Source organism: Gallibacterium genomosp. 1, assembly GCF_001678575.1.
Taxonomy (GTDB): Bacteria; Pseudomonadota; Gammaproteobacteria; order Enterobacterales; family Pasteurellaceae; genus Gallibacterium.
The window spans coordinates 1-57671 of record NZ_JTJP01000002.1; the positions used below are offsets into that span (position 1 = coordinate 1).

Annotated in this window: 56 protein-coding genes (1 of these 56 running past the window's edge); 12 read left to right on the forward strand and 44 right to left on the reverse strand. The window is 37.8% G+C overall.

The features are described 5' to 3' along the window. Nucleotides 1-313: 313 nt before the first annotated feature. Nucleotides 314-604, forward strand: a complete 291-nt coding sequence (locus QV04_RS00220; RefSeq protein ID WP_065230493.1) for a DUF5339 domain-containing protein — start codon at nt 314-316, stop codon at nt 602-604. Between the two features lie 439 nt (nt 605-1043). Here the strand turns inward: QV04_RS00220 and QV04_RS00225 are convergent, their stop codons facing one another. From QV04_RS00225 to QV04_RS00270, 11 genes are all read right to left on the reverse strand, one after another. After that, nucleotides 1044-2426 carry an MFS transporter gene (locus tag QV04_RS00225; protein ID WP_065230494.1) on the reverse strand — a complete coding sequence of 461 codons (1383 nt, stop codon included), beginning with the start codon at nt 2424-2426 and terminating at the stop codon, nt 1044-1046. Nucleotides 2427-2545: 119 nt separating this feature from the next. After that, on the reverse strand, nt 2546-3433 hold the full coding sequence (cyoE, locus tag QV04_RS00230) for a heme o synthase (RefSeq protein ID WP_065230495.1): 888 nt from the start codon (nt 3431-3433) through the stop codon (nt 2546-2548). Nucleotides 3434-3444: 11 nt separating this feature from the next. After that, nucleotides 3445-3777 (reverse strand): cytochrome o ubiquinol oxidase subunit IV, encoded by a 333-nt coding sequence (gene cyoD / locus QV04_RS00235; protein WP_039174010.1) that lies wholly within the window; start codon nt 3775-3777, stop codon nt 3445-3447. Then, nucleotides 3774-4382 carry a cytochrome o ubiquinol oxidase subunit III gene (locus QV04_RS00240; RefSeq protein ID WP_065230496.1) on the reverse strand — a complete coding sequence of 203 codons (609 nt, stop codon included), beginning with the start codon at nt 4380-4382 and terminating at the stop codon, nt 3774-3776. Before QV04_RS00240 ends, cyoD begins: the two co-directional genes overlap by 4 nt. Beyond that, entirely contained in the window at nt 4382-6364 is a 1983-nt protein-coding gene (gene cyoB, locus QV04_RS00245; RefSeq protein ID WP_065230497.1) for a cytochrome o ubiquinol oxidase subunit I, read from the reverse strand. Before cyoB ends, QV04_RS00240 begins: the two co-directional genes overlap by 1 nt. Nucleotides 6365-6389: 25 nt before the next feature. Beyond that, on the reverse strand, nt 6390-6905 hold the full coding sequence (locus QV04_RS11715; RefSeq protein WP_231924134.1) for a COX aromatic rich motif-containing protein: 516 nt from the start codon (nt 6903-6905) through the stop codon (nt 6390-6392). Nucleotides 6906-7040: 135 nt separating this feature from the next. After that, entirely contained in the window at nt 7041-7319 is a 279-nt protein-coding gene (locus QV04_RS11720) for a hypothetical protein (RefSeq protein WP_231924135.1), read from the reverse strand. Between the two features lie 425 nt (nt 7320-7744). Then, nucleotides 7745-8014 carry a 30S ribosomal protein S15 gene (gene rpsO, locus QV04_RS00255; protein ID WP_021461325.1) on the reverse strand — a complete coding sequence of 90 codons (270 nt, stop codon included), beginning with the start codon at nt 8012-8014 and terminating at the stop codon, nt 7745-7747. A 127-nt stretch (nt 8015-8141) separates the two neighbouring features. Further along, nucleotides 8142-10415, reverse strand: a complete 2274-nt coding sequence (gene parC, locus QV04_RS00260) for a DNA topoisomerase IV subunit A (protein ID WP_197494770.1) — start codon at nt 10413-10415, stop codon at nt 8142-8144. A gap of 15 nt (nt 10416-10430) precedes the next feature. Beyond that, on the reverse strand, nt 10431-12341 hold the full coding sequence (parE, locus tag QV04_RS00265; RefSeq protein ID WP_065230499.1) for a DNA topoisomerase IV subunit B: 1911 nt from the start codon (nt 12339-12341) through the stop codon (nt 10431-10433). 84 nt (nt 12342-12425) lie between these two features. Further along, complete coding sequence (locus QV04_RS00270) at nt 12426-13139, reverse strand: YwiC-like family protein (RefSeq protein ID WP_065230500.1); 714 nt, start codon at nt 13137-13139, stop codon at nt 12426-12428. Between the two features lie 182 nt (nt 13140-13321). On the opposite strand from QV04_RS00270, the gene QV04_RS00275 reads away from it, so the two are divergent. From QV04_RS00275 to QV04_RS00285, 3 genes are all read left to right on the forward strand, one after another. Beyond that, on the forward strand, nt 13322-13675 hold the full coding sequence (locus QV04_RS00275) for a RidA family protein (protein ID WP_065230501.1): 354 nt from the start codon (nt 13322-13324) through the stop codon (nt 13673-13675). Between the two features lie 61 nt (nt 13676-13736). Beyond that, nucleotides 13737-14384, forward strand: a complete 648-nt coding sequence (locus QV04_RS00280) for a YchE family NAAT transporter (RefSeq protein WP_065230557.1) — start codon at nt 13737-13739, stop codon at nt 14382-14384. Next, nucleotides 14384-15877: a peptide ABC transporter substrate-binding protein gene (locus QV04_RS00285; protein ID WP_065230502.1), complete on the forward strand. Its 1494-nt coding sequence runs from the start codon at nt 14384-14386 to the stop codon at nt 15875-15877. The genes QV04_RS00280 and QV04_RS00285 overlap by 1 nt, the downstream gene beginning before the upstream one ends. 41 nt (nt 15878-15918) lie before the next feature. On the opposite strand, the gene QV04_RS00290 is transcribed toward QV04_RS00285, so the two are convergent. Then, complete coding sequence (locus QV04_RS00290; RefSeq protein WP_065230558.1) at nt 15919-16716, reverse strand: outer membrane protein assembly factor BamD; 798 nt, start codon at nt 16714-16716, stop codon at nt 15919-15921. Between the two features lie 181 nt (nt 16717-16897). Here QV04_RS00290 and rluD point away from each other — a divergent pair, with 181 nt between their 5' ends. The 3 genes from rluD to QV04_RS00305 are packed head-to-tail and all read left to right on the forward strand — an operon-like array spanning nt 16898 to nt 20668. Continuing rightward, a complete protein-coding gene (gene rluD / locus QV04_RS00295; RefSeq protein ID WP_065230503.1) occupies nt 16898-17872 on the forward strand; it encodes a 23S rRNA pseudouridine(1911/1915/1917) synthase RluD in 975 nt (324 codons plus the stop codon). Beyond that, a complete protein-coding gene (gene pgeF / locus QV04_RS00300; protein WP_065230504.1) occupies nt 17872-18618 on the forward strand; it encodes a peptidoglycan editing factor PgeF in 747 nt (248 codons plus the stop codon). Before rluD ends, pgeF begins: the two co-directional genes overlap by 1 nt. Before the next feature lie 22 nt (nt 18619-18640). Then, nucleotides 18641-20668 carry an LTA synthase family protein gene (locus tag QV04_RS00305; RefSeq protein WP_065230505.1) on the forward strand — a complete coding sequence of 676 codons (2028 nt, stop codon included), beginning with the start codon at nt 18641-18643 and terminating at the stop codon, nt 20666-20668. Between the two features lie 93 nt (nt 20669-20761). Here the strand turns inward: QV04_RS00305 and QV04_RS00310 are convergent, their stop codons facing one another. From QV04_RS00310 to seqA, 15 genes are all read right to left on the reverse strand, one after another. Then, nucleotides 20762-23626 (reverse strand): valine--tRNA ligase, encoded by a 2865-nt coding sequence (locus tag QV04_RS00310; protein WP_065230506.1) that lies wholly within the window; start codon nt 23624-23626, stop codon nt 20762-20764. A 10-nt stretch (nt 23627-23636) separates the two neighbouring features. Then, nucleotides 23637-24725: a hypothetical protein gene (locus tag QV04_RS00315; RefSeq protein WP_065230507.1), complete on the reverse strand. Its 1089-nt coding sequence runs from the start codon at nt 24723-24725 to the stop codon at nt 23637-23639. Between the two features lie 170 nt (nt 24726-24895). Further along, a complete protein-coding gene (locus QV04_RS00320) occupies nt 24896-25330 on the reverse strand; it encodes a GNAT family N-acetyltransferase (protein WP_065230508.1) in 435 nt (144 codons plus the stop codon). Further along, a complete protein-coding gene (locus tag QV04_RS00325; RefSeq protein WP_018347124.1) occupies nt 25330-25767 on the reverse strand; it encodes a DNA polymerase III subunit chi in 438 nt (145 codons plus the stop codon). The genes QV04_RS00320 and QV04_RS00325 overlap by 1 nt, the downstream gene beginning before the upstream one ends. Nucleotides 25768-25865: 98 nt before the next feature. After that, on the reverse strand, nt 25866-26468 hold the full coding sequence (gene recR / locus QV04_RS00330) for a recombination mediator RecR (RefSeq protein ID WP_013746785.1): 603 nt from the start codon (nt 26466-26468) through the stop codon (nt 25866-25868). Nucleotides 26469-26540: 72 nt separating this feature from the next. Then, a complete protein-coding gene (locus tag QV04_RS00335; protein ID WP_013746784.1) occupies nt 26541-26870 on the reverse strand; it encodes a YbaB/EbfC family nucleoid-associated protein in 330 nt (109 codons plus the stop codon). A gap of 71 nt (nt 26871-26941) precedes the next feature. Next, the gene (dnaX, locus tag QV04_RS00340) at nt 26942-29110 is read right to left on the reverse strand and encodes a DNA polymerase III subunit gamma/tau (RefSeq protein WP_065230509.1); all 2169 of its coding nucleotides are present in this window, start codon (nt 29108-29110) and stop codon (nt 26942-26944) included. 21 nt (nt 29111-29131) lie between these two features. Further along, nucleotides 29132-29677, reverse strand: coding sequence for an adenine phosphoribosyltransferase (apt, locus tag QV04_RS00345; protein ID WP_065230510.1), 546 nt, complete (start codon nt 29675-29677; stop codon nt 29132-29134). A gap of 107 nt (nt 29678-29784) precedes the next feature. After that, nucleotides 29785-30735 carry a lauroyl-Kdo(2)-lipid IV(A) myristoyltransferase gene (lpxM, locus tag QV04_RS00350; protein ID WP_065230511.1) on the reverse strand — a complete coding sequence of 317 codons (951 nt, stop codon included), beginning with the start codon at nt 30733-30735 and terminating at the stop codon, nt 29785-29787. A gap of 10 nt (nt 30736-30745) precedes the next feature. After that, nucleotides 30746-31510, reverse strand: a complete 765-nt coding sequence (locus QV04_RS00355) for a TSUP family transporter (protein WP_065230512.1) — start codon at nt 31508-31510, stop codon at nt 30746-30748. 22 nt (nt 31511-31532) lie between these two features. Then, nucleotides 31533-32378, reverse strand: a complete 846-nt coding sequence (mepA, locus tag QV04_RS00360; protein ID WP_065230513.1) for a penicillin-insensitive murein endopeptidase — start codon at nt 32376-32378, stop codon at nt 31533-31535. Continuing rightward, complete coding sequence (gene aroC, locus QV04_RS00365; protein ID WP_065230514.1) at nt 32368-33456, reverse strand: chorismate synthase; 1089 nt, start codon at nt 33454-33456, stop codon at nt 32368-32370. Before aroC ends, mepA begins: the two co-directional genes overlap by 11 nt. A 23-nt stretch (nt 33457-33479) precedes the next feature. Then, nucleotides 33480-36815 carry a mechanosensitive channel MscK gene (gene mscK, locus QV04_RS00370; RefSeq protein WP_065230515.1) on the reverse strand — a complete coding sequence of 1112 codons (3336 nt, stop codon included), beginning with the start codon at nt 36813-36815 and terminating at the stop codon, nt 33480-33482. A 1-nt stretch (nt 36816) separates the two neighbouring features. Beyond that, on the reverse strand, nt 36817-38271 hold the full coding sequence (gene menE, locus QV04_RS00375) for an o-succinylbenzoate--CoA ligase (protein WP_065230516.1): 1455 nt from the start codon (nt 38269-38271) through the stop codon (nt 36817-36819). Further along, nucleotides 38271-38924, reverse strand: coding sequence for a replication initiation negative regulator SeqA (seqA, locus tag QV04_RS00380; protein WP_065230517.1), 654 nt, complete (start codon nt 38922-38924; stop codon nt 38271-38273). Before seqA ends, menE begins: the two co-directional genes overlap by 1 nt. 175 nt (nt 38925-39099) lie before the next feature. Here seqA and QV04_RS00385 point away from each other — a divergent pair, with 175 nt between their 5' ends. The 4 genes from QV04_RS00385 (at nt 39100) to fur (ending at nt 41419) form a co-directional block, all read left to right on the forward strand. Further along, nucleotides 39100-39888 carry an alpha/beta fold hydrolase gene (locus QV04_RS00385; RefSeq protein WP_065230518.1) on the forward strand — a complete coding sequence of 263 codons (789 nt, stop codon included), beginning with the start codon at nt 39100-39102 and terminating at the stop codon, nt 39886-39888. 111 nt (nt 39889-39999) lie between these two features. Then, nucleotides 40000-40281, forward strand: coding sequence for a LexA regulated protein (ybfE, locus tag QV04_RS00390; RefSeq protein WP_013746773.1), 282 nt, complete (start codon nt 40000-40002; stop codon nt 40279-40281). A 1-nt stretch (nt 40282) separates the two neighbouring features. After that, nucleotides 40283-40807, forward strand: coding sequence for a flavodoxin FldA (fldA, locus tag QV04_RS00395; RefSeq protein ID WP_039136432.1), 525 nt, complete (start codon nt 40283-40285; stop codon nt 40805-40807). A 168-nt stretch (nt 40808-40975) separates the two neighbouring features. Next, nucleotides 40976-41419, forward strand: a complete 444-nt coding sequence (fur, locus tag QV04_RS00400; RefSeq protein ID WP_039094609.1) for a ferric iron uptake transcriptional regulator — start codon at nt 40976-40978, stop codon at nt 41417-41419. Between the two features lie 71 nt (nt 41420-41490). Here fur and mog read toward each other — a convergent pair whose 3' ends face one another. From mog to nrdD, 13 genes are all read right to left on the reverse strand, one after another. Beyond that, a complete protein-coding gene (gene mog, locus QV04_RS00405) occupies nt 41491-42060 on the reverse strand; it encodes a molybdopterin adenylyltransferase (RefSeq protein ID WP_039094586.1) in 570 nt (189 codons plus the stop codon). 3 nt (nt 42061-42063) lie between these two features. Continuing rightward, a complete protein-coding gene (locus QV04_RS00410; RefSeq protein WP_065230519.1) occupies nt 42064-42534 on the reverse strand; it encodes a DMT family transporter in 471 nt (156 codons plus the stop codon). After that, nucleotides 42534-42872 (reverse strand): nitrogen regulatory protein P-II, encoded by a 339-nt coding sequence (gene glnB, locus QV04_RS00415; RefSeq protein WP_013746768.1) that lies wholly within the window; start codon nt 42870-42872, stop codon nt 42534-42536. The genes QV04_RS00410 and glnB overlap by 1 nt, the downstream gene beginning before the upstream one ends. Nucleotides 42873-42893: 21 nt before the next feature. Continuing rightward, on the reverse strand, nt 42894-44057 hold the full coding sequence (rlmC, locus tag QV04_RS00420) for a 23S rRNA (uracil(747)-C(5))-methyltransferase RlmC (protein WP_082985547.1): 1164 nt from the start codon (nt 44055-44057) through the stop codon (nt 42894-42896). Beyond that, nucleotides 44057-45088, reverse strand: coding sequence for a beta-N-acetylhexosaminidase (nagZ, locus tag QV04_RS00425; protein ID WP_065230521.1), 1032 nt, complete (start codon nt 45086-45088; stop codon nt 44057-44059). Before nagZ ends, rlmC begins: the two co-directional genes overlap by 1 nt. A gap of 7 nt (nt 45089-45095) precedes the next feature. Beyond that, nucleotides 45096-45797: a phosphotransferase gene (locus QV04_RS00430; protein ID WP_231924136.1), complete on the reverse strand. Its 702-nt coding sequence runs from the start codon at nt 45795-45797 to the stop codon at nt 45096-45098. A 9-nt stretch (nt 45798-45806) separates the two neighbouring features. Then, complete coding sequence (locus QV04_RS00435; protein ID WP_065230522.1) at nt 45807-46166, reverse strand: DUF1425 domain-containing protein; 360 nt, start codon at nt 46164-46166, stop codon at nt 45807-45809. 14 nt (nt 46167-46180) lie between these two features. Next, nucleotides 46181-47158: an elongation factor P--(R)-beta-lysine ligase gene (epmA, locus tag QV04_RS00440; RefSeq protein WP_065230523.1), complete on the reverse strand. Its 978-nt coding sequence runs from the start codon at nt 47156-47158 to the stop codon at nt 46181-46183. Nucleotides 47159-47233: 75 nt separating this feature from the next. After that, the gene (locus QV04_RS00445) at nt 47234-48034 is read right to left on the reverse strand and encodes a TatD family hydrolase (RefSeq protein ID WP_065230524.1); all 801 of its coding nucleotides are present in this window, start codon (nt 48032-48034) and stop codon (nt 47234-47236) included. A 4-nt stretch (nt 48035-48038) separates the two neighbouring features. Then, entirely contained in the window at nt 48039-48380 is a 342-nt protein-coding gene (locus QV04_RS00450) for a SirB2 family protein (protein ID WP_065230560.1), read from the reverse strand. A 65-nt stretch (nt 48381-48445) separates the two neighbouring features. Beyond that, nucleotides 48446-49942, reverse strand: a complete 1497-nt coding sequence (locus QV04_RS00455) for a carbon starvation protein A (protein ID WP_065230525.1) — start codon at nt 49940-49942, stop codon at nt 48446-48448. A 173-nt stretch (nt 49943-50115) separates the two neighbouring features. Further along, nucleotides 50116-50583, reverse strand: a complete 468-nt coding sequence (nrdG, locus tag QV04_RS00460) for an anaerobic ribonucleoside-triphosphate reductase-activating protein (protein ID WP_013746759.1) — start codon at nt 50581-50583, stop codon at nt 50116-50118. 9 nt (nt 50584-50592) lie between these two features. Next, nucleotides 50593-52773 carry an anaerobic ribonucleoside-triphosphate reductase gene (gene nrdD, locus QV04_RS00465; RefSeq protein ID WP_231924137.1) on the reverse strand — a complete coding sequence of 727 codons (2181 nt, stop codon included), beginning with the start codon at nt 52771-52773 and terminating at the stop codon, nt 50593-50595. Nucleotides 52774-53008: 235 nt separating this feature from the next. Here nrdD and dld point away from each other — a divergent pair, with 235 nt between their 5' ends. Further along, nucleotides 53009-54700 (forward strand): D-lactate dehydrogenase, encoded by a 1692-nt coding sequence (gene dld, locus QV04_RS00470; protein WP_065230526.1) that lies wholly within the window; start codon nt 53009-53011, stop codon nt 54698-54700. Nucleotides 54701-54764: 64 nt separating this feature from the next. On the opposite strand, the gene crr is transcribed toward dld, so the two are convergent. From crr to rsgA, 4 genes are all read right to left on the reverse strand, one after another. Continuing rightward, nucleotides 54765-55265, reverse strand: coding sequence for a PTS glucose transporter subunit IIA (gene crr, locus QV04_RS00475; protein ID WP_039136462.1), 501 nt, complete (start codon nt 55263-55265; stop codon nt 54765-54767). Between the two features lie 73 nt (nt 55266-55338). Next, nucleotides 55339-57066 carry a phosphoenolpyruvate-protein phosphotransferase PtsI gene (ptsI, locus tag QV04_RS00480; RefSeq protein ID WP_065230527.1) on the reverse strand — a complete coding sequence of 576 codons (1728 nt, stop codon included), beginning with the start codon at nt 57064-57066 and terminating at the stop codon, nt 55339-55341. 55 nt (nt 57067-57121) lie between these two features. Beyond that, a complete protein-coding gene (gene ptsH, locus QV04_RS00485) occupies nt 57122-57379 on the reverse strand; it encodes a phosphocarrier protein Hpr (RefSeq protein WP_013746754.1) in 258 nt (85 codons plus the stop codon). A gap of 260 nt (nt 57380-57639) precedes the next feature. Continuing rightward, nucleotides 57640-57671: the 3' portion of a small ribosomal subunit biogenesis GTPase RsgA gene (rsgA, locus tag QV04_RS00490; protein WP_065230528.1), read on the reverse strand. It continues 1042 nt past the right edge of the window; only the last 32 of its 1074 coding nucleotides appear in the window; the start codon falls outside the window, past its right edge; the stop codon is at nt 57640-57642.

The window sequence follows — 57671 nt, forward strand, 5'->3', positions numbered from 1 at the left end:
GATTACTCTAACCATTTAATTCATCTTTTATTTTACTCCTAAAAATAGGGTAGAGGAAACTCAAAAAGTTTTAGATTGATCACAAAATCGTATTAAAATCAAAAAAATAAATTTCAATAACAGAATATTATTTGATACATATCAATTTTTATATTTTTTGTAACATTTTATTAAAAACTTATTTTTTGATTTACCGACAAAAACAACTTTTTATTCCTTTGATGAAGTCATTTTTTATAGACAATACCTTCTTTTTTTGTTATTTTTATTGCACATTTTTTCAACGGATTTTTTAAAATCTTACGGTCAGTATATGTTTAAATTTAGTTTCTTAGTAGCGCTGTTTTTTTGTGCTTTAACTTCTAATAGTTTTGCAAACAAAAACCCTCAAATCCCTAGCCAATGTCAACAATTATTCCAACAGACAGAAGAACTCATTTCAGAAGCAGAAAAACAACCCGGAACTCATCTACAGATTGCAAACATCAAAAACAAACTATCCGAAAGCAAACAAAAAATCTTACAAATGAGCGTTGAACACCAAATTAAAAGTTGTGATAAAGGATTACTTGCATTAAATAATATGAAAGGGAAAGAAGAATAATTAATCAAAAAGATTCTATTATAGCCAATAGAATCTTTTTCTTTAAAAAAATAGAACAAATAAGTTTTTAGCAGAAAAACAAGTTTAATAATATTTAGTTGCTAAAATTATTTATATTTTGATCGTATTATTTTTATTGTTTGTACAGTGCTTAATAAACAGAAAATTTGGTAGTAGCTATTTTTTATAGTTACTACCAATTTTTTAGTCATAATCAACCGAGTTGTTGCTCAAAAGCGACTCAAAGGCTAATGCTATAAGACTTCAAGCCACTTTTTCATCCGATTCCTTTTAAATGTTAATTTATGTTTTAACTCACAGAAAATATCTGAAATACTTCTTATAAGTTAAAGAGTTGAAAGAGAGTCACTCTTCCAAATTAAATGGTATTAGCCATAAACCGTGTGTTTTCAGACATTGTTAATAAAACAATCCACAGCTAGCATAAATCTGTTTTTTCTTGTTTTGCGACTGCTGCCTCCAAAACTTGGCGAGTTGTCATCGTACTATCAATTTTAATATAAGCACATTGATCTTCAGGAATGATAATAGCTTCATAAACCCCGGTTTGTCGTAAGAAAAAATCTTTCCATACATCATTATTACGACATTCAGTAAGTTCAGTAAGTCCAGTAAGCCGAATACGCAAATTAGCCAAATATGGGGGCTCATTCATCGTAAAAGCAAGCGCGAGCCATAAGACCGCCAACAGCATTGCTGTTAGAAACAATACCTCTGTGCCAAAATGCCCAACAATCCAGCCGCCGATACTTCCTCCGGCGGCAGCACCAAAAAACTGGAATGTCGAATAAATTCCTAACGCTGTGCCTTTGCTTCCTGCAGGTGCTTCTTTACTAATAAGGGAAGGAAGCAATGCTTCCATAAGATTAAAGCCGATAAAAAACAATAAAGTTCCAAGAATAAGCACCCACAACTGATTATCTGCACACCATAAAGTTGCTTCAGCAGCAATCAAGATCATAATACAGAGCAAGAAAACAACCTTCATTTTGCGTTTAGTTTCAGCAATAATAATCCCCGGAACTACACTTACAAAAGCAATCAACATTGTGACAAGATAAATCTGCCAATGACGATAAGCTGGAAAACCGGTCTGCTCAAAACAAAGAGGTAAAGCAATAAAAGTTGTCATCAACAAACAATGCATACAGAAAATACCAATGTTAAGTTTCATTATCTGTGGTTGTTTTAATACCTCTTTCAAACAACCTTTAATCACTGCCGATTCACTGTTACGTATGTGATATTGACTTTTTGGAATCACTGTTATGGTTAAGAAAATCCCGCCTGTAGCCAATACCGCTATAAACCAAAATAACCCTTGTAAACCAATCTGGTAGGTAATGATAGGTCCTGTCACCATAGCAACCGCAAAAGTAATACCAAAAGATACACCTATAAATGCCATTGCTTTAGTACGAATCTGTTCACGTGTCAAATCGGATAATAATGCCATTACCGCCGCAGAAATTGCACCACTACCTTGTAAGGCTCGCCCAATAATCACTCCCCAAATTGAGCTAGACAAAGCAGCAATGATGCTACCAATCACAAAAATGGATAACCCTAAAATAATTAAAGTTTTACGTTCTATCTTATCAGACCATAAACCAAAAGGGATTTGAAAGATCGCTTGCATAAAACCATATATACCAATAGCTATACCGATAAGAATCTGATTCGCTCCCTGCAAATGCATTCCATAAGTAGTTAATACTGGTAATACCATAAACATTCCAAACATACGTAAGGAAAAAATTGTACCAAGTCCCCAAGTAGCTTTACGCTCTTCAACGGTCATACAATTATCATTATTAAGCACTGTTTTATTCATACTATTTTTAACAAAATTAGGAAAATATAAAAAATCTGCCCAAAGGACAGATTTTTTATATGATGCTGAGTAAGTTTATCAAACAATTAATTGGTCAAACTAACAATTGAATGTGCCGGAACCATAAAATCAATAGACATCATAATATTTAGGGTACAAATAGCAATGATAGAAAAGACAAACAATTTTCTTGCCCAAACATAATCATTATTCTCTGATTTATAACCCGATAATGCCATACATAACCACCACACACTTACAGCAGTGGCTACCACAAGGTATTTATAACCGGCATAACCACCTATTGATAACATAAGTGCAGCAAACATAAAGGCTATGATATACAGCAAAATATGATGCTTAGCAACAGCAATACCTTTTACCACTGGCAACACAGGAATATTGGCTGCTTGATAGTCCTTGAAACGGAAAATCGCAATAGCATAAGAATGTGGCATTTGCCACAAACTAAAAATAGCTAATAAAATCAATGCACCCGTATCAAATTCATTACTTACAGCACAATAACCAATAACAGGTGGAGCGGCACCAGACAAACTACCTATGAGCGTACCATAAACAGAATGGCGCTTCATATAAAGGCTATACACAAACACATATACCACAAAACCCATAACAGCCAGCCACATAGCTAGAGGATTGGCGCCAAAATAAAGGATAGCAAATCCTAAAACGCCTAATACTATGGCTAAGGTAAACGTAGTATGTACTGATACTAAACCTTTAACTAATACACGATTTTTAGTACGTTCCATTTTGCGATCAATATCACGATCAATCAGATTATTAAATGCACAACCTGATGCGACTACTAATGACACACCAAGAATCGTATAAGAAAACAGCGTATGATCCATATGCCCTTTGGCCGCTAACAGAAACCCACCGACAACCGAAATAAGATTGCCGATGATAATTCCCGGTTTGGTAACTTGTAGGTAAGATTTAATCATAGTAAACCCTATTAGCCTGCCATCATATTGGCATTCAAACTCCACATAATCCAGATGGATAATGCCACCAATAATAGAATCACAATTGCGGTAAAAATAAATGATATGAGATTCCAGCGTCCATCTTCAGAAGTTCCCATATGCAAGAAACAGACAAGCTGAACAATTAGCTGTATCACAGCAGTGACAGCAATAATTACCAATAATGATATTTTGGATGCACTGCCATTCATCACCATCAGGAATGGAATTAATGTCAAAATAACAGATAAACCAAAACCAATAAGATAGCTTTTAACACTACCGTGTTCAGTAGTGGCATAATCGTGGTTATCGTAACTCATAGCAAGACCCCCATTAAATAAACAACGGAAAAGACACAAATCCAAACAATGTCAAGGAAGTGCCAGAATAAACTTAAACACATTAGACGAGTACGGTTAACCGCAGATAAACCGCGTGTAACCACCTGAATCATCATCACCACCATCCAAATCAATCCGGCAGTAACATGTAAACCGTGTGTACCGACCAAGGTAAAGAATCCGGAAAGGAAACCACTACGATCAGGCCCTACACCTTGTGCAATTAAATGGTGGAACTCATTGATTTCCATACCAACGAAAGCAGCACCAAATAGGAAAGTTACTACTAACCATAATAAAACCTGCCTAACATTATTGCGATTCATTGCTAAAACAGCAAACCCATAAGTAATGGAACTGAATAACAATAGGAAGGTTTCCACTAATACATAAGGTAACTCAAAAATATCTTTGCCGCTCGGTGCCCCTGCTGTACCTGGTAACAACACGATATAGGTTGCGAACAGACAAGAAAAGAGAATCAAGTCGCTCATTAAATAAATCCAAAACCCGAAAACTTTAATCGGCCCAGTATCGTGGTGTCCTTGATGGACACCGTTATGTATTACAGTATTTGTTGACATTATTGCAGCCCTGCTTGAGATAATTCTTTAAAGTGTTTATTTTCAATCGTTTCAATTTGATCGACAGGAACATAATAATCCACATCTTGATCGAAACTTTTAGCAATCCAAGTAACAACCATACCGACGAAACTCACGATTGCTAACCACCAGATATGCCATATCATTGCGAAACCGAAAATCATAGTAAATACAGCAATGATGACACCCGCAGCGGTATTTTTCGGCATATGAATAGGGGCATAAGTTGTTGGTTTAGCATAAGCCACACCTTTTTCTTTGTTATCCCAAAAAGCATCACGCTCTTCTACTCTAGGAGTCACCGCAAAATTATAGAAAGGTGGTGGTGAAGAAGTTTCCCATTCAAGAGTACGTCCACCCCAAGGGTCGCCGGTGGTATCTCTGTTTTTATTTCGATCACGGATAGATACACCAAGTTGAATAAACTGACAAGCAATACCCAAAGCAATAATCACTGCACCAAGTGCTGCTACGCCGAGTAATGTATGATATTCAGGATCAATTTGTTGGCTTAATCGGCGAGTCATTCCCATAAAACCTAATGCATATAGCGGTAAAAACGCAACAATGAAACCGATTTGCCAACACCAAAATGCACGTTTACCCCATTTTTCGTTTAAAGTAAAACCGAATGCTTTAGGGAACCAGTAGTTCAATCCAGCAAAGAGCCCGAACACCACACCACCAATAATAGTGTTATGAAAGTGAGCAATTAAGAATACGCTGCCGTGTAACACAAAGTCAGCAGCCGGTACTGCCAATAGCACACCTGTCATTCCACCAATAGCAAAGGTCACAATAAAACCAATAGTCCATAACATCGGTACACTAAGTTTGATACGCCCTTGATACATCGTGAACAGCCAATTGAAAATTTTCACCCCTGTTGGAATGGAAATAATCATTGTTGCTATACCAAAGAAAGCATTAACATTTGCGCCTGATCCCATAGTAAAGAAATGGTGTAACCAAACGATGAAAGACAAGATAGTAATACATACTGTCGCCCACACCATTGAGGTATAACCAAACATTTTCTTACGAGAGAAAGTAGCTGTAACTTCCGCATAAACCCCAAACATAGGTAACACCAGAATATATACTTCCGGATGGCCCCACGCCCAGATTAAGTTGATATACATCATCATATTGCCACCCAAATCATTGGTGAAGAAATGGGTACCCAAATAACGATCTAATGTAAGTAAAGCAACGCTTGCGGTTAAAATCGGGAATGAAGTTAAAATCAACACGTTAGAACAGAAAGAAGCCCAACAGAAAATTGGCATTTTCATCAAGCTCATCCCCGGTGCACGCATTTTGAGGATAGTGGCAATAAAGTTAATCGCACTTAATGTCGTTCCTATACCCGATATCTGTAACGTCCAAATCCAATAATCGACGCCCACATCAGGACTATATTGCAATTCCGACAATGGCGGATAAGCCAACCAACCGGTTTTAGCGAACTCACCAATCCCCAAAGAGAGGTTAATCAAAACCACACTAACAGCGGTAAACCAAAAGCCTAAATTGTTTAAAAACGGATATGCAACGTCGCGAGCACCAATTTGCAATGGAATAACAATATTCATTAAACCGATCACAAACGGCATAGCTACGAAGAAAATCATAATAACACCGTGAGCCGTAAAGATTTGGTCATAGTGTTCCGGTGGCAAAAAGCCTGCGTAGCCCCCTGATGCTAAAAACTGCTGACTACGCATCATAATTGCATCGGCAAAACCACGTATTAACATAATGATAGCTAAAAAGATATACATAATACCAATACGTTTATGGTCAACAGTCGTAATCCAGTCACGCCATAACGGCCCCCACAATTTAAAATAAGTTAAAGCGATAATGACAGCAATACCGCCCAAAATAATACCGCTAACCGTTACCATCACAATAGGTTCATGAAACGGTATCGCGTCTAATGATAATTTTCCTAACATAGTTATTCCTTCGATGCTTATTTAACTATTCAGTAATTGCGACTGATGACTCATTATGTGAAATATGTGTGCTATGCCCTTGCATATCCAGCTTATGCATATGCGGACTACCAAATTTTGCCATAATGTCATAAAAGAGATTCGGAACTACACTGGAGAAATATTTCGGCTTATCATATTTACTCGGGATAGCGACTTGATTATATGCATCCATAGTGTTCAAAGAATCTGGTGACTGTTTCACTTTAGCGACCCAATCTGCAAAAGAGGCTTCATCCGGAGTAGCAATCGCGTTGAATTTCATACCCGAAAATCCTGAACCACTATAACTCGCAGAAATACCTTTATAAGTACCGGGTTCATCAGCGATCAAATGTAGTTTAGTCTGCATACCAGCCATCGCATAAACTTGGCTACCCAATTGTGGAATGAAGAAAGAATTCATCACAGTATCTGAAGTGATTTTGAATTCTATAGGGGTATTTTGTGGGAAGGCAATTTCATTCACCGTCGCAATGCCTTGCTCAGGATAAATAAACAACCATTTCCAATCTAGAGAAACGACTTGAATAGTGATTGGTTTATTCTCATGTTCTAATGGGCGGTATGGATCAAGTGAATGGGTGGTTTTCCAAGTGATGGTTCCTAAAATAAGGATAATGATGACAGGAATTCCTCAAACCACCATTTCGATCTTATTGGAATGCGCCCAGTTTGGAGAGTATTTCTCTTTTACATTGCTTTCCCGATATTTTCTGGCAAATACGATTGCCATTATGATTACCGGAATCACGACAAGCAACATTAAACCGGTTGCAATCAGGATGAGATCACGCTCCGCCATCCCGATTTGACCTTTAGGATTGAGCAATACAGCATTCTCACAACCACTTAATAAAAAAGTGGCACAGATAAGTACCAAGCTCCATTTGGTCTGTTTACTACTCAGTTTCATAAAAAATAACCTCAATACAGAAACAAACTAAAGTTTTAGAGAATGAAGCACAAAATGTTTATGCTGGCAGATAAAATAACAGCACTTTTACATATGTAATCATGACTCTGCTTCTTAGGATGATATAAAAATGGAGCAATATATCAACATTTCATTAATATTTTTGTCATCTTTTTTATTAATTTTTATAATTTAAATGTATTTTTTAATTTTATACATATTAATTTAACATAGTTTGATAAACGAGGAGGTAGAAGAGATTTAAGGATTTGTACAGCTGTACAATTGATAGTAAATACTAAGAATACATATAGTTATACTCATCCGCACACATTATGTGCAAAGAGGTTGACAAAATGTATAATTGATAAAAACAAAAAAGCTCGAAAACAGGTGTTTTCGAGCTATACAAAAACGTAAAAAAATTATCGACGTAAACCTAAACTTGCGATTAATTTAGTATAACTGTCTAAGTTAGAACGTCTTAAATAATCTAACAATTTACGACGACGAGAAACCATCCCTAGTAAACCACGACGACCATGGTGATCTTTTTTGTGAACTGAGAAATGTTCTTGCAAATGGTTAATTTGTGCAGTTAATAATGCAATCTGAACTTCTGGCGAACCAGTATCTTTTGCATCACGACCGTATTCGGCGACGATTTTCGCTTTTGCTTCAGTACTTAGAGACATAAATAAACTCCTAATAAAGTTAAATTAAAACACATCGTAGCCGATCTCTAATCCAGCCACGATAAGAGTCGCATATTCTACCTTTTTACTATTGCAATAGCAAATATTTACCTTCATATTTCTGTGCTTAATTTGTTAATACAAATTCTTCCGGTTTTTCCGGTGGAATAATCTCTATTTCCGCACTATTCTGTATACCGCGTGGTAATGGAGTGCCTTTACGACCACGTTCACCGTAATAATGTCTGATTTCTTTCGCATCCAAAGTCACTTTACGCTTACCGGAACGGAATATCAAAGAACTGCCCTCTTCAATTACAAATAATCTCACCAACAACTCCTCTCTTGCTTTTGCTTTCGCAGCAGGAATATTGATAATTTTATTTCCTTTTCCTTTTGATAACTCCGGCAATTCACTGAGTGGGAAGAGTAACATTTTGTTCGCTGAAGTAATTGCCACCAATAAAACCGATTTGTTTTCAATCACTACAGGAGGCAACACTTTTGCATTTTCAGGTAATGAAATCGCCGCTTTACCTGCTTTATTACGAGTGATTAAATCTTCCGTATTGCAGACAAAACCATAACCGGCATCAGATGCCATTAATAGTGCTTGTTCTGCTTTCGGCATCAATAGCTGTTCTATCATTGCGCCTGTCGGCAATGTTAATTTACCGGTTATCGGTTCTCCTTGTGAACGAGCAGAAGGTAAAGAAAGGGGATCCAAACTATAACTCCGTCCTGTGCTATCAAGGAAAATAACCTGTTGATTAGAACGACCACAAACGTGGGACAAATAATTATCTCCCGCCTTATAACTTAAACTTTTTGGATCAATATCGTGTCCTTTGGCACAACGAACCCATCCCATTTCAGAGAGAATCACCGTTACTGGCTCTACCGGTACTAAAGCGCTTTCAGAAATCGCTTTTGCCTCCTCGCGCTCAACAATTTTCGATAATCTCGGGCTGGCATATGTTTTTGCATCTTGCTCAATCTCTTTTTTGATTAATTGATTCAAACTTTTATCTGAAGATAATATTTTTTCCAGTTGTTTACGTTCCTGTTCTAATTGTTGTTGTTCCGCTTTTAATTCAGTTTCTTCCAATTTTGCCAAATGACGCAAACGTAAATTCAAAATCGCTTCAGCCTGAGCTTCTGATAATGCAAATCTCGACATTAACTCCAGTTTAGGTTCATCTTCATTGCGAATAATATGAATAACTTCATCAATATTTAAGAATGCAATTAACAACCCTTCTAAAATATGCAATCGTGATAAAACCTTATCCAAACGATATTGCAAGCGACGAGTGACCGTTTGACGACGGAAACTGAGCCATTCCGTTAAAATCGTATATAAATTTTTCACTGCCGGTTTACGATCTAAACCGATCATATTCATATTGACACGATAACTTTTTTCTAAATCCGTAGTAGCAAACAGATGCGCCATGAGTTCATTTTCATCAACTCGATTAGAACGTGGAACAATCACCAATCTGGTTGGATTTTCGTGATCCGATTCATCTTTAACATCATCCACCATTGGCAATTTCTTATTGCGCATCTGTGTTGCAATCTGCTCAATAATTTTAGCACCTGAAGCCTGATAAGGCAGTGCAGTAATTACAATTTCACCGTCCTCTTTGCTCCATACTGCACGCATTTTTAGCGAACCTTTACCATTTAAATAGATTTTTCGCAAATCCTCTTTAGGCGTAATAATTTCTGCCTCTGTTGGAAAATCTGGAGCTTTAACAATATTTAATAATTCATCCATTGAGACATCTGGATGATCCAACAATAAAATTAATGCTTGAGCAATCTCATTAATATTATGTGGAGGAATATCGGTCGCCATTCCAACAGCAATTCCGGTAGTACCGTTCAATAAAATATGTGGTAATCTTGCCGGCAAATATTGTGGCTCATCAAGGGTACCGTCAAAATTTGGCTGATAATCGACCGTTCCTTGCCCCAATTCCGAAAGCAATAATTCTGAAATTTTTGATAAACGAGATTCGGTATAACGCATTGCCGCAAAAGATTTCGGGTCATCCGGTGCCCCCCAGTTTCCTTGCCCATCAACCAGCGGATAGCGATAAGAAAACGGCTGAGCCATCAATACCATTGCTTCATAACAAGCGCTATCGCCGTGCGGATGGAATTTACCCAGTACATCCCCGACCGTACGCGCCGATTTTTTATACTTCGCACTCGCATTCAAACCTAATTCGGACATCGCATAAATAATACGACGCTGCACCGGTTTTAAACCATCGCCGATAAATGGCAATGCACGATCCATAATCACATACATTGAATAATTGAGGTACGCATTCTCCGTAAAATGCCCTATCGGCATCTGCTCAACGCCTTCGTAATTAATTGTACTCATCTCTCTTTACCAAACTTAAACGTTTAACTCTGCGTGATCGCCTTTTTCTTGTAACCAGTTTTTACGATCATCCGCACGTTTTTTCGCCAAAAGCATATCTAACATTTCTAATGTATGATCCATTTCGTTATCACTGCTTTGATTCGGTTGATAAACTAGCTGAACCAAACGTCGTGTATTTGGATCCATCGTCGTTTCACGTAATTGCAAAGGATTCATTTCGCCTAATCCTTTAAAACGCTGAACATTAATTTTACCCTTTCTGGATTTTAGACGTTCCAAAATTGCCTCTTTTTCATTTTCATCTAAGGCGTAATGCACCTCTTTACCTAAATCAATACGGTATAATGGTGGCATCGCAACATAAACGTGCCCTTCTTCCACTAATTTAGGGAAATGACGCAAAAACAATGCACATAATAAGGTAGCAATATGCAAACCGTCGGAATCCGCATCCGCTAGAATACACACTTTCCCATAGCGTAATTGAGATAAATCATCAGTATCAGGATCAATTCCTAATGCCACGGCAATATCGTGAATTTCTTGTGAACCTAGCACTTGATCACCAGCCACTTCCCAAGTATTAAGAATTTTTCCACGTAATGGCAAAATCGCCTGATATTCACGATCTCGGGCTTGTTTTGCTGAACCTCCGGCAGAATCACCCTCCACCAAAAACAACTCAGTTCGATTCAAATCCTGTTGGGTACAGTCTGCCAATTTTCCGGGTAATGCCGGACCGCTCACTAATTTTTTACGCACCACTTTTTTCGCACTACGTAAACGACGTTGTGCCGAAGCAATTGCCATTTCTGCCAACTGCTCCGCTTGTTGAATATGTTGATTAAGCCATAAACTAAAACTATCCTTGACTACACCGCTAACAAATACGGCACTCTGACGAGAAGATAAGCGCTCTTTTGTCTGTCCAGCAAATTGCGGATCCTGCATTTTTAACGACAAAATATAAGCACAACGTTCCCAAATATCATCCGCCGTTAACTTGACACCGCGTGGCAATAAATTACGAAACTCACAAAATTCTCGCATCGCATCTAACAAACCTTGACGCAACCCATTAACGTGTGTCCCTCCTAATGGGGTAGGAATCAAATTGACATAACTTTCGCCAATAATATTACCTCCCTCAGGTAACCAGAATAAAGCCCAATTAACAGCTTCGGTATCACTTTTAAATTCACCGATAAACGGTTGTTCTGGCAAAGTGGTTACTCCATCTACAGCTTCCAATAAATAATCAGAAAGACCATCCTGATAACACCAGCGCTCTTCCGTTTGATTAACTTTATCAATAAATTTTATTTCCAATCCCGGACAAAGCACCGCTTTAGCACGTAACAAATGACGAAGACGTGAAACAGAAAATTTTGCAGAATCAAAATATTTAGCATTCGGCCAAAACCTTACAGTCGTACCGGTTGTACGTCTTCCGCAAGAGCCAACGACTTCCAATTCTTCTATTTTTTTACCATCGGAAAAAGCGATATGATAAATTTCACCATTACGTTTAACAGAAACATCAACGCGTGCAGAGAGAGCATTTACAACCGAGATCCCAACACCGTGCAAACCACCAGCAAACTGATAGTTTTTATTCGAGAATTTTCCACCAGCATGCAGTTTAGTTAAGATCAACTCAATACCAGAAATTTTTTCTACAGGGTGAATATCCACCGGCATTCCTCTCCCATTATCAATCACTTCTAAAGATTGATCCGGATAGAGAATAACCTCAATTTTAGTAGCATATCCAGCTAAAGCTTCATCAACACTATTATCAATAACTTCTTGACCAAGATGATTAGGACGGGTGGTATCAGTATACATTCCGGGACGTAATTGCACCGGTTCAAGATCCTTCAGAACAGTTATATCATTCGCATTATAAATATTTTCACTCATCTTTTTTCTGTCGCTGTTGATTACAAAGCGCAAATTCTAGCATTTTTTTAATAGCGAACAAAGGCATCACCTTTCCGTATTTAGTTATGCCGTTGCTAAATAAAGCACGATCAAAAAATAGAGGGAAATAACAAACTCGATTAAACCAATCTGTTTTACTGATAATTTGTATTTTGGTAAAAAAATTGCGCGTATCATTGGTAACAGATAAGCCAAGACAACACCAATATTAACAAACAAGCCAATAACGACACACAGTATATGAAATAAACAAGAAAGATAATAATAATACGGATTTTTCCGTTCTCGCATTACGCTTTTCACATATAAAGTCGTGCCAACAAAAAAGAGTGTAGGATAGAACGCAATTGAAATCATATTTTGATCCCATTTTTGTTGCGAAAAGAAATAAGCCGCCATTCCAGCAATCGCAAAAATCAAAATAGCAGCAATATCATTCAATAATGCTCGCTCATTTTTCTGCCTTGTATAGTAAATATTGATTAAAACAAATGGTAGCATTGCACCTAAAAAGCAAAGAATACGAGGGTTATACCATAAAGGCAAAATAGCAAACATCAAACTCGCCCCTCCATAAATAAAGGTCCAACGGCGATACAGTGCCAAATTTCTGCCTTTAAATAACGCCAGAAACGGATAGGTCATCAAATAGAGTGAAAACCAAGCAAGCAGAAGAAGCCAATGCAACCAAATCGGTTTAGAAAGTAGCATTCCATATAAAAAAGGCAATAATGCCATCACAATCGCTCCGTGTTGATTAGAAATTAACGGTTTCATCAAAAACTCCTTAATAGTTGAAACATCGCTATGCAGGGCGGTAGAATGTGGCTCATTTTCGGGGAGTTCCCCTTCCAAATCAGTGTAAAATTCATAGAGCAACACTTTATCGATTGTTCTATTAATTGAAACTCATTTTACCCTTAAAATAATTCGTCAGCTATAACTTAAAGGAGTGCTTTATGAGCGAAATTAAACATATTGATTCTAATAACCGTCTATCAGAAGCCACTATTTATGCTGGAATTGTCTATTTAGCAGGACAAGTTGCAGAAGACTCATCATTGAACACCTATGAGCAAACTCAACAAATTTTGCAACTTATCGATATTTTATTGGAAAAAAGCGGTTCAGATAAATCTCGTATTTTACGCGCAGAAATCTTCTTAGCTAATATAAATGACTATGCTGAAATGAATCGTGCTTGGGATCAATGGGTCGTTGCAGGTAAAGCACCTGCACGATCTACCGTTGAAGCAAAACTTGCCGATCCAAACTGGAAAGTAGAGATTGTAATTACTGCGGCGTGTAAATAACAGCTTCTTATGCCATAATAAACGCTTTCTAATTTATTCAATACTGAAATTATTAATGCTTATGACATTTATTGAAAACTTCCCTATTTATATGCAGTTTTTTATTGGATTATTTGCAGTCACTAACCCATTAGGGTCATTACCTATTTTTATGAGTATGACGAGTAACCAATATGAAACCGAACGCCAAAAAACAATGTTAGTTACATCCACCGCAATTGGTGTAGTTTTACTTACCAGCCTGTTTGTTGGTCAAGCATTGCTTAATTTTTTCAGTATTTCTATTAACTCCTTCCGTATCGCCGGTGGTCTGCTCGTTATTTCGATTGCAATGACAATGATCAGCGGTAAATTAGGGGAAGAAAAACAAAATAAAGAAGAACGGGCAACCAATTTTTCTGAAAGTGAAAGCATTGCTGTTGTTCCACTTGCAATGCCGTTAATCGCAGGACCAGGTGCTATCAGTTCAACTATTGTCTGGGCTTCACGTTATAACAGCTGGATAGATTGGCTCGGTTTCGCGATGGCTATTTTAATTTTTTCGGTAATGTGTTATGCCATTTTCCGCTCCGGTCCAATGATTATGAAATATCTCGGTAAAACTGGTAGCAATGTGGTCACACGTATTATGGGATTAATTCTAATGGCGCTCGGTATTGAGATCTGTGTTACAGGAATTTCTAATTTGTTTCCAGGATTATTACACTAATGTGGCATAAGTTTTTAAATAAAAAAAGTTTTATTATTTGTGCATTATTGGCAATAGCTAGTTGTGATCAACAGCCCTCTTCACAAACAACAACTGCAATCACAGAAAATAAAACACCATCTCGACAAACACTTATCCGCGGAGGCGAGTTTTCGCATTTTCAACTCAATCCCCAACAAGTTACAGATCTGCAAAATAGTGCGATTATTTATGATCTTTATGAAGGGTTGGTAAGTTACGATCTTCACGGCAATATTATTCCGGCTATTGCTCAATCTTGGCAAACAAAAGATAACAAAGTTTGGCTATTTTCTTTACGAAATGATGCTAAATGGTCAGATGGCTCTAGCGTTACCGCTACCGATTTTGTGAAAAGTTGGCAAAATTTATTTATAGAAAATTCACCATCAGCACAATATTTAGCTTTTATTGCAACTAAAAATGCCAAAGCTATTCTACAGAAACAGGCTGAACCTGCTACATTGGGAGTAACTGCTTTAGATGAGCACCATTTGCAAATTGAACTGGATAAAGCAAATGCTAATTTTCCCTTAATGTTGGCACATATTTCCTTATTGCCAATAAAAAACTCTCTACATAACGGTGCTTATACTTTAAATAACATTGATGAAAACAAAGTAATATTAACGCGTAATCCCTTTTATTGGCAAAAATTGCACGTTTCTTTCCAAAAAGTTGAATACTGGAGGACAAATCTTAAGTCAAAAGAGATTGATCTACACTTAAATGTCAATAATGATACGCAACAAACCGTACCGAAATTATGTAGCTATTATTATGAATTGAATCCTCATCACCACACTTTAAAAAATAGTGCAGTAAGACAAGCATTAGTGAGCCTAATTTCCAGTAAAAGTGCAATTAATGGCGTGAATATTAACGGTAAAGCCAGTACTAATTTATTACCTTCATCAATGTTATTAAGCGCCTATTTCAATTCAGCACCACCAGAACAATTATTACAACAGGCAGGGATCACTATTCAACATCCATTACAGTTAAGTTTAATCGTTGATAACAACTCGACAAATATTGCTATTGCACAAAATTTAGTGCGTCAGTTTTCTCAATCAGATTTAATCAGAGCAAGTATTCAGGCGAAAACCCAGCAAGAATGGTCTTTGTTGCATAGTCAACAGCAATTTCAACTTATTCGCAGTGGTTGGTGTGCCGATTACAATGATATTTCCGCATTTTTAAATAATTTTCACTCTAAAAGTCCGGATAATTTAATGCATTATCGTAACGAAAAAGTGGATCAATGGTTGGAACAAGCAATGTTAGAAACATCAAATGAAAAACGACAACAAATTTATCAGCAGGTTCTTGACACGCTAACAACTGATGCCATTATTTTACCAATCTATCACTATTATTTACCGATAAAAATCTCTGCCGACCTTGCCGGTTATGACTTAAATAATCCAACACAAATTTTTTATAGCAAAGATCTCTATCGTTCCGTACAATAAAAATGCGATCACATTGATCGCATTTTCTCTTGATAACAAGTTTACTTCAACGGTGGTTTAACGTCCGGACGTGCTTCTGGTTTGTCTAATTCAGGAAATTGTTTTTGTTTGTTGTTTGCTAAAACCTGCGCAATTTCTTGCGCCTGTTTATCTAAATGTAATGCTGCATAAGCTTGTTGTAACATTGGTAATGCTTTATAAGCATAGCTTGTGTCCGGATACAAACGAAGCAAGTTATCTTGGATTCGGTTCACTACAGCAACATAAGCATCGCGTTTCTGATAAAATTCCGCAATTTCATATTGATGTTTTGCCAAACTTTCACGAATATAGTTCATTCGTTGTTTTGCATCTGGAGTATATTCACTGTTCGGGAAATAACGAACTAAGGTTTCAAAATTATGATAAGCATCTTCTCTCGGCTTAGTTTCTCGTGAAGAACGCTCTACTCCAAAGAAGTCCTGGAATAAATTATCCCCCAACGCCATATTGGTTAAACCAGCAATATATAGCACATAATCCAAATGAGGACCTTGCGGATATTTTTGCAAATAACGCTCCGCTGTCGACAAAGTATTCACATAATCTTCATTGCGGTAATAGGCATAAATTAAATTTAAATCTGCCTGTTGTGCATATTCGCCATATGGAAAACGATCATCCGTAGCTTCAAGATAACGAATTGCTTGACGATAATTCTCATCCTGCAAATATTCTTGAGCTTTTTGATATAATTCACTCACTGGAGCCTGCTCCACTTGCTCTTTAGAAGAATTGGAACAAGCTGATAATACCAAAGCGGATAAAGCGGTCACAACAATTACTTTTATCTTCTTCATATGCATCTAAATCCTTAAATTTTTATTAGGTGAATTGCACAACAATTACACAATTCTTGATTCGCTCTATAAACTCGTGAACAGTTAAGGTAAAATCACGACTTTAACTCTATTGGTTGCTGTTATTGTATAGTGTATCAGCAAATAATTAAATGTTTATATTACTGGAATTAAAAACACGATGGAACACAAAAAACTAACAGCAGAGGTTCAACCTCATCAATTAGGTCAACGTTTAGACCAAACTTTAGCAGAATTGTTTCCGGAATATTCTCGTTCTCGCATCAAAACTTGGATCGAAGCTGGTTTAGTGCAGGTAGATAATAGGATTGTTACCGTACCTAAAGAAAAAGTGTTCGGCACGGAACAAATCATTATGCAGGCAGAAATAGAAGAAGATACTCGTTTTACACCACAAAATATTCCGCTTAATATTGTATACGAAGATGAACATATCCTTGTAATTAATAAAAGCAAAGATCTCGTTGTCCATCCGGGGGCAGGTAACCCCGATAATACCGTATTAAACGCTCTTTTATATCATTATCCGCCGATTGCGGAAGTGCCGCGTGCTGGGATTGTACATCGTTTAGACAAAGACACCACCGGTTTAATGGTGGTTGCCAAAACAATAGAGGCACAAACCAAACTGGTTCGTGCATTACAAAAACGGCAAATTACTCGCGAATACGAAGCCATTGCTAGCGGAATTATGACTAAAGGCGGAACAGTTGATCAGCCAATGGCTCGCCATCCAACCAAACGTACACATATGGCGGTACATCCATTAGGCAAACCAGCAGTAACCCACTATCGCATTATGGAACGTTTTCGCAACTACACTCGCTTAAGATTACGACTTGAAACCGGACGTACGCACCAAATTCGTGTACATATGGCATATATAGCCCATCCGTTACTCGGTGATCAAACTTATGGTGGGCGACCTAAACCGCCAAAAGGTGCAAGTGAAGCCTTATTAGAAGTATTACGACAATTCCAACGTCAAGCACTACACGCTATTATGTTACGCTTAGAACATCCGATTAGTCGGGAATTAATGGAATGGTATGCCCCCTTACCAGATGACTTTGTTGAATTAGTCAATGCCCTAAAAACAGATTATGAACTACACAAAGATGAATTGGATTATTGATGAATGCTATTTACCCAAATTGGCAAGTGCCGAATAATATTCACGCATTAAGTACTTTACGCACCGGAGGTTACAGCTACGGTGCTTATGTCGGTATGAATTTAGGCGATCACGTTGGCGATACCGCAAAAATCGTTGCTAAAAATCGACAATTGTTAGTAGAACAATTTCAATTGCCGCAATCACCAACTTTTTTCACGCAAATACACAGCAATCTTGTTAAGAGATTGCCTCTTAACAGCGAAGATAAAACGGCGGATGCCTGTTACAGCAACCAACCTAATCAAGTCTGCTTAATTATGACAGCGGATTGCTTACCAGTTATTTTTGCTGCAGAAAATGGTAAAGAAGTTGCCGCTGCACACGCTGGTTGGCGGGGATTAGCCAACGGTATATTAGAAAATACTTTGTGCTGTTTTAACGCTCCAAAAGACAAAATTAAAGTCTGGCTTGCTCCGGCGATCAGTGCTAAAGCATTTCAAGTCGGACAAGATGTTTTTGATGCTTTTTGTCTAGACAATGAAAGAGCAAAACAGGCTTTTAAGGTTGATGCCCAAAATCAAGGTAAATATTTTGCAGATATTTATCAGTTAGCAAGAATCCGCTTACAACAAGTGGGAATATTGCCCCAAAATATTAGTGGTGGTGAGTATTGTACCTACTCCGAACCAGAAAAATTTTATTCTTATCGTCGCGATAAAATTACAGGAAGAATGGCGACATTAATTTGGTTTGAAGATAAATAACTCTCGTTTTAGGGATTCATCAATGACTTTTTATTTAAACTTTCTCTTTGCTCTGACAATTTTATTTTTCTATTATATTATTCAAACTACATTAATCAGAAAATCTATGGTAAAAAGTTTTGTCGAGCCTGACTTATTTCAAGATCCTAAAAACCATCATTCATTCTCTCGTATGTGGAAAATGGGGTATCGCTATGATGCCAAAATCAGTGCAATAATTATTGCTGTTCCTTTTATTATTGGTTCAGTTTTAATCGCATTTTCGCTTTATCAAGCGACAATTAGCTTCTTCAGTTTCTATATTTTTCTAATTTCATTACTCTTTACCGGTATTAATATCGGTAACTATTTTTACTTTAAAACCTATAAAAGCTATTACAATATTTTTATGTTTGGTATTGTCGAAGATGATACTAAAGCCGTCTTAAATAATATTTGGGAAGATTATCCTATTCTTAAACTAATATTCCTCACCATTATAGCTGCTGTTTTCCCTACATTTGTTTTTATTTGTATTCTAAATCAACAACCCTTAGCAATAAAAAATTATAGTACATTCATTACTACTATTTTTAGCTTAATCATTTTTATCTATCTTGCTTATGCTGCTAGAGGGTATTTTTTCACTCATCCATTAGCAAAAATGCACGCCCAAGTTTCAGCATTAAGTATTATTAATCAGATGGTTCCAAATGGTATTATTGCAATGAAATGGGCTTTTGAAGATCGAAAACGTGATATTCAATTTTCAAATGTTGACAAAGAGCAAGGTTTAAAACTAATCAAGCAATTCACAAAATTTATTCCAACTAGCCAATCCCTTAAATACGAAAATCCTCAGCGATTTTTTGTTGATAAAACAGAAAAAGATACTTTTCTAGAACAGAATCCACCACATATTGTTATGGCTTTAATGGAAAGTTTTGGCCATAATTTTTTACAACTTGATAACGTTGAAACTAATGATTTATTGGGGAAATTACGAAAATATTTTCAGCAGGATTATTATTTTAAGTTTTTTACTTCTGACTATAACGGGACAGCGCCATCATTATCTTCCCTTTATTTTTATAGTCCAATTCAGAATATTAGCCAATCGATCGCACAAAATAAAAGTTTGGCACAAACACCATTCTTTATTTATAAAAGTAAAGGTTATAAAACAGTTTTTATTACTGCAGGAAATATTATGTGGCGAAATTTAGCCAACTATATGCCACTGCAAGGTATTGATGAACTTTATGATCAAAACTCAATTATAGATACATTCCCCGAATCAAAAGCTACTCTCTCCTATTGGGGTGTTGCTGATGAATATGCTTTTAAATTGGCAGAAAAATTATTGCAAGAAAGTAGTCAACCACTTTTTATTAATATTCTGACAATGACAAATCATCCACCTTTCAAAGCACCGGACAATTATCATCCTTTTGTGGTCAATCCTGATATATTAACTGGGAAGATTTTAGCTAAGGATAAAACTGAACAGAAAAATATTTTGCAGGCATTCCAATATGCAGCAAATGCATTAGGCGAATTTATTGAAAATATAGAAAAAAGTAATATTGCAGAAAAAACAATTATTGCCGCAACAGGTGATCATTATATGCGTGCAATGGAAAATCGTTTTCCGCTTGATCTGTTTTTAGATAAAACAGTACCATTTTTTATTCATATCCCATCAACTATAAAAGAAAATTTACCAATAGACTTTAATCCTTATAGACTAGGATCACATAAAGATATTATGCCAACTTTATTCTCATTAAGCCTATCTGATTGCGAATATTGGCATTTAGCTGGCAGAAATTTATTATCAAATAAATCAGATAACAAATTCAATTTTGCTTTTAATGAAACCGTATTTATTACTCCCGATGCAGTTTATGATCTCCATTCTGAAAACATTATTAAATATCAATGGAATAAACAGAATGGTGAAATTAAATATCAACTTGAAATAAGTGAAATGGAGTCTCAAGGAATAAAAGCCTACTTAGATTTGTTATATTGGCAAATTAATTATCAAATTAAAGGTATAAAAGAATAACATTATTTATTAATAACAAACCTACGAGCTATCATAGGTTTTTACTTATATTTTTAAGGCATATCTTCAAAAAGATATGCCTTTTATTTCTACTTATAACGCTTCAATAGCAGCATATTGTGCTTTTAATTTATCAAGACCATCCAAATAGCCTTGCATTTTTTCACGTTCTTTAGCAATGACTTGCTCAGGGGCTTTCGCCACAAAAGCTTCATTGCTCAATTTGTTTTCAATGCGCGCAATTTCACCATTGAGTTTCTCTAGTTCTTTGGTTAGGCGTGCTAATTCAGTGGCTTTATCAATAAAGCCAGCCATTGGAATAAGAAGTTCCGTGTTGCCAATCAATTTGGTTACTGAGAATGGTGCTTCTACTCCATCGTTTAACACTTCAATGCTATCTAATTTCGCCATACTTGCTAATAATGTGCAATTATCGGCAAGAATTTGTTGCTGTTCTGGCGTTAAATGGCGTAATAATGCCTCTAAGCCTTTACTTGGAGCAATATTACGTTCCGCACGGATATTACGCACCGCGATGATAATCTCTTTCAGCCAGTTGATTTGCTGTTCGGCTTGCTCATCAAGCTGACTTGGCTCACATTGCGGATAAGGCTGAAGCATAATGGTGTCGCCATTCACGCCCGCAAAGCCTTTCACTTTTTGCCAAATTTCTTCCGTGATGAATGGAATAATCGGGTGAGCTAAACGCAACAATTTTTCCAACACATTCACTAGCGTACGGCTCGCCCCACGTTTTTGAGCTTCTGAGCCTTGAGCGAACACAGGCTTGGTGAGTTCCAAATACCAGTCGCAGAACTGATCCCAAGTAAATTCATAAATCGCGTTGGCGGCTAAATCAAAACGATATTGCCCGAATGCAGTGCGAACAGCTTGGGTTGTACGGTTAAACACCGATTGAATCCAACGATCCGCAAGGCTATATTCCACCTCGCCCTCAGATAAATCTAGCTTCTCATTGGTTAGAACAAAACGGCTCGCATTCCATAACTTGTTACAGAAATTGCGATAGCCTTCCAAGCGTTTCATATCCCAGTTAATATCACGTCCGTTGCTGGCAAGGGCGGCGAGGGTAAAACGCAAGGCATCAGTACCGTGAGCCGCAATGCCATCGGCAAACTCTTTGCGGGTGGCTTTAGCGATTTTTTCCGCTAATTGCGGTTGCATCATATTGCCGGTGCGTTTTTCTAACAAATCTTCAAGGCTGATGCCGTCAATCATATCAATCGGATCAAGCACGTTGCCTTTTGATTTCGACATTTTTTGCCCGTTTTCATCACGGATCAAGCCCGTTACATACACGGTTTTGAACGGCACTTGCGGCTTGCCATTTTCATCTTTGATGAAGTGCATTGTGAACATAATCATTCGTGCCACCCAGAAGAAAATGATGTCAAAGCCCGTGATCAGCACATCAGTTGGGTGGAACATCGCCAAATCTTTGGTTTGCTTCGGCCAACCTAAAGTTGAGAACGTCCACAAGGCTGACGAGAACCAAGTGTCTAGCACGTCTTCATCTTGTTTCAGTTTTACATCAGAATTTAAGTGATATTTTGACCGCACTTCTTCTTCACTGCGAGCCACATAAATATTGCCTTCTTCATCATACCAAGCTGGAATACGATGTCCCCACCACAGTTGGCGAGAAATACACCAGTCTTGAATATCACGCATCCACGAGAAATAGAGGTTTTCATATTGTTTCGGCACAAATTGGATTTCGCCCTCTTCCACCGCTTTGGTCGCCACTTCTGCCAACGGTTTTACGCTCACATACCATTGATCAGTCAGCATTGGCTCAATCGGCACGCCACCACGATCGCCATAAGGCACTTTGAGATCGTGCGGTTTGATTTCTTCCAATAAGCCTAAGGTATCGAAATCCGCCACAATTTGCTTACGTGCGGCAAAACGCTCCATTCCACGATATTTCTCAGGAATTTCAGCCACATAATTTGCCAACGGCTTATTATCTACGCCGATAATTTCCGCTTCATCACGAATATCCGCATTCAAAGTCATCACGTTCACCATTGGCAACTGATGACGCTTACCCACTTCGTAGTCGTTAAAATCGTGTGCTGGGGTAATTTTTACCACACCAGTACCAAATTCACGATCCACATAATCATCAGCAATAATCGGAATTTCACGATTCGCTAGTGGTAAAATCACGGTTTTGCCGATAAGAGATTGATAGCGTTCATCTTCAGGGTGTACCGCTACCGCCGTATCTCCCAGCATTGTTTCAGGACGGGTGGTCGCCACCACTAAATAATCCTTACCGTCCGCCGTTTTTTCACCGTTCGCCAATGGATAGCGGAAATGCCAGAGCGAGCCTTTGCTTTCCTTATTTTCCACTTCGAGATCGGAAATCGCGGTGTGGAGTTTTGGATCCCAGTTTACAAGGCGTTTACCACGATAAATCAAGCCCTCCTCGTGCAAACGCACAAAGACTTCTTTCACCGCCTCAGACAAGCCATCGTCCATTGTGAAACGCTCGCGTTCCCAATCAATGGAGTTACCCAAACGTCGCATTTGCTGGCTGATCGTGCCACCTGAATACGCTTTCCAATCCCAGATTTTTTCAATAAAGGCTTCACGGCCGTAATCGTGGCGAGTTTTGCCCTCTTCCGCTGCGATTTTACGCTCCACCACCATTTGCGTGGCGATCCCAGCGTGGTCAGTCCCTGCCTGCCAAAGGGTGTTATCCCCCTCCATACGATGAAAACGGATCAGCGTATCCATCAAAGTTTGCTGGAAAGCGTGCCCCATATGCAACGACCCTGTTACATTCGGCGGCGGAATCGCAATACAATAACTCGGTGCATTCGGGTTTTCATTCGGCTTAAAATAGCCCTGTTCTTCCCAGTGTTTATAAAGTGCTTGTTCTACGGCAGAAGGATCAAAACGATCTTCCATTTCAAATTTTTGTGTCATTGCTTTTTCTCTATATATGTTTTAGTTTATCTGCTATATCATCAATTTTGATATATTTAGTATCTAATAATTTACTTTCTAAAATACTAATTAGATCAAGAATATTTACCTCTTTAACTAGTATTGACATCTGTTCACCAGATATTTCTGCCTGTCCATCCTCCACTATTCTTGTACTATTTTTGGTAATAATCCAAATCTGTTTTTCTGAGTTATCATTTAATGATATTGATGTCTTAATAGGCTTTTTTATACGACCATCCAAAAACTCATATTCTATAAGCATATTACTCTTACAAATTTGATACTTATAATTATTGATCTGTTCTTTCTTTTTTTGCTCCCAGTTTCTATGTAAAGTACAATCGTAAATCACTTCTAGTTTTGGTGTATTATTAGATATATTCGAAACTTTAAATATACCATCACATCGTCCCCCAGCATTATCTCTAGGGATAGCATAAATTTCAGATATGCCTAGCATTTTTAGTACACAAAACACTAGTTCTTCGAAATCTTCAGGAGCAGTTACATTTTCTAACGTATTTTTAAGTTGGTCAGTAAATTGTTTCACAAAATTAGACACACTATTATCCAAAGATATTTTGGACTTTTCATCACTCCAATCATTCCCATTTTTAGTTAGAATTTCTAGATTAGATGCAAAATAATTATCACCTTTTATTGTATAGTCAAAAATAACTTCATCACCAACTGAAAAACGTCCCCAATCATCTTGATTTTTTATATACTCTTTTTTGCATAAGAAATCTTTTTTATAATCATCAAATTGACTAATAATAATCTGCTCTTTTTCTAAACATATTCTTTTTATTGTTGATTTTCCAGATAGAGATAGCTTTTTAAATTTAATTACTTGTATATCTTGAGCATAAAATTTATTTCCTTTATTTATAGCTTTAAAAGTAACCTCATCACCTTCATTCAATACCTTTAATTTTTCCTCACTTAAAGACTTTTGATAAAACTCTTTTGTGCATAAAAAATCATTAGGTTGATCTTTATCTATTTTTTCTATAATAATTATTCCCTTAGCTAGATCTAGCTTTTTGATTGTTGATTTTCGTTTATTTTGCATATATTGCCCCTAATGGATTTAAAAATTTAACCGAACATATCAAAATCGATCACCTATTGCACTTGAGCTTGATTAAAAGTCCATCCAAGGCTTAAAGCGAATGGCTAATTGCCGTTGCTGTTCAATAATTTCTTCTTTTGTCATTGGTTTCATTATTTCTTCCTCCAACCTTAGCTCACTAATTTCATATCCAAATGCGGTATGCCGTCTTCTAAATATTCCGTTGAAATGGCTTGGAAACCGAAAGATTGATAAAAATCCCGTAAATAAGTTTGAGCTTGGATTAGCACGGGTTGGGTTGTCCAATGTTGTTGGCAATAAGCTAATGCTTGTTGCACCAATGCTTTAGCTAAGCCTTTGCCCCGTGCGTACTGTGCGACTAGCACTCTGCCAATATGCACGCCGTCATCTTGTGGGATAATGCGGCAGTAGGCACAAATTTTGCCGTCAAATTCTTGCCAAAAATGCACCGCACTTTTATCCCAGTGATCCACTTCTTGATAAGCACACTGTTGTTCCACCACAAACACGGCGGTGCGTAATTGATAAATGGCAAACAATTCTTCTGTGCTAAGTTGAGCAAAGGATTTTGCAATCCACGACATTAGGCTTGCTCCGTGCTTAATTGCCAACCAAGCTGGCGGTATTGTTTATAACGTTCTCTGGCTAGCGCTTTCAGTTGTTCATCTGCCGGAACAAACTCTATCACTTGAGGGAAAAGTAATGCAAATTCAGGAACCTGTAATGATAATGAAATTAATAGATCTCGCCGTTGTGAATTACGCTTTCCCGGCCAACAGATTTCTACCGGCGTCATAAAACCGCTAACCTCACCGGATAAATTATGCGGGACAAACTGTTGTGGCTCTCGTTGCCATAACAGTTCATCAATCAACAAAGCCTGCTCTTCATTTTGGCAAGAAATCAGTACTTTCTTTCCTAATCGCCACGCATCCGCTGCCAAATCACACGCTTTATTTTCTAAAGGATTTTCTTGTATAGTTACCTCAGAAAAAACATAAAAAAGAGCCTGTTTTGCCATAATTATCCTGCTTATTCATAGAATTGAGTTATTGTAACGTAAAAGGAAAATAGGATAAAGAATCGCCCATACAAATGATGAAAATCCAATTTGCTTTACTACTTTAATTCTCGTCTGCCTATAAACGAATGCGATAACGTTGTACCGTCCACCATTTCCAGCTCACCACCAACCGGAATGCCGTGAGCAATACGGCTCACTTTTACACCATACTGTTGACACATTTCTGCAATATAATTCGCCGTCGCATCGCCTTCAATTGTTGGATTAGTCGCTAAGATCACTTCAGAAAAAGATTCTGTCTGCAATCTTTTCTGCAATAAATCCAGCCCAATCTCTTTCGGGCCGATACCATCCAATGGCGATAAATGCCCCATTAATACAAAATAACGACCTGAAAACTGCCCTGTCTGTTCAATTGCCTGAATATCGGAAGGCATTTCCACTATGCATAACTGCCCATTCTCTTGACGGCGATAGTTATTGCAAATATTACACACTTCTTCTTCGGTAAAAGTACGACATTGACTGCAATGACCGATATGCGCCATCGCTTCTGTCAGCGTTTTAGCCAAATTCATTGCACCGCTGCGATCACGCTGTAATAAATAATACGCCATTCGTTGTGCTGATTTCGGACCGACTCCCGGCAGGCAACGCAAAGCATCCATCAATTCATCAAGTAAAGGGCTAATTTGCATAATTTAAAGAAAGGACCTAAATGAAATTATATTTAACAACAGAGATAAGGGAGCTATTGCTCCCCATCTTGATTAGAAAGGCATTTTAAAACCTGGTGGTAATTGCATTCCGGCAGTAACGGAAGCCATTTTCTCTTTTTGTAATTCATCTGCACGGCGAACAGCATCATTGAAAGCTGCCGCAACAAGATCTTCCAACATATCCTTATCATCTTCCAACAATGAAGGATCAATCTCGACACGGCGGCAACTATGCGCCCCATTAACGGTGACTTTCACAAGTCCGGCACCGGATTCGCCGGTCACTTCCATCTGTGCAATCTCTTCTTGCATTTTCTGCATCCGTTCTTGCATCTGTTGGGCCTGTTTCATCAAGCCGCCTAATCCACCTTTTCCAAACATAATTTTACCTATCTATTGTGTAATGAAAAATAAAAGCTGTATTTTAACTGAAAAGCATATTTGTGCAATTCTCAATGACCTGTTTTACCTGTCGGGCGCACCGAATCTAAAGTAATTTGAGCATCAAATTGCTGCATAAAGTCCTGCAACACTCGATCCTGTTGCAGATTTTGTTGCGCTTGAACCACTAATTGCTGATAAATTTCGTTGCGTATCTCAAACGGCGTTTTTTGTTCTCCTTGATAAACATCAAGTTCAATCCGCATCTGATGGCCGTAAAAATCTTTCAATGCTTGTGTAATAAAAGCCGAATCTAAAGTTTTTAATAAATTAAAGGCTTCAGGACGCAGACCTAATTTCAAAAAATCATCTGTTTTCTCAAGGATCACCGATTTTAATAAAATACCTTTGCTATTGCCCTTAACTGCCATTTTTTCAATATCACTGCTCCACTCACTCTGTTTTGCAGTTAAAGCAATAATCTGCTCCAATACTTCAGGCGTATATCGTTTCAATAAAGTTTGTTTAATTTCCGAAGGCTTTACTGCCTGTCCCTGAAGTGCCAATGAAGGATCGCTCCAAGACCAGTGATAATCCTCATTGATACTTTCATTTTCGCTTTCTTCTTCATCGTTGGTTTCTGTAGCACTAGCTTTTTCCCACAACGAAGATGATGATTCTGCAACATCTATATTATGAGCATAATCATTTGTTATAAGCTCCCTATTTTCAGGTTCAGAATTCTGTTTTCTTGAAATTGAAGGAGGTACTTCATTTACTGACCGAATAGCTCGATCTTCTACAAGATCAAACTTTTTTTTTTCGCTCTCTACAACATTCTTATTATCCAGAACCATATGTGCCGTCTGCCCTTGTTCTAGATTAGAAACCGCCTGCAGAATACTCAAAGATTGTTGTGCTGAAGACTTAATCGACTGTTGTTGATTGCTATCCGCCGGTATAGTCGCTTCGTTACTGTCAATTTGCGGCTGCACGACCTGTTTCCAACTACTACCTGTAGTTTCCCTATTCACAGGGGTTATTTGTACATCATTACTCGTACTCTGTTGTAGCGAATGCTGTACAGAAAAAGGTGACTTCTCACTTTTTTCAGAGGTAATTTCTGTATGAGAAACAACTGCCATTTCATTAGGCAAGAAAAAACGCTTTGGATGAAACGCCAATGCACGCAACATCGTCATCTCAACACCAATTTTGGGATCCGGTGAATAAGACAGTTCTTCTCGTCCTTTAACCATTAATTCGTAATAGAACTGCACATCCTCTGGCGAGAGATTTTTTGCTAATAAAGTTAATGCCGTATTCGCTTGTTCAGGATTTGGCGGTAGGAACTGCAACATAGCAATTTGATGTAACGTTTCTGCCATCTCCTGCAATACTCTTTCCCAATCAACGCCTTGTTGTGCAATCTCATACAAAACTTGCATTGCTTGCTCACCATCTGCTTGAGAAAGCGCTTTTAATAAGGCGATTGATTTATCGTTATCCAACAAGCCAAGCATCATATTGACATCATTGACATTAATATTGCTATTACTCAAGGCTATCGCTTGATCGGTTAAACTTAAAGCATCACGCACACTGCCTTGTGCCGCACGCGCAATTTTCATCAAAGCTTGTAGTTGATAATCGATATGCTCTTTTTGCAATAATTTCTGCAAATGTGCAGCAATCACATCCGCATCCAACGCTTTTAAATGAAATTGAATGCATCGGGAAAGAACAGTAATTGGCAATTTTTGCGGATCGGTCGTTGCCAAGAGGAATTTGACATATTCGGGCGGCTCTTCCAATGTTTTTAACAACGCATTAAAACTATGTCGAGATAACATATGCACTTCATCGATAAGATAAATCTTGAATCGACCTCGTACCGGTTTGTATTGCACATTATCCAGCAGCTCTCGAGTATCTTCGACTTTAGTACGTGAAGCCGCATCGATTTCAATCAGATCAATAAAATTCCCTTCTTTAATCGCACGACAATTTTCACATTCACCGCACGGAGTAGCTGTAATCCCTTTTTCACAATTTAATCCTTTGGCAAACAGACGAGCAATAGATGTTTTTCCAACACCGCGAGTGCCGGAAAACAGATAAGCATGGTGTAATCGTTGATTATTTAAGGCATTGGTCAACGCAGCAATAATATGCTCCTGCCCTACTACATCAGAAAACTGATCCGGTCTCCATTTACGCGCCAATACCTGATAACTCATACTTTCCCTTTTTATCTTATGTTAGTGTCCGGCAAAATCCACCAATGTAAAAGATTCTACACCCAATTTACGCAAACGCTCTTCACCACCTAATTCGGGTAAACTAATAACAAATGCAGCGTGTTCAACTTTACCGCCTAAACGTTGAATTAATTTAATAGTGGCCTCCACTGTGCCGCCGGTCGCCAACAAATCGTCAATAATAAGCACATTATCATTTTGATTGACTGAATCGGTATGCATTTCTAAAGTATCCTGACCATACTCTAATTCATAAGATTGCGAAATCACTTCACGTGGCAATTTACCCGGTTTTCTCACTAAAATAAAAGGAACATTTAAAGCCAATGCTACCGGCGCACCGAAAATAAATCCTCTTGATTCTGTACCGGCAACTTTTGTAATGTTCTTATCTTTAAAGTACTCTGTGATTAAATCGATAGTTGCTTTAAATGCTATCGGAGTTTCGACTAAACTGGTAATATCACGGAAAATAATGCCTTCCGCAGGATAATTTGGAATAGATTTAATTGATGATTTAATTAATTCTTTTTGCTGTTGGTTCATTATAATTTGCCTAACAAAAATTATACAGCTTCCGCTGTTCTCAAAGTTGCGTATTCTAACAGTGCTACTTCTGAAAAAATACACTTTTATATCAAAAAATAAAATTTCTATTGATAAATATCAACGCCGTCTTTACGCGTTCTCAGTAATCGTAAAATCCAAACGTACTGTTCTGGTGTTGCCGTTACAAATTTTTCGATTACTTCATTCATTAACCTTGCACTTTGATGCTCATCGTCTGTCAACGCTAATGGTGCATCAATCTCAATTTCATAACGTCCTTGTTGTGCGTTATAACGGGCAAACATTGGAATTACCACAGCTTTAGCGATTTTGCACATTTTATTCAATCCGGGTAATGTCGCCTTGTAAGTTGCAAAAAAATCGGCATAAACACTTAATTCTTCGCCATAATCTTCATCCGGCAGATAATAGCCCATCTCCCCTTTGCGGACTGCATTCAGAAAAGGCTTAATTCCATTTTGGCGTGCGTGCATTTTGCCGCCGAAACGTTCTCGAACCGCATTCCAAAGCCAATCTACCAGTGGATTTCGATGTGGATTATACATTGCGGTCATTGGCATTCCTTGCGTATGCAAAATGATACCGGAAGCATCAATAGCCCAAGTATGAGGAACCAGCAAAATAATATTTTTACCCTGCTGTTTTGCCTGACGTAAATGCTCTATACCTAAAAACAGACTCCTTTTTTGCAAATGCTTAGTGGAACGCAATGCTATTTCTCCAATTCCCAACATTGTTTGTGCCACTGTAATAAACATTTTGTCGATCACTTGCTCACGCTGCTGTTCACTCCAATGTGGAAAACAGTAACGTAAATTGACTTGCGCCCGTTTTCGTTGTTTTTTTGCTATTTTCCCGACCAATAAACCGATTTTAGTTGCCAAAGCATCACGACAACGAAATGGTAAAAAAGCCAATAAAGCTAACAAAAACACACCGAACCAAATACCCCAGAATTTAGGACGTAAATAGCTCCAACGGAACTGAGGTTCATACCCTACTCGTGCTGTAATTCTTCTATTTTCGTCAGACATCTTATTTTATTCAGTTAAACCAACCATAGTCATACATCATTTTTGCCGTCATAATAAATGCCATTATCACCACCATTGGACGAATCAATTTTTGTCCTTTAGTTAATACCATTTTGGCACCTAATCTTGCGCCTAAAAAACCGCCGATCATCATAACGAAGCCAAGCGTCCAATAAACTTCTCCACCTAAAATAAAAAAGATCAATGAAGTGAAATTGGAGGTGAAATTTAAGATTTTAGCGTGAGCAGTTGCTTTCGATAAATTAAATCCCAACAAGGTGACAAAAGCGACACACAAAAAAGAGCCGGTTCCCGGTCCAAAAAAGCCGTCATAGAAACCGATTGGAAATGCTGCCGCTAGCGCAAATGCGGTAAAACTTAAACGTTGATGACAATCTTTCTCACCCAATTTAGGAGAAAATAGAAAATACAAGCCAACAACCAACACCAAAATAGGCAATAATGACTTCACAATAGAAGCATCAATTAATTGCACGGCAATTGTTCCGACCATTGCGCCGCTAAAAGTACCGAGAATCATCTTCCAGACAGTACGCAAATCTACCGCTTTTTTTCTCACAAAATAAAGACTTGCAGAAAAAGAACCGCCGCTCGCCTGCAATTTATTGGTCGCCAATGCCGCTGCCGGTGGCAATCCGGCTGCCAATAATGCCGGAATCGTGATCAATCCGCCGCCGCCGGCAATCGCATCGATAAATCCGGCTATTCCTGCCAACAAAAAAAGAATCGCATAAATATCTAAGCCGATGTCCATTTTTTCTCCTCTATTTGCTGTGTTATTGTGCAAACCACTGCTGTTTATCAGGGGAATCTAATAATTGTTGACACAAAAAAGGCAATTGTGGTGTTTTTTTCGGTGAACTCGGCACAGTTGTAGAATGAGGTTTAAACCACGACATCAGCTCCTCACCACAACCGTCTCCAGCAGGAATCGGTGTCTGCTCTTCACAATATTGAGCTCCCTTAGGACAATGTAAACGTACGTGGAAATGAGCATCGTGTCCAAACCACGGACGTAATTTTCTTAACCAACTACGATCACCATTAACAGTTTGACACAGTTTCAATTTAATTGCTGGATTAACAAAGATTCTTGCCACTTTATCATCCTGAGCCGCTAAACGAATTAATTCAGTCTGATTTGATGTCCAAACACGCTCATCTACCCGTTGCGCTTTGCGATCCACCATTAAAATAGCTGTCGGGTTTAAGGCCTGCTTTGCACTCATTGCCCCCATTTTTAACCAAATATCAGCATCCAATCCCATTTGATGGCTAGCGTGTCCGCTGGCAAAACGACCGCCGGCAGGCATTGCAATATCGCCAACTAACATTGTTGGCAAACCTGCATTTTTAACCTTTTGTCCTAAATGTTGTAGATAACTCAACATTTCCGGATGCCCGAAAAAACGCAACTTTTGAGATCGAATCACCTGATAACCTTCACCCTGCAAAGGCAACGCCTGTGCACCAATAATACAACCATTGCTGTAACTACCAATTGGCAACGGATCACCAGCAATCGGTCGCTTAATTCTCTGCCATTCTGTTTCTGCTAAACCAACATTCATCAAACTAAAAATAACACAGAGCGCTAAAACAATTCGCTGACTAAGCTTCATTTTTTAATCCACATTGTCCTTGATAACGTAATAAATGATCCATTAACACGATCGCTACCATTGCCTCTGCAATTGGCACTGCACGAATACCGACGCAAGGATCGTGTCTGCCTTTGGTGACCACCTCAACTGCTTGATTGTACAAATTTACGCTTCGTCCCGGAATAGTAATGCTGGAAGTCGGTTTTAATGCAATTGTCGCTACTATTGGTTGCCCCGAACTGATCCCTCCTAAAATTCCACCGGCGTGATTGGAACAAAAACCTTGAGGTATCATTTCATCACGATGCTGACTACCACGCTGTGTTACCACTGCAAATCCATCACCTATTTCCACACCTTTCACAGCATTAATGCCCATTAGTGCGTGTGCTAAATCAGCATCCAGACGATCAAAAACCGGCTCACCCAACCCGACAGGAACATTTTCCGCTACCACGGTCAATTTTGCGCCAATAGAATCTCCAGCTTTCTTTAATTCTCGAATTAATGCGTCAAATTTTTCAATTGTCGCCTTATCTGGACAGAAAAATGGATTACTGTTAACAAAATCCCAATTAATTTCTTCTAATCGTTGCGCCGGCACCTGTACATCACCAATTTGAGATAAAAATGCACGAATTTTGACGCCGAAATACTGAGCAAGATATTTTTTTGCAATACCGCCAGCAGCAACGCGAATTGCCGTTTCTCTCGCAGAAGAACGACCACCACCACGGTAATCTCTAATACCGTATTTTTGTTGATAGGTATAATCTGCGTGTCCAGGACGAAAACGATCTTTAATTTCACTGTAATCTTTAGAACGCTGATCACTATTCTTAATCAATAAACCAATACTTGTTCCGGTTGTTTTTCCTTCAAACACACCTGATAAAATTTGTACTTCATCATCTTCCCGACGAGGAGTTGTATAACGAGACGTTCCCGGTTTACGTCGATCCAAATCCGGTTGAAGATCTGCTTCACTCAATTCTAATCCTGGCGGAACACCATCAACAATACCACCTAATGCAATACCGTGCGACTCTCCAAACGTCGTTACTTTAAATAGTTGTCCAATACTATTGCCTGCCATATTTTCTTCCTCTTTCTAATACTTTATTGTGTCAATTCATTTTTTGTCGATGTAGCCACTTTCATCTCTTCACCGCTTTGTTGATTCTTGATAAAAACATCTAATTGATTAAAGGCAATTTCAATATTATTTTCTGCAAATAATTGATTAATCCTACGATTCAGAAAATCTGTCGTCGGCAATCTATCTGACAAGTCCCCTACATAAACACGCAATTCGTGATCCAAAGTACTAGCACCAAAAGTAAGAAAATAAGCTTTTGGCTCTGGTTCTTTCAACACTTTTTCACAATCCTTCGCTGCTTGTAACAACAATCTTTTAGTTAATTCCAAATCTGAACCATAAGCAACCCCGACTGTAATAACCAGACGAGTGATCGTGTTAGACAATGCCCAGTTTGTTAAACGTTCCGTTACAAATGCTTTATTCGGAACAATCACTTCCTTACCATCATAATCAACCAATGTGGTTGCACGAATACGAATTTTGGAAACCGTACCCGAATATTCACCGATAGTAATGGTATCACCAATACGTACCGGACGTTCAAACAGGATAATAATACCAGAAACAAAATTTGCAAAAATTTCCTGCAAACCGAAACCAAGACCAACAGATAATGCCGCAAATAACCACTGCAATTTCGACCACGACATTCCCAATGTTGAAAATGCCCAAGCAGCGCCAATTGCTACGATAAAATAGGTTAATAAAGTTGTAATAGTATAAGGCGCACCTTGTGAAAGTTTAATTCTCGAAAAAACAAACACCTCTAATAAACCAGCAATATTTCTGACTAACACATAAGTGACTAATAGAATAAAAATTGCCAATAACATATTTAATAAGGTGATAGATTCCACTACCGTGCCAGTTTCAGTAGCAACCGTCTGTTGCCACAAAGTGATGCTTTCCAAGTGATACGCCACTGCTAATAAATCTGACCATACAATATAGTAAAAACAGACTAATACTGCCCATAATGCCCATTCAGCAATACGCGCCACCTGTTGTTTAATCTGGCTTAATGCCAATTCAGAATCTTTAGTATCAATTACAATTTCTTCAGAACGCCCACTTTCATTTTTATTTTGATTTTTCTCTCGCTGCTCTTTTAAGCGTTTATACGCTAAACGTCTTGCTGATACCGCTAATGTGCGATCTGTAATCTGTTTGATTAATACCCATAAAACAGTAACCAAATAACTAGCAATAAAGTGCGTAATTAAATTTAAAGCAGTATAGTAATAACCAACGACAATCAACACGATCAATGCTATCGGAATTAATAGTAACAATACACGAATAACTTTCAACAATACAGGCCCAACGTGTTGAGAACCGCCATCATTTTCTTGTGTTGCTTCATACTTTCTTACCGCATATCCAAAACGAGGGGCAATAATTAAGACACAGAAAATCAACGCCGAGATAGTAATAACCTCGCCAATAACATCATTAGTCAACGGCGTATTACTCATATCGCTAATCAGAGTGGTATTAATTAAGAAAATAATCGCCCAAATCGAACGCTTTAATACCGCTAAAAATAACTTACCACTCTCTTTTGCCAAACCAAAATGGCGATAAACAAGACCATTTGGTTTCAATAATTCAATCAAGAAAGAAAATAGCCACCAATAACCTGCCATTTTTAATGTCCACGGCCACGCTAAAATAGGATCGGCAATGATGAAATGCCCCACCAGCACAAAAATGATTAAAAACATCAATGGATAAGGCACTACTAATATTGCTGTTAACAAAATAGCTAACGGCGTATGCCACTGACTATCTGCATTTAATGAACCAACTTGAGAATTTATCTTTGCTAGCCAAGATTGTAGTTTCACTTTTTGTGAATAAATCAATGCTGCAACTAAAGATAGGAACAAAACAAAGCCTAGCATCGGAATAAGATTACGACTGAAATGGCGCGTGTCAATCGCATTACTTATATTCTTTAACTGTGTCAACGCCAAATTCGGAAATGAGACTATCCAATCCCAATCAATTGGATTATTGCTCTTAACCCAGAAACTCTGCTGTTGTAATTTTTGTTGCAAATCATCACTAATTAACCTGACCTGTTGCTGATTTAACTCAATAGTAATCGCTAAATTTAACTGTGTATTTAATAACTTAAGAATATCTGAATAAATTTTCTTCCGCTCAGATAATACCGAAATTAAAGTGCTTTTCTCAGCATCACTCAACCCTGAAGAATTAGGTAGCTTAGTGATATATTCTTCCGGTGCGTAAATAGCATCTCTTGCTTGTGTTAAATCAAAAATCTGTACACGCAGATCAGCAATACGCTTTCCCAAACCTTCTACCGTTTGATCGGTCGGTAAATTCTGTTTTTGCTGATTAATAATACGGGATAAGACTAAAGTCCCCTGCAATGCACTAATCTGTTCATCAATACTACGCTGTGTTTGTGTTAAGTTATCCAACACATTTTTAATGCGTAAACTCTCTTGCGACAATTGATTGGAAGTTTGAGTTTCACTCAATAACTGCTGACTTAATTGCGTATTCTGATTTAACTCATTCTGAATCAATGGATTAACATTGTCATCCTTTGTCTGTTGAGATTTCTCTAATTGCGCTAATTGTTTTTTAGAGGCATCTAAACGTTTGTTATTGAGTACAGATTGCAATGCTTGTTGTTCACTTTTCGCCTGCTGTAAATAGTAAGTTTTTTGATCACGCTGTAATTCATACCAAGAGTTCAACGTAGAACTCTCTTTCAATAAAGTTTGATTATAGTCATTCTGCGCTTCAATCAATGCTAGCTCAATTTGATATTTATTCACAAAAATCGGATCGAGCTGACTATCCGCTAACGCTTTATTAATCGCCTGTGTTTTTGCCAAATTATCCCTTAATATCGATTGAATTCGATCCGGTAATGTTTGTTGGCTTACTAATTTAGAGGCAATTTCATTTAGTGTAGTTTGCAACTCATCCACTTTTTGAAAAGAGAGCTCCATTCTCTTTTGTAGATTATCTTCCGACAATTTTGCTAAATCATCGGTATTGACTGCATTATTAGAATTTGTTTTAAGTTTTTGTAACTCTGCCTGTAATTTAGGAATTTCTGTTGATGCTGTTTTGATTTGATTATTCAGTTCATTTGTCTGTTTTTTCTGCTCATCCAACTGTTTCAATAAATCCAAACTGTCATTCAATGCAGTTAGTAATTGTTGTTGCGTGGCTTCATTACTGTTAGGATTTGCTTTTTGTGCTGCAATTTGCGTCTGGATATCGTTCGCGGAAGGAATTTGAGCCTGCACATTAATACAGGCAAATAAAGCCGCCAAAAACAGCACGAAAACAAAAATACGTTTGCACATATTATTCCTCTGAATTTTGTAAAAATAATGATAATTGTTGAGACAAAAAATGTCGGGAAACTTTAATACCTACAGCCGATGGCATAACTCTTTCAAATGGATAATAGGCGATAGGTTGCTTAAATTTTTCTAATTTTTTTCGCAAAATAGCTTGAACTCCATTCACTTTATCAAAACTAAAGCCTCCCACAAAATCAATAACAGCAACCGGACGCTGCCCATATGTTTGATCTTCAACCGGCAAAACAACAACCTGTTTTACATCAGGTTGTTGCAAAATAAAAGACTCAATCTCTTCAGGTTGGATATTTTCTCCACCTGAGATAAACATATTATCAATCCGTCCCTGAATAAATAATTCTTGCGTATTTTTTCCCAGATAACCTTTATCCCTCGTTGCAAACCAACCCTCTTTATTCAGTAATGTTTTTATCTCACCATTTTTTTGCCAATAACCTAACGCCAGTGTTTTACCTCTCACCCAAATTTCCCCTTCAACCAATTGATACTCTCGCAACGGTAAAAGATAACCGACACCAGCACTGGAATCACTTTTTTTCGCAAATACAGTCGATGCAGCTTCCGTCATTCCATAACCAGAATAACAGTGAATACCAGCATTGATTGCTTGTTGAGTCAACGCCACCGGAATATGCGTTCCACCCAACAAAATATGAGTTAAACGAAAGGATGAAATTTTATCGTCCTTAAGGAACTGAAGAAACTGTTGTAATTGTGTCGGTACCAAAGAGCTGTGAGTAACCTGTAATAAATCTTGGTAGATATTGTCACCGACACAACGTAAACAACAACCGTTTTGTAACCAACGCCAAATTACGCCTTGTCCGGAAACGTGAAACAATGGCAATGACAGCAACCATTCACTGCTCGCATCAATCTGCAATAACGGTGAAATACCTTCAGCACTGGATAAATGATGAGATATTGTATGAACTACAGCTTTCGGCAGCCCAGTTGAACCGGAAGTTAAAGTAAAAGTCAATGGGCATTTTGTCGCCAACCTTTGTTGAATTACATCATCCGCTAAACCAAAATCAAGCTGTTGCAACTTACCTACTTCCAAGCTATTTACATTTAGTTGCGTGCAATCTAGCAAATAATCCATATTGCACTGCTCACAAATTTGTATGATTTTTTCTGCCGGAAACATCGGATTAATCACCAACACGCGACATCGCAAACGTAATGCGACCAAATAGGCAATCACTAATTCAGCCTGATAACGTCCAATCAATGCAATACCTTTACCTAAACTGATACCTTGTGTTTGCCAATTCTCCGCCCATTGCTCAATTAATTGATATAAATCACGCCACGTCAAATAATGTTCAACAATAGAAAAGCGGGTTTTATTCCCGCTTTTAATTTGCCGTTTTAATTTAAATTTTAATGCAATTTCCGCTGGTTTTATCTCGGCATATTGTTGCCATAACATCAAATTGTTTCCTCTTCAATATGTGGCGATGTAAACTGAAATGCCACTAATTGTACTAAATGCTCAGGCACATACATTGCTCGCATAACAGACTCTAACATATTTAATTTTCTAGCTGTATTATTATTTGTTGCCACCCAAAACGGTGATTTCGGAATTTGTTTAGGGTTAACACTACTACCGGAAGCTTCAATCTCAGCTACTTCCAAAGAAAAATAAACTCTTGAACGACCTTGACTCACTTCTGTTGCACTCGAAAAGCCTTCCGGATTAGCACGGTAAAGCATACTTAAAATCATTAAAAAACGATTAACCTGTTTATCTTCGTGCAGAAATTCTGCGGAACTGATGAGTTTTTGAATTTGTCGATTCGTATGCTCAATTACCTCTTTGCTCGGCTGTTTCGGTAATACAGGCGTTTGTTCAGAAGTCGTCAGACTGAATTCTTTCTCCGCAGTGGCTTCGCCTTCCGAACGGCTATTATTACTCTGATTACCCATCTCCACAACATTCGATGAAATATGCTCTTTTTTTGTTTGAACTTGAGGAAAATTTAATAATCTACGTAAAATTGTTGAGGCATCTTCACCGATTGCTTGCGTGTTACTGGCAATATATTGGTAAAGTTCGTCATCAATACTAATTGTTTTCATCATTTGCTCCAAGTTCTGCTAAATGACCATTATTATACGTCATAACAAGACAAAGCCGAAAATAAAATCCGCATTATGTTTAATTTATCAACCATTTTTTCATAACTGATTAAAACTTGATCCTTATTAAGAAATATTTTATCTTCAATCATCATTTCCTTAGATAAAATTTATTATGATCACTCCATTACTTAATTTCGATTATCAGCCCTCTGCAAATGCTCAAGCAGATACTCTCGTTTTTATTCACGGACTTTTTGGTGATATGAACAATTTGGGCATCATTGCTAAAACTTTTGATCAACAATATTCTTTATTAAGAATCGATTTACGTAACCACGGCAGAAGCTTTCATCACGATGAGATGAATTATCCATTAATGGCTGATGATTTATTACGAGCTCTGCAACATCTTGACCTGAAGAAAGTCATTATTATCGGACATTCAATGGGGGGCAAAACCGCTATGCAATTTGCATTGACTTACCCTGAATATGTAAAAAGTTTAATTGTACTCGATATTGCACCGGTTACTTATACCCATAACGAACACAGCACTATCTTCCAAGCATTGTTTGCTGTTGCTGAAGCTCAATCGGAAACACGCCAACAAGCAAAAGTTATTATGGAACAATATATTGAAAACTCGGCAATTTTACAGTTTGTCTTAAAATCATTTGATGCAAAACAGCCTCAAAGATTCCGTTTTAATACCAACGTGTTGTTTAAACGTTATCAACAACTTATGGATTGGTCTGAAAACGATAATGTATGCACGTTGCCTACGCTATTTATTCGTGGTGGAAATTCCAATTATGTATTACCTCAATACAGAGATAAAATTATGCAGCTTTTTCCTAATGCTAATGCATTTACTATCAATGGTGCCGCACATTGGGTTCACGCCGATAAACCACAATATGTGATTCGAGCAATTGAAAGACATCTACAACAAAAGTCATAAATTTAAATGGCGTGATATTTTCAGTTTGCTGGAAACTGTGATATATTGCACGCCACAAAACAGCTTATCAATCTCAAGTAGTCTGAAAGATGGTTTTCAGTGAGTATAATAATGGCAAAACAAGAAGCAGATTGCATAACATTAGACTTATTTGCTCACGTTGCTAAAGTCGGAAGACCTCGCACAAATCCGCTTAGTCGCGAACAACAAATCCGCATTAATAAACGAAATCAGTTACGTCGCGATAAAGCTGTGGGTCTAAAACGAGTTGAACTAAAATTACACACAACAATGGTAAATCAACTTGAACAATTAGCAGAAACGGCAAATATGAGTCGTCAACAATTGATCGAACAAATATTACAAACATATTTAGACAAAAATAGGAATTAATATGGCACTTATTGGTTTATTTTATGGTAGCGATACTGGTAATACAGAAAATATTGCCAAAATGATCCAAAAACAGTTAGGTAGCGAACTCGTTGATATTCACGATATAGCCAAAAGCACAAAAGAAGATATTGAAGCTTACGATTTTATTATGATCGGAATCCCGACGTGGTATTACGGTGAAGCGCAGTGTGACTGGGATGACTTCTTTCCAACCTTGGAAGAAATAGATTTTACAGATAAATTAGTTGCTATTTTCGGTTGCGGTGATCAGGAAGATTATGCTGATTATTTCTGTGATGCAATGGGAACAGTCCGTGATATTATCGAACCTCACGGTGCGACAATTGTCGGTTATTGGCCTACGGAAGGTTATCACTTTGAATCATCAAAAGCACTGATCGATGAAAAAACTTTTGTCGGATTATGTATTGATGAAGATCGCCAACCGGAATTAAGCAATGAACGCGTTGAAAAATGGTGTAAACAACTTTATAGCGAAATGTGTTTAGATCAACTTGCTTAACCCCTTTAATTATCATTTGCATTCAAAAACGAAATAATCCATACTTCTGAAATGGATTATTTCTATCTTCTTAATAGAAATTTTCAGTTATCCATTTATCATTCATAAAGTTAAGATATACAAAAATTTATGACATTGATTTAATTAGAGGCGAGTATGACAACAAATATTGTAGACGAAAACATTAAGTTATTAAAAAAAGTGGGATTAAAAATTACTGAACCACGTTTAAAAATCCTCTCATTAATGCAACGTACTCCGGTACAACATTTCTCAGCTGAAGATGTTTATAAATGGTTGCTTGAAGAAGATGAAGAAATTGGATTAGCAACCGTATACCGCGTTTTAAATCAATTCGACGAAGCCAACATTCTTATTCGCCATAATTTTGAAGGAAATAAATCTGTATTTGAGCTTGCACCGCAGGAACACCACGATCATATTATTTGTATGGATTGTGGCAAAGTGTTTGAATTTAATGATGATCTTATTGAGAGAAGACAAAAAGAGATCAGTGAGCAGAACGGAATAAAATTACTTTCACACAGTCTATATCTCTATGGTAAATGTGCCGACATTAAAAATTGTGAAGAAAAAAATCAAAATAAATAATTAGTATAAATAAATGGTTGCTGTTTATTTTTTAACTTACCAGCAACCATTTTCATTTTCGACTTTTTGCTCTACTTTTTCTTTGGTCTAAAACTATCAACAATTGTTTTATGAGTATCAATATAAATACCGCTTAATAACTCCAAACAATAAGGTACAGCAGCAAAAATACCTTTCACAATCACTTTACCGTTTTCATCTTTCAATCCTTCCAACGTTTCTTTAATTGCTTTTGGCTGCCCTGGCAGGTTAAGAATTAAACTTTCTTTACGGATCACCCCCACTTGACGCGAAAGAATAGCGGTTGGCACAAATTGCAAACTAATCTGTCGCATTTGTTCTCCAAAACCCGGCATTTCTCGATCAGCCACTGCTAATGTTGCATCAGGCGTTACATCTCGCTTTGCTGGCCCTGTTCCACCAGTAGTCAACACTAAATGACAACCACACTCATCCACCAACTCTTTTAATGTTTGTTCAATTAACGACTGTTCATCAGGAATCAAACGTTTTTCTACCGTAAAAGGCGCTATTAATGCCTGCTCTAGCCACTGTTGCAAAGAAGGCAATCCTTTATCTTCATAAACACCTTGCGAGGCACGATCTGAAATAGAAACTAATCCAACTTTAAACTGAGTCATTATTTATCCTTTTATTGAAAACCACTTATCACCGAAAAAGAATAGCAATAATCCTCCCATTACCACCAACATACCAATCATTTTCCAGACAGTAACCTCTCGCACCGGCATATAAATTAAGCCAAAATGATCAATAATCATCGCCGCAATCAACTGCCCAATAATGATAAAAAATAGCATATTGGTAATACCGACTTTAGGAGCAAGAAAAATGGTGGTAAAGACAACCAATGCACCCAACGGGCCGCCAATAAATTTCCAAAACGGTTGTCCAGCAAGATTTTGCAAGCCTTCCCATAAATTTGTTTTAATCAAACATACTAACAACAATGCCAATGTTCCTGTAGCAAAAGAGATTAATGCCGCAATTAACGGCTGACCGGCAACCACTTTACTGAGCTGACTATTAATTGCCGCCTGAGAAGCAAGCCCAACACCAGCAACTAAAGCAAATACGACATAAATTATTCCCACTAAATTGCATCCTCGTTTTCTTCTCCGGTACGAATACGAATTACCCGTTCGACATCATACACAAAAATTTTGCCATCACCGATTTTTCCAGATTGAGCATTATCAATAATCGCCTCAACGCACTGTTCAACCTGCTCATCAACTACAACAATTTCCAATTTCACTTTAGGCAGAAAATCTACCATATATTCCGCTCCACGATAAAGCTCGGTATGACCTTTTTGTCGACCAAATCCCTTTACCTCGCTCACTGTCATACCGGTAATTCCGAGATCTGATAATGCTTCACGCACATCATCCAATTTAAATGGTTTAATAATTGCCTCTATCTTTTTCATATTTACCTCCTGCGGTGAGACTTATTTATTTAATTGTAATAACACTAACACTTCATAGTGTGCTGTATGCGGAAACATATCAAACAACTGTACTTTGCTTAAATGATAACCGGATAAGCGTTGTAAATCCTGTTGCATAGTTACCGCATTACAACTGGAATATAGCAAAAAACGAGGTTGTAGTTCATTTAAATATTGTATTAATTTTTCACCAATACCTCGTCTTGGCGGATTTATAATTACTAAATCTGGTTTATCACCTTGATGTGCTTGAAATTTACTCGCATCAAGATCCTGAAATATCGCATTATATAATCCAGCTTTTTCAGCTGCTAAACGTGCAGAGCGGATTGCCGATTCTGAAATCTCAATACCGACTAATGACACTTCCGGTTCAACCTTTTTTCTAGCTAACGCACAATGCAAACCAAAACCGCCTACCCCACAGAACAAATCCCAAATCTGTTTAATCGGCAATGCTTGTGCCCATTGCTGAGCAGTGTGATATAAAGCAGCAGCAACTTGCGGATTAGTTTGAAAAAAGCCCTGTGGGCGAATAAAAAGGGAAATCTGATTGAATTGCTCTTCCAACACCTGTTGTTCTGTGAAGTAAATTTCTGTTTCACCCTCTAAAATAGCCGCATGTTGCGGTTGAATATTGGCACTAATCACGGCTAACTGTGGCAATTTTTGTTGTAATGCAGGCAATTCTCTACGAATCAAAGGCAATTTTGTTTCACTACGCAATACAAAACGCAACATAAACTGTTGATTGAACTGACTCTGTGTCAACAATAAATATTTTAACTCACCTTTACGCTTCGCCACGTTATAAGGCACAAGCCCTGCTCTAGCAATAAAATCTTTTAATTGAGCGAAAATCTGTTTAAATTCAGAGGGGTAAAGTGGGCAATCGGTGAGATCAGTTGCACTGTTCATATCTTTGGGATTGGATAAAATACCTAATATCGGTTTCTCCACTGCGCCACTAACCACCATTTTTGCCCGATTACGCATCGCCTGTTGTGTCGATTGCTGTGGAGGAAAATAGATTGTTTCTTCACTCACTAATTCGGATAGGCATTGCTGTAAATGCTGTTGTTTACGCTTAATTTGTTGTTGATAGGTTTGTTCTAGCCAAGTGCAAGAGCAGCATTGCCCTTGTGCATAATAAAGACATTGCATCAACCTTTTACCTCTAACCATTTTTGTTGTAATGAGGATAAAAAATGGTGTGCTTTAAGCCAACGTTCACTTGCTTGTAACTGAGATAAAGAAAACGTTTTTTTCTTAGTTAATTGTAAATAAGCTGTTTTTTCTTGTTCTGTTGGCTGATATGACAATTGATCCAGCACTTCAATCACCCCAGCACGCTCATTACATAATAGTAAAATATCACAACCTGCCGCCAATGCCTGTTGGCTCCGTTCGACAAAACCGCCCATTACACCAGCACCTTTCATTCCTAAATCATCAGAAAAAATAATCCCTTTAAAACCAAGCTGTTGTCTTAACACCTGTTTTAACCAAAAACTTGAGCCACTTGCCGGTTGTGTATCTGCCTGAGTATAAATCACGTGTGCCGGCATAATTGCATTCAATTTCTGTTTTTCAATTAATTGCTGGAACGGTTGCAAATCTTGCTGTTGAATCTGGGCAAAAGGGCGTTCATCCCTTGGCGTTTCCAAATGCGAATCGGCAATAACGTGTCCGTGCCCCGGAAAATGTTTTCCTGTTGTTGCCATTCCAGCCTGTAGCATACCATCACAAAAGGATTCCGCTAACGGCAATAACTGATGCCAATCTTGATGGAAACTGCGATCACCAATTGCTTTACATTGATGTCCAACATCCAAAACCGGTGCAAAACTTAAATCAATATCCATTGCGATCATTTCGGATGCCATCAACCACGCACTTTCCTGTATCCAATATTGTTGTTCATCGTTCGGTAATAATGCACTAAATGCCTGCATTGCTGGTAATTGCGTAAACCCCTTACGAAAACGCTGCACTCTGCCTCCTTCCTGATCAACCGTAATCAGAAGAGGACGTTTTACTTTTTGTCGAACTGTTTTAATTAAATGCAACAACTGCTGAATATCTTCAAAGTTACGCGAAAACAGAATAATGCCAGCAATTAGCGGATGATTAAGAATTTCAATCTCTTCCGCATCTACTGATTTACCTTGTAAATCAATGATTAATTTAGACATAACACCTTCAATTCAATTGTTGATGACAAATAAGCCACAGTGAGATCAAATAATCTGCCCATTGCAAACAAGCCTTTTTTTGTGCTTGCCACTGCTGAAATGAGACCAATGGATGATTGATAAAATAATGTTTTAAAAAATAATTTTCTTGCCTTGTAGTTAAACGATTAGCTTGCAAAAATAACGCCAGCTCCCAAAACGGATGAGCAGAACCGGCATACTCCCAATCAATAAAAGCTAACTTTTGACCGTCTCTTACAATATTACCGAGATGTAAATCAAAATGGCACAACGTTTTCACCCCTGTTAAGTCTGGTCGTATTGATGGAGCAATTAAATTCGGTGCATATTTAGCTAACTCTGTACAACGTTCAATAACATTAATTTCACCCAACGCTGCAAAAACCGTTTGCTGTTGTAACTGTTTTAATGCCACTGCGACCTTTTTTAACAAAGGCTTCGTCCATTTTTTTGCCGTTTTCCCCCAAATATAGCTCACAACCAGTTGATATGAATGTTGTTCTATGATTGTGGGGGAAATAATTGCCTTATTATCAACAGAAGCCAAATAGTTTAAAACGGCAGCCTCTCGTTCACGATCTACACCAAGCAGCAACAATTCAGGAGTTTGATAACGAGCGACATAACGAATCCCATCAATGATGACAATTTCACTGCCTTGTGTTATTCCCTGTGTTTGTAAATTCATTTTTCTTATCTAATTGGCTTTAAAATAGACACGGTAATTCACACTGTTTTCATTCGGCTTTTGTAACTGGATCGTTTTTTGTTGTTGTGCTGCTAAAGTTAACACATTCCACTGCTCTTCCTGTTGCCAGTTAGCACGCTGAGTAACACCATTTTTGTCATACCAAGTCAGCAAGAAAGCAGCTTTAATCAACTCATCAGCTCTATTTTTTATCTCGAGCTGTGATGAATTGGCTGACACCTGCAATGAAGGTGCCAACACAGCTTCAATATTAATCACCGGTTGATTGCTACGCAACGGTGACTTCATCTGTGAAGAGCAAGCATTTAATCCCTGCAATACACTCAACATTAAAAAAAGTGTTCTCATTTTGCCTCCATCTATTATGCATTTTTTATTGAAAAAGAGATGACATCTTCAATATTGTTTGTCGATAACGCAATCATTAATAAGCGATCCACCCCCAATGCTACACCGGAACAAGATGGCATTCCAGATTTCAATGCTGCCAGAAAACGGCTATCCATTTGTTGCGGCGGCAAATGCAATTTTTCACGCAACAGATTATCTTGTTCAAAACGGTGCATTTGTTCGTTTGCATCTGTCAATTCGTGAAAACCATTCGCTAACTCCAAACCTTTATAATAGAACTCAAAACGCTCCGCTACACGATGATCTTCCGAACTGATTTGTGCCAATGCCGCCTGTGCTGAAGGGAAATGATACACCGCAATAGGGCGTTCCTGTCCGATATTTTTTTCCACGACTTCACTGAAGAGATATTGCAACAATGTATCTCTTCCTTCCATATCCGCATTGACCAACCCCTGAGCCTTTGCCTTTTCTACCAGCTCCGCTTTGCTGGCTGATAATGGATCAACGCCGACATATTCCTGAAACACAAACTGATAGCTCAAAGATTCCACCGGCGGACAATCTAAAATTTGTTGCAATAAATCATCCACTTCATTGATTAAGCGATACATATCAAAAAAAGGACGGTACCACTCCAACATCGTAAATTCCGGATTATGGCGTTTTCCCGCCTCTTCATTCCTAAACACTTTGCAGATTTGGAAAATCGGACCGCTACCCTCTGCCAATAAGCGTTTCATATGGTATTCCGGGCTGGTAATTAAATGCAGCGTTTTTTTCTGATCAAAAGGCGGTGTAAATTCTGTTTGGAAGGTAGAAAGATGAACATCTGTCACCGAAAACTCGCTTAAAATTGGAGTTTCAACTTCCAATAAACCACGATCAACAAAAAATTGTCGAATATCAGCAATAATTTTGGCGCGTTTTAACAGGTTCTGAATGGATGATGTGGATTTCCAATTTAATGATTGGTCAATATCTGACATAGTAATTCCTTAATCGATAGAAAATCCGTTTATTGTAATGACTTCAGCTATAAATAACAATTTAGCTCATCATGCTTAACTCTGCTTTTCCGACAACAGTAACTGCACACTGCTTTGCCAGAGCTGTTCTGCAATATTCTCCTGATTTTCCGATCTTAATTTGCATAATTCTGCAAAAATAAGCGGTAAACGTGCCGGATGATTAGGCTGCCCTTGCCAGCCCATTATTGGCATATCCGGACTATCAGTTTCAAGCACCAAAGCAGATAACGGCAAACGGGCAATCGCCTGCCGAGTTTTATTCGCACGTGGATAAGTAATAGTACCGCCAACACCAATTTTATAACCGAGATCCACAAATCGTTTCGCCTGTTCATAGCTGCCGGAAAAACCGTGAACAATACCGGCTTTCGGCAATTGATGTCGCTTTAAAAAGGTATAGAGCTGATCGTGTGCGCGGCGAGAATGTAGATTCACCGGCAAATGGTAACGGTTTGCCAAACTTAATTGTGCATCAAAAAATTCGCACTGTTTCTGCCACATTTGCTCCGTGATAATGTCTGCCGGATAACGATCCAAGCCAATTTCCGCCACCGCAATACATTGGTTATTTTGCTGTGCCAAGTGCTGTTCAAGATAATCCAAATCTTGACTCTTATGTGAGGCAATAAAAAGAGGATGCAATCCCACACCATAATAGAGGTTAGGTTGATCGCTAAGCCAATTCGGTAAATAATCAATACTCTGTCGATTAATACCAACAACCAACATTTTCTCAACCTGATGAGCTTTTGCTTCCGCTACCAGATGAGATAATGATTGATTCAGCTCTTGTGCCAAATAATCCAAATGCGTATGTGTATCAAAAAACGGCATAATATTAATGGAAATAGCCTAATAACATCGCGACAATAAAACTAATTAATGCAGGTAAAATGAATTTATTTTGTGGATTTTGTCGTTTAAATGCTTTTGCTGCCAAAATAATATATAACACCAAAGCAATAAATTTAATTATTAACCAATTCATTAATGGAAATTGAAAAAAGAGTAGAAAAGAAAGACCACTCAATAGCAAAACAGTATCAATAATATGCGGTAAAACACGTAACAATTTATATTGACGCCAATCTTTTGCTTGTAATTGCAAGCCTCCACGAATCACGAACAGAATTAAACTTAACCAAGCACTAAATAAATGTAGGTAAATGAATGTTTTCATAACAAAAATAGCCATCTATAAAAGTAGATGGCTATTTTGCATAATCAATTAATTAAAATCAATAATTAAGCAGAGGTAACCTCTGAATCGGGATCTCCATTAGCAATTGGTTTTAATAACAAGAAGAAAGCAACAACAGCTATTACTGTCATAGCAACACCTAACCATACTGCCACAGTATAATCTAAGCCAAAGCCAATTTTCGCATATGCTAAATAAGTTGCCGAAACCATTGTCATAAATATAGCCGGTATAGTACAAATCCAATGAAATTTCTTATAACGATAGAGATATGCCCCAGCTGTCCATAACATCACCATTGCCGTAGTTTGGTTTGCCCAACCAAAATAACGCCAAATCACTTGGAAATCTACTTTAGAGATAATGAATCCTATAACGAATAATGGAATAGCAATAATTAATCGTTTAACTAAATGGCGCTGATCAATTTTGAAAAATTCAGCGATAATTAATCGAGCTGCACGGAATGAAGTATCCCCAGAAGTAATTGGCAACACTACCACACCAAGTACTGCTAAGAAACCACCAAACATACCTAGCATAGTTGTTGCTGATTCATAAACTACTTGTGCCGGTGTTCCAGCTTTAATCGCTTCATTCATTAATTCAGGGCTATCATAGAAAGTTAAACCTACTGCACACCAAATAAGAGCAATAATACCCTCACCGATCATCGCACCATAGAATACAAACCTTCCTTCTTTTTCGTTTTCCATACAACGCGCCATTAATGGTGATTGTGTAGCGTGGAAACCTGAAACTGCACCGCAAGCAATAGTTACAAATAATAATGGCCAAAGTGGTAAACCTGATGGATTAAGATTTTTAAAGAAATCCGTTAATGATATATCTCCGCCAAAGGAATGGAACAAAGGTTTGCCTTCAACTAATAATGCAATGAACATTCCTGCAGACATAAATAACAATAAAGCACCGAATAATGGGTAGATTCGACCAATAATTTTATCTACCGGCACAAGTGTGGCTACAATATAGTAGGCAAAAATAATTAATGTCCAAATAGCTAAAGTTGAACTTTTATCAAAAGAAACATCAAAGAAACGTGGTAATTCATTAACTGTAAGGTTAGTCAATAAATTAGCAGGTGAAGTAACAAATACTACCCCAACTAATACCAACAATAGCAGTGCCAAAATATTCATAAAATGTTTGGCTGGTTGTCCTAAATATTTACCGGCTAAATTAGGCACGGAAGCACCACCATTACGCACACTCAACATACCACTAAAATAATCGTGTACTGCTCCAGCAAAAATACAACCAAAAACAATCCATAACATTGCTACTGGCCCGTATAATGCACCAAGTATTGGTCCAAAAATTGGCCCAGTCCCTGCAATATTTAATAATTGAATTAACCAAATTTTGCCTTTAGACATAGGAACATAGTCAACACCATCTGCCATTAAATGTGCTGGCGTTTCACGTTTAGGATTAATCTTAAAAACTTTCTCTACGATAGATCCATAAATAAAATAGCCAGCTATTAATAAAGCAACTGCAATAATGAACCACAACATAATTTCACCTTTAACAATAGTTGTTCAAAACGGACAAATTCTAGCAAAAGCCTTAACTTATTGTTAAAAATTTCTGTAAAGATGTGATTAATATCACAACAATCCGCTTTATATGATTAAATTTTTAGCAGTTATAACTAAAAATAGTTATAAATTTTAGCCTAAAAAGTAATCTAAATGTTAAAGCGGTAGATAACCTGATTAGCAGAACCACGCCAAACCAGACTTGGATCTGCCTGCTCTTGTATGAACTTACCATCAATCAAAACATCAATATACTGTAACATTTCTCGCTGTTGTTGATTTAATTCCGCTAAACGATACCCTGTCCAGCACCAAATATCTTTGCCTTTGCACTCCGTTTTAATGCGTTTCACTAATGGCAACAGTCTTTCAACATTTCGCGGATGTAGCGGATCGCCGCCGGAGAGCGATAGCCCCTGACGACGAATACGTGTATCCTGTAAATCCCGAATAATCTGTTCTTCCATAGCATCGGTAAAAGGCACACCGGCATCAAACGACCAACTTTTTTGGTTATAACAGCCTCGACACTGGTGAGTACAACCGGCAACGAACAGCGTGCAGCGTGTTCCTTCACCGTTAACGACATCAACCGGATAATATTGTAGATAATTCATTTTCAAGCCTTATAAATGTTTAACCCGTCTTTTTACCTCTTCCTGTTTTCCAGGATTAAAAGGTCTGGCATCCGGACTGCCCAAATAACCGCACACCCGGCGAATAACCGACACTTTAGCACTATCGTGATTACCGCATTTCGGACAAACAAAGCCTTTACTGGTACACTCAAATTCACCGGTAAATCCACACTGATAACACTCATCGATCGGCGTATTAGTACCATAATAAGGCACTCGGTCATAACTATAATCCCAGACATCCTCCAAAGCTTTTAGGTTATGTTGCAAATTAGGATACTCTCCATAGCAGATAAAACCGCCGCTCGCTAAAGGCGGATACACCATTTCAAAATCCAATTTATCGTAAGGATTCACTTTTTTCTCAACATCCAAATGGAAGCTGTTGGTGTAATAACCTTTGTCGGTTACCCCTTCAACAACGCCGAACTGCTTGCTGTCCAAACGACAAAAACGATCACACAGGCTCTCACTTGGTGTTGAATATAAACTGAAAGCATAGCCGGTTTCCGCCTGCCATTTTTTGGTTGCTTCGCTGAGATAACGCACAATTGCCACACCTTTTTCCCGTAATTTGTCAGAATCAAAAATATGACCTTGTCCATATAACGCATTGATCGTTTCGTGAATACCGATATAACCGAGTGAAATTGAAGCTCTGCCCTGCTTAAAGATGTCTGCAACATTGTCATCTGCTTTCAATCTCACTCCGCAAGCGCCCTCCATATAGAGAATCGGTGCTACTCTTGCCTTGGTTTGTTCCAAGCGTGCAATTCGGGTTAATAAGGCTTGTTTAGCAATCGCTAAACGCTGATCTAAAATATGATAAAAACGTTGTTCATCGTGTTGAGCCTCCAACGCAATACGCGGTAAATTAATGCTCACCACACCAAGATTATTACGTCCGGCGTGAATTTCCTTACCATTCTCAACATAACGCCCTAAGAAACTACGACAGCCCATCGGTGCTTTAAATGAACCTGTCACTTTCACCACCTGATCATAATTAAGAATATCCGGATACATTCTTTTAGACGCACATTCCAATGCCAACCGTTTAATATCATAATTCGGATCTTGTGGCTGCTGATTTAAACCACGTTTAATCGTAAACACTAATTTAGGAAATACAGCGGTTTTATGGTTTTTGCCTAAGCCTACAATACGATTCTGCAAAATCGAACGTTGAATTAATTTTGCCTGCCAACTTGTCCCCAGCCCAAAACCGAAGGTAACAAATGGAGTTTGTCCATTAGCGGTATGCAACGTATTGACTTCATACTCCAAAGATTGAAATGCATCAAAGCACTCTTTTTCGATTAAAGCTTTTGCATACCCCTCCCGATCAGGAATATGCCACACTTCTGCATTATGCAGATGTTTTTGGTAACTTTTTTCAACATAAGGCGCTAACACTTCGTCCAAGCGATCAATGGTTGTTCCACCATAAATATGGCTCGCCACTTGAGCAATAATTTGAGCGGTTACCGCCGTTGCAGTTGTAATCGATTTTGGCGGCTCAATTTCAGCATTGCCCATTTTAAAACCATTGGTCAACATTCCCTGCAAATCAACCAACATACAGTTAAACATTGGGAAAAATGGGGAATAATCCAAATCGTGATAGTGAATTTCGCCACGTTCGTGTGCCTGAACCACCTCTTTCGGCAACAAATAACTTTTCGCATAATGACGTGCAACAATGCCTGCCAATAAATCTCGTTGTGTCGGAATCACTTTCGCATCTTTATTGGCATTTTCATTCATTAGCAGCACATTATTTTGTTCAATCAGCCCTTCAATTTCTTGCGTTAATTGGCTGCGTTTTTCACGCTCTTTATCTCTATCGTGGCGATATTCAATATAAGCACGCGCTACTTGAGGATACCGGCTTTGCATTAAATGGTTTTCGACCACCTGTTGAATATCAGCAATATCAATCTGTTGATTCACCCCGTTCAGAATTTCAAAACTGATTTCCTGACTGAGTTGTTCAAAATAGCCGTCATCCTCAATATTGACCGCCTGTGCTGCCTTTTTCATCGCATTTAAAATAAATTGAGCATCAAACTGCGCTTTAGATCCATCACGTTTAATCACAATCGGTAAAACAGAGAGATCTTGATAATTTACAGAATTAAGTTGTTGTTGAGAGGTATAAGTGAGCATAGCAATCTCCTTTTTTAAAATCGGGAGATACTATATATAGATATTTTTCATAATGCAAACACAATATATTGTGTTTTGTTGCTATTTTTCAGTGCATTTTACTAACTTGTAAAATGTTTTTTCCTGCTTCAAAAAAGATAGCCATTATGCCTTAGTGGCACTATAATCACTAATATTTAACAAATTTAACATTTCTAAAATTTATTTTTCCTACTGATAAACAAAGGAGTGTTTTATGAACAATAAACAATCTCTCATTCAACAACTGCAACAGATCGTTGGCAAACCATACCTACTTACCGATGAAGCCAAAACCTTACCTTATCGACAAGGTTTCCGTTTTGGAGAGGGCAAAGCGATCGCCGTTGCGTTGCCGGGATCACTGTTGGAACAGTGGAAAATTTTACAAGCCTGTGTTGCTGCCGATGTGATTGTGATAACACAAGCTACCAATACCGGATTAACCGGCGGCTCTACACCGGACGGCAATGATTACGATAGAGATATTGTGATCGTCAACACGATGCGTTTAGACAAAATCCAAACGATTAACAATGCAGAACAAGCAATCTGCTTACCGGGAAGCACCTTATTTAAGTTGGAACAAAAGTTAGCTAAACACGGCAGAGAGGCACACTCCGTGATTGGTTCGTCCTGTTTAGGCGCATCTGTATTAGGCGGTATTTGCAATAATTCCGGCGGTTCTTTGGTTCAGCGTGGGCCGGCTTATACACAAATGGCGCTCTTTGCACAAATTGATCAGCAAGGAGAATTAAAATTGGTCAACCATCTAGGCGTTGATTTAGGCTCTTCACCTGAAGAAATTTTAACCCGTTTAGAAAATCAAGATTATACAGAGCAAGATATTCATAATGATGTCGGTGTCGGACACGATCACTACTATTGCGATCACGTACGTCAAGTTGATGAAGACACGCCGGCACGCTTTAATGCCGATCCTAACCGTTTATATGAGGCCTCCGGCTGCGCCGGTAAATTGATGGTTTTCGCGGTTCGGGTAGATACTTTCCCATTAGAAAAAAATACACAGGTTTTCTATATCGGTACTAATGATATTCACGAACTAAATGATATTCGTCGCACCATTTTAGCTGAATTTAAACAGTTGCCAATTTCAGGTGAATATATTCATCGCGAGGCATTTGATGTTGCAGCAATCTATGGCAAAGACACATTCTGGGCAATTAAAATTCTTGGCACTAACAACTTACCTAAATTATTTAAATTAAAGAATAATGTTGATCGTTTTTGTCACAAAATCCCGTTTTTACCGGAAAATATCTCCGATAAATTAATGCAACTTGCAAGCCATCTATTACCACAACATTTACCGCAAAAACTGCGTGATTATCGTGATCAATATGAACATCATTTGATTTTAAAAATGGCAAATAACGGTATTAATGAAGCCAGAAACTTTTTACAAGACTATTTCTCGAATAAGGGTGGTGCATTTTTTGAATGCAATCCACAAGAGGCGCAAGCAGCAATGCTACACCGTTTTGCAGTTGCCGGCGCAGCGGTACGTTATCGCATTATTCACCACCAACAGGTGGAAGATATTGTCGCACTGGATGTTGCTTTACGCCGTAATGACAGAGAATGGTTTGAAACCTTACCGGACAACATTAATCAAAAATGTATCCATAAACTCTATTATGGACACTTTATGTGCCACGTTTTCCATCAGGATTACATCATTAAAAAAGGTGTGGATACTCAGCAGCTAGAAGAAGAAATGTTGGTATTACTGGATCAACGCGGTGCGCAATATCCGGCAGAACACAACGTTGGGCATCTTTATCATGCCAAACCGACTTTGAAAAAATTCTATCAACAGTTAGATCCGACAAATAGTTTCAATCCGGGTATCGGTAAAACATCTAAGAAAAAATATTGGGCATAAACCTAAAAACAAAAACCACATTGTCTAAAACAATGTGGTTTTTAATCTTTGATGATGACAGCAATTATTTTCTAATTACTAATACAACAGATTCTCCGGCAACTGCTTCACCAGATTTTTTCTCCATATGTGTCACTTCATCCATATTAGAGATAACAATTGGAGTTAATACTGATTTTGCCTTTGCTTCCAATAATTCAAGATCTAATTCGATTACTGTATCACCACGTTTCACAGTTTGTCCTTCTTGTGCAACACGATTAAAACCTTCACCTTTTAGTTCTACCGTATCAATACCAAAGTGGACAAATAATTCAACACCTTCTTTTGACTCCATTGAGAAAGCGTGATTAGTTTCAAAAATCTTACCGATAACACCATCAACCGGTGCTACAATTTTATTGCCGGTAGGACGAATTGCAACTCCATCGCCTACGATTTTCTCAGAAAATACAACATCTGGAACATCTTCAATATTAACAATTTCACCTGTTAACGGTGCATAAATCTGCACTTCAACAGATTTATTTTCTTTAGAACCGAATAGTTTATCGAATAAACCCATTTTCTTCTCCTTATCAGAATCATTTCTAAGCTCAAGCTGTGCTTAATATTAGCGGAAAATTTTATATTTGTATCTAATTTAATGCTTTTTCAGCTAAAAAATTAGAAATAAGTTGTTCAATATCTTCTGCTGTAGGCTGCTGTAAAACTTCTTTTGCAAGATCCTGTGCATCCTGATAATTTACATTACGGATTAATTTCTTAATTTTCGGCACAGAAATTGCACTCATACTGAACTCATCCAAGCCCATACCAAGCAATAGTATGGTTGCTTTTTCATCCCCAGCTAATTCACCACACATTCCTGTCCATTTCCCCTCAGCGTGTGAAGCATCAATTACTTGTTTGATTAATGATAATACTGAAGGTGTCAATGGATTATAAAGATGAGAAATCAATTCATTACCACGATCCACTGCCAATGTATATTGTGTTAAGTCATTTGTTCCGATACTAAAGAAATCAACTTCTTTCGCTAAGAATTTAGCATTAACAGCTGCTGACGGTGTTTCAACCATTACGCCAACTTGAATATTCTCATCAAAATCTTTACCTTCTTCACGTAACTGTTGTTTTAATGTTTCCAATACCGCTTTCAATTCCCGCACTTCCTCAACGGAAATGATCATTGGAAACATTACAGCTAATTTACCAAATGCTGAAGCACGTAAAACCGCTCTTAACTGAGCAATTAAAATTTCTCGACGATCCAACGCAATACGGATAGCGCGCCAACCTAAGAAAGGGTTCATCTCTTTCGGCAAATTCATATAAGGCAAATCTTTATCGCCACCAATATCCATTGTACGTAAAATAACTAAACGGTTTTTCATCGCTTCCACTACCGCTTTATATGCTTGGAATTGCTCTTCTTCGCTTGGTAGCTGATCACGATCCATAAATAAAAATTCTGTACGATATAAACCAACACCTTCCGCACCATTACGTTCTGCTCCATCAATATCACGAATTGTCCCAATATTGGCACAAACATCAACTTGACGACCATCTAACGTAACTGCTGGCAAATCTTTTAATTTAATTAATTCCGCTTTTTCTTCTTTATATTTTTGTTCTAATGCTCGTAAATGGCTTATTTCTTCTTCTGTAGGATTAACATAAACAGCATTATTAATTGCATCAAGTACAACATAATCACCGGTATTAATGCGTGAAGTAACATCATTTGTACCAACAATTGCAGGTAATTCTAAAGAACGTGCCATAATAGAGGTATGGGATGTTCTTCCTCCAATATCAGTAATAAAACCAAGCACTTTATCTAAATTAAGCTGTGCAGTTTCTGATGGAGTAAGATCATATGCTACTAAAATAGATTCTTCCGAAATTTCACCCAAATCTATAATGTTCATACCTAAAATATTTTTCAATAAACGATTTCCAATATCACGAATATCTCCGGCACGCTCTTTAAGATATTCATCATCAATATCAGAAAGCATTGCGACTTGCTGATCAATAATGACAGAAGCCGCAACATCCGCTGTTACTTTATGTTCTTTTAAATAAGCTATGATTTCTTCTTCCAACTCCTCATCTTCCAAGATCATTAAATGACCTTCAAAAATGGCTTCTTTTTCTTCACCTAAAGTTTGACGTGCCTTTTCCTTGATTGCAGTTAACTGTGCTACCGCCGCTTCTCTACCTCTGTAGAATCGAGCAACTTCGCTTTCCACTTCATCATCGGAAATTTTACGTTTATCAAGAACAATTTGTTCCTCTTTCAATACTAAGGCTTTACCAAAAACAATGCCTGGGGAAGCTAAAATACCTGAAATCATAATATAACCTTCTTTAAAATCACTAAATAGAACAGAATGATAACTTCGGAATAAATTATTCTAAAGTCGGAATTAATGCGACAAGATGATCAACCGCCGCAACTTCATCTTCACCTTCTGCAGAGATAGTGATTGTAGTACCTTGAGTTAACCCTAAGGTTTGTAATTTAAACAAACTCTTTGCACTTGCACTTTTACCGCCTGAAGTCACGGTAATATCTGATGAGAAACCTTTGGCTTCTTTTACAAATTGAGCAGCTGGACGAGTGTGTAAACCATTTGGCGCAGTGATGGTAATTTCTTGAGAATACATTTTTCTCTCCTTAAATCTCATAGATGGTTAAATAAAAAATAACTACACTTTATCGTTTAACTGCAACGCAAAATGTAGAATAGCAACATTTTTTCAATATTTATTTTATTTTATAAAATAAATGTCATCGCTAGTATCGACATTCTTCGCTAAGAATCAAGTATAAATCCTCGAAAATTTGCGTTACCGCACAAAATTACGTATTTTTATTAAATAATTTTAAGAAAAAATAACCCAGTTGCCGAATATTTAAACAGAAATCAAATACTTTTTTCTTTTCTCATCTTAGCGC

Coding starts and splice junctions, on each gene's coding strand:
- QV04_RS00275 (WP_065230501.1), top strand. CDS start 13,322: ATGAGCGAAATTAAACATATTGATTCTAATAACCGTCTATCAGAAGCC.
- QV04_RS00225 (WP_065230494.1), bottom strand. CDS start 2,426: ATGACCGTTGAAGAGCGTAAAGCTACTTGGGGACTTGGTACAATTTTT.
- dnaX (WP_065230509.1), bottom strand. CDS start 29,110: ATGAGTTATCAGGTATTGGCGCGTAAATGGAGACCGGATCAGTTTTCT.
- nagZ (WP_065230521.1), bottom strand. CDS start 45,088: ATGTCTAAATTAATCATTGATTTACAAGGTAAATCAGTAGATGCGGAA.
- nrdD (WP_231924137.1), bottom strand. CDS start 52,773: ATGCTCACTTATACCTCTCAACAACAACTTAATTCTGTAAATTATCAA.
- QV04_RS00285 (WP_065230502.1), top strand. CDS start 14,384: ATGTGGCATAAGTTTTTAAATAAAAAAAGTTTTATTATTTGTGCATTA.
- QV04_RS00320 (WP_065230508.1), bottom strand. CDS start 25,330: ATGTCGTGGATTGCAAAATCCTTTGCTCAACTTAGCACAGAAGAATTG.
- rlmC (WP_082985547.1), bottom strand. CDS start 44,057: ATGCAATGTCTTTATTATGCACAAGGGCAATGCTGCTCTTGCACTTGG.
- parE (WP_065230499.1), bottom strand. CDS start 12,341: ATGAGTGAAAATATTTATAATGCGAATGATATAACTGTTCTGAAGGAT.
- glnB (WP_013746768.1), bottom strand. CDS start 42,872: ATGAAAAAGATAGAGGCAATTATTAAACCATTTAAATTGGATGATGTG.
- QV04_RS00355 (WP_065230512.1), bottom strand. CDS start 31,510: ATGGACATCGGCTTAGATATTTATGCGATTCTTTTTTTGTTGGCAGGA.
- QV04_RS00280 (WP_065230557.1), top strand. CDS start 13,737: ATGACATTTATTGAAAACTTCCCTATTTATATGCAGTTTTTTATTGGA.
- pgeF (WP_065230504.1), top strand. CDS start 17,872: ATGAATGCTATTTACCCAAATTGGCAAGTGCCGAATAATATTCACGCA.
- nrdG (WP_013746759.1), bottom strand. CDS start 50,583: ATGAATTATCTACAATATTATCCGGTTGATGTCGTTAACGGTGAAGGA.
- recR (WP_013746785.1), bottom strand. CDS start 26,468: ATGCAAATTAGCCCTTTACTTGATGAATTGATGGATGCTTTGCGTTGC.
- fldA (WP_039136432.1), top strand. CDS start 40,283: ATGGCACTTATTGGTTTATTTTATGGTAGCGATACTGGTAATACAGAA.
- rpsO (WP_021461325.1), bottom strand. CDS start 8,014: ATGTCTCTAAGTACTGAAGCAAAAGCGAAAATCGTCGCCGAATACGGT.
- ptsI (WP_065230527.1), bottom strand. CDS start 57,066: ATGATTTCAGGTATTTTAGCTTCCCCAGGCATTGTTTTTGGTAAAGCC.
- menE (WP_065230516.1), bottom strand. CDS start 38,271: ATGTTATGGCAACAATATGCCGAGATAAAACCAGCGGAAATTGCATTA.
- mog (WP_039094586.1), bottom strand. CDS start 42,060: ATGACTCAGTTTAAAGTTGGATTAGTTTCTATTTCAGATCGTGCCTCG.
- QV04_RS00430 (WP_231924136.1), bottom strand. CDS start 45,797: ATGAATTTACAAACACAGGGAATAACACAAGGCAGTGAAATTGTCATC.
- QV04_RS00305 (WP_065230505.1), top strand. CDS start 18,641: ATGACTTTTTATTTAAACTTTCTCTTTGCTCTGACAATTTTATTTTTC.
- QV04_RS00450 (WP_065230560.1), bottom strand. CDS start 48,380: ATGAAAACATTCATTTACCTACATTTATTTAGTGCTTGGTTAAGTTTA.
- dld (WP_065230526.1), top strand. CDS start 53,009: ATGAACAATAAACAATCTCTCATTCAACAACTGCAACAGATCGTTGGC.
- QV04_RS11720 (WP_231924135.1), bottom strand. CDS start 7,319: ATGAAACTGAGTAGTAAACAGACCAAATGGAGCTTGGTACTTATCTGT.
- ybfE (WP_013746773.1), top strand. CDS start 40,000: ATGGCAAAACAAGAAGCAGATTGCATAACATTAGACTTATTTGCTCAC.
- QV04_RS00270 (WP_065230500.1), bottom strand. CDS start 13,139: ATGAAACCGTTAATTTCTAATCAACACGGAGCGATTGTGATGGCATTA.
- QV04_RS00315 (WP_065230507.1), bottom strand. CDS start 24,725: ATGCAAAATAAACGAAAATCAACAATCAAAAAGCTAGATCTAGCTAAG.
- cyoB (WP_065230497.1), bottom strand. CDS start 6,364: ATGTTAGGAAAATTATCATTAGACGCGATACCGTTTCATGAACCTATT.
- aroC (WP_065230514.1), bottom strand. CDS start 33,456: ATGGCAGGCAATAGTATTGGACAACTATTTAAAGTAACGACGTTTGGA.
- QV04_RS00455 (WP_065230525.1), bottom strand. CDS start 49,942: ATGTTGTGGTTCATTATTGCAGTTGCTTTATTAATAGCTGGCTATTTT.
- rluD (WP_065230503.1), top strand. CDS start 16,898: ATGGAACACAAAAAACTAACAGCAGAGGTTCAACCTCATCAATTAGGT.
- epmA (WP_065230523.1), bottom strand. CDS start 47,158: ATGTCAGATATTGACCAATCATTAAATTGGAAATCCACATCATCCATT.
- QV04_RS00445 (WP_065230524.1), bottom strand. CDS start 48,034: ATGCCGTTTTTTGATACACATACGCATTTGGATTATTTGGCACAAGAG.
- lpxM (WP_065230511.1), bottom strand. CDS start 30,735: ATGTCTGACGAAAATAGAAGAATTACAGCACGAGTAGGGTATGAACCT.
- ptsH (WP_013746754.1), bottom strand. CDS start 57,379: ATGTATTCTCAAGAAATTACCATCACTGCGCCAAATGGTTTACACACT.
- cyoD (WP_039174010.1), bottom strand. CDS start 3,777: ATGAGTTACGATAACCACGATTATGCCACTACTGAACACGGTAGTGTT.
- QV04_RS00220 (WP_065230493.1), top strand. CDS start 314: ATGTTTAAATTTAGTTTCTTAGTAGCGCTGTTTTTTTGTGCTTTAACT.
- QV04_RS00335 (WP_013746784.1), bottom strand. CDS start 26,870: ATGTTTGGAAAAGGTGGATTAGGCGGCTTGATGAAACAGGCCCAACAG.
- mepA (WP_065230513.1), bottom strand. CDS start 32,378: ATGAAGCTTAGTCAGCGAATTGTTTTAGCGCTCTGTGTTATTTTTAGT.
- QV04_RS00435 (WP_065230522.1), bottom strand. CDS start 46,166: ATGAGAACACTTTTTTTAATGTTGAGTGTATTGCAGGGATTAAATGCT.
- QV04_RS00325 (WP_018347124.1), bottom strand. CDS start 25,767: ATGGCAAAACAGGCTCTTTTTTATGTTTTTTCTGAGGTAACTATACAA.
- seqA (WP_065230517.1), bottom strand. CDS start 38,924: ATGAAAACAATTAGTATTGATGACGAACTTTACCAATATATTGCCAGT.
- mscK (WP_065230515.1), bottom strand. CDS start 36,815: ATGTGCAAACGTATTTTTGTTTTCGTGCTGTTTTTGGCGGCTTTATTT.
- crr (WP_039136462.1), bottom strand. CDS start 55,265: ATGGGTTTATTCGATAAACTATTCGGTTCTAAAGAAAATAAATCTGTT.
- QV04_RS00290 (WP_065230558.1), bottom strand. CDS start 16,716: ATGAAGAAGATAAAAGTAATTGTTGTGACCGCTTTATCCGCTTTGGTA.
- QV04_RS00310 (WP_065230506.1), bottom strand. CDS start 23,626: ATGACACAAAAATTTGAAATGGAAGATCGTTTTGATCCTTCTGCCGTA.
- parC (WP_197494770.1), bottom strand. CDS start 10,415: ATGAGTACAATTAATTACGAAGGCGTTGAGCAGATGCCGATAGGGCAT.
- cyoE (WP_065230495.1), bottom strand. CDS start 3,433: ATGATTAAATCTTACCTACAAGTTACCAAACCGGGAATTATCATCGGC.
- apt (WP_065230510.1), bottom strand. CDS start 29,677: ATGAACCAACAGCAAAAAGAATTAATTAAATCATCAATTAAATCTATT.
- QV04_RS00385 (WP_065230518.1), top strand. CDS start 39,100: ATGATCACTCCATTACTTAATTTCGATTATCAGCCCTCTGCAAATGCT.
- QV04_RS00240 (WP_065230496.1), bottom strand. CDS start 4,382: ATGTCAACAAATACTGTAATACATAACGGTGTCCATCAAGGACACCAC.